Raw genomic sequence first — 55586 nt, forward strand, 5'->3', positions numbered from 1 at the left:
CGCGCGCTGGAGACCGTGCTGAACCCGCGCCTGAAGGGACAGCACTCATGAGCCCCTTGCTGGAACTGAAGAACCTCGGCGTCACCTACGCCACCGGCAGCGGTGAGGTTGCCGCCGTACGCGGTGTCAGCCTCGTGCTCGAACCCGGTGACACCCTCGGGGTCGCGGGGGAGTCGGGGTCGGGAAAGTCGACCGTCGCGATGAGCGTCCTGCGGCTGCTCCCGCGGTCGGCCAAGGTCAGCGGAGAGATCCTGCTGGACGGCGAAGACGTCACGGCCATGAAGTGGGGCAGGCTGCGCGCGGTGCGCTGGGCCGAGGCCTCGGTCGTGTTCCAGGGCGCGATGCACGCGCTCAACCCGGTCCGCCGGATCGGCGAACAGATCGCCGAGCCGATCCGCCTGCACCCGCCCGGCGGCAAGGCGCTGTCGGACGGTGAGATCCAGGCCAAGGTCAAGGAACTGCTCGAACAGGTCGACCTGCCGCCCGGCCGCGCCGGGGCGTACCCGCACGAGCTGTCCGGCGGCCAGAAACAGCGCGTCATGATCGCGATGGCGCTGGCCTGCTCACCGCGACTGATCATCGCGGACGAGCCGACCACCGCGCTGGACGTCGTCGTCCAGGCGCAGGTGCTCGACCTGCTGGGCAGGCTGGTCGCCGAACAGGGGATCGGGCTGATCATGATCAGCCACGACCTGTCGGTGCTCGCCGCGACCTGCCGCCGGATCGCGGTGATGTACGACGGCGAGATCGTCGAGGAACGGCCGAGCGCGGAGCTGATGAGCGCGCCGCGGCACGAGCACAGCCAGGCGCTGGCGGCCGCGTTCCCGACCGTCGGCGACCCGGTGTCGCGGTTCGCGCCCGCCACCAGCACGCCGTTGCCACCGGAACCGGAACGCACCGGTGACCAGCCCGCGCTGCTGGAGGCCGAGGACCTGCGCGTCAGCTTCCGCGACCGCACCGGCAAGCGCATCCACGCCGTCGCCGGCGTGAGCCTCCAGGTGCGGAAGGACGAGATCGTCGCGCTCGTCGGCCAGTCCGGCTCTGGCAAGACGACACTGGCCAGGACGCTGCTCGGGCTGCAGAAACCCGACTCCGGTGCGGTGCGGTACGCCGGGAAACCGGTCCCGCTCGGCGGCGCCGGGCTCAAGGCGTACCGGCGGCAGGTCCAGCTCGTGCTGCAGGACCCGACGAGCGCGCTGAACCCGAACCACACGGTGTACGAGGCCGTCGCGGAAGGCCCCCGCATCCACGGAATGGCCGCGAACGAGCACGAGCTCGTCATCAAGGCCCTCGAAGCGGCCGAACTGCGGCCCGCGGAGAAGTTCCTCGACCGGCTCCCGCACGAGCTGTCCGGCGGGCAGCGGCAGCGGGTCGTCATCGCGGGCGCGCTCGCGCTGGACCCAGGCGTGATCGTCGCCGACGAACCGGTGGCCTCACTCGACGCTTCGGTGCGAGGGGAGATCCTCGCGCTGTTGCTGCGCCTGCGACGTGAGCTGGGTCTCGCCGGGCTCGTGATCACCCACGACCTCGGACTGGCCTGGAACATCGCCGACCGGGTCGCGGTGATGTATCGCGGGGAACTGGTGGAGGTCGGTACCGTGGAAGAGGTCCTGCTGGACCCGAAACACGACTACACGAAGTCGCTGCTCGCGGCGTTGCCCGGTGGCACCGCCCAGCGTGCGGCGGCCGACCGCTGAGCGAGGGGATTCCCGTGTCCGACGCGGGAAACACCCATTGCCGCGCACACGCACAGGCGCGGTGTGTAACCTCCAATCTCGAAATGGCGACCACGACAGAACCCCCGCAGACGCCCTCGGCCGGTTCCCTCGGCGAGCGGCTCCGGGTGCCTTCCCGGTTCCCGTACCGCACCATCGCGATGGGAACCATAGGCAGCACGCTGCTGATGCTGGCGGCGCTCGGCGCCGGCGGCATCCTCATCCGTGACCCGATCCTCGGGCACGGACCGTTGTCGTGGATCCGCTACGGCCACGGCCGCATCCTCGCCAACGCGATGCTCTACACGGGCTTCGGGCTGATCATCTGGGCATGGGTCCGGCTGGGCCGCTACGCGCTCGCCGGACGGATCGGCAGCCGTCCGATCGTGATCGCCTCCGCCTGCTGGATGGCGCCTCTGCTGGTCTCGCCGCCGCTGTTCACCCGCGACGTCTTCTCCTACCTCGCGCAGGGCGCTCAGCTCCTGCATGGGCTCGACCCGTACGCCAACGGACCCGCCGAGCTGACCGTGCTGCCGGACGTCGTGCAGAACGTGCACCCGCTGTGGCAGACCACGCCCGCGCCGTACGGTCCGCTGTTCCTGCTGGTCGCCAAGGGGATCGTCTCGGTCACCGGCAACGACATGATCGCCGGCGTCATCGTGACCCGCCTGGTCCTGATGCTCGGCCTGGTCGGGATGCTGTGGTCGCTGCCGCGGCTGGTCAAACACCTCGGCGGCAAGCTGCCGATCACCCTGTGGCTCGCCATCGCCAGCCCGATGACGGTCATCCACCTCGTCGGCGGCCCGCACAACGACCTGCTGATGCTGGGCTTCCTCACCGTCGGTGTGCTGGCCGCGCTGGAGCGCAAACACGTCGTCGCGATCGTCCTGGTCACCGTCGGCATGCTGATCAAACCCACCGCGGCGTGGGCGCTGCCGTTCCTGGTCTGGGTGTGGGCGAACCACCTGCCCGGCGACCGGAAGGTGGTCAACTTCTTCCGTGCGGGCGCCGCGTCGGTCGGGATCTTCCTGCCGGTGTTCGTCGCGGGTACCTGGCTGTCGCTCGGTTCGGTCAACCTCGGCTGGCTGACCGGCCTCAAGGCGCCGACGCTGATCGCGAACTGGATGAACTTCCCGACCGGGATCGGCGAGATCTTCTACTCGCTGGTGAACCTGGTGATCGACGTCGAGGTCTCGCCGTTCGTCACTGTGTTCCGGGCGATCGCGATGGTCGGCCTGTTCGTCTTCGCCGGCCGCCAATGGTGGCTCGCCCGCGACGGCGGCAACCCGGCGATCCACCGGATGGCGATCGTCCTGCTGGCCGGCGCGATCGTCCCGCCGCCCTCACTGCCGTGGTACCTGACCTGGGGTTTCGTGGTCCTGTCCGCGTTCGAATGGCGTCGCCGGAACCTCGCGGTCGTCGTCGCGGTGTCGGTGTTCGTGACGCTGGTCTACTACCCGACAGGGGAGCAGGCGCTGTACGACTGGTGGTTCATGGCGGGCGTCGTCGCGGCGAGCGTGTACGCGGCCGCGTCGCTGCTGCGGCCTGATCCGCTGGGGATCATCTCGGCTTGGCGGGGGAGGCCGGTGGAGCAGTTCCTGCCCGCCGAGGCCCCTCGCTCCTCCTGATTTTCGACTGGGCCCCTGCCTTCAGAGTCAGGTCCCGGCAAAGTCGAATATCCGCTGGTCGGTGGCGTTATTGGTGATTCGACCGGATATCGTCGACTGTCCGAAGGGGCAGAGCTTGAGTGGCGGTTCGGCTTGCTCAAGGGGTGAGCCTGATTGTCCACAAAGGACACTCGTCGGCGGCGGAATGTCCACTTGATGCTTATATGTTCGGTTTTCGACAGGGTCGTGAGTGGCAAGGACGGTTCTGGCGGACCGGTATTTGCCTACCCACTGGTGCCGGTGTTACGGCAAGGGCCGGGCGTGGAGGATTAGGGGACGTTGAGTGTCCCCATCCTCCGTTGATCAAGATCCGGGGCCGGCACGACGTCGTGACGATGTAGGAATCGGGACACTCAACGTCCCAATACCTACATCGTCAACCCTCTCGGCCTGGTCCAGCGTAGGTAGGCAAATACAGGTCCGCCCTAACCCGAATCGCCACTCGCGACCCCGTCGCGGAACACCCGGATGAGGCACTGTCACCCCCGGAGCTGTCCCCTGTGGACAGTCGAGGAGGTATCAGGCCGCTGTGGCGACCCCGCCTCCGCCGCTCCAAGACCTGCTTGACCAGAGGCTATGCGACTTGCCGGGCCCCTGCCTTCCAGGGTGGGGAATGGCGCGGTCGAGAAGGGCGAGTTTCCTCGGCTGAGCCGCATGAAGGGGGCCTTCACGCGATCAAGATGTGACGGGTGTGACTTCTGAGGCGAGCAAGCGGTCCGTGAAGGGCCCCTTCACGGACCCAGAGTCCCTCAAGGAGTCCTTCATGGACTTGACCAGGCCACCAAAGTGTATAACGACCTATACAGCACGGCGGTGGCGTTGTTGCCGCCGGGCGGCAACAACGCCAAAAGAAAGCTCAGGAAGCGCGCCATCCACTCCAGGAGCAGACCACTGTGCTCACCACGGCATGCGGAGCGGGTTGCGCCTCGTACTGCGGATACTTTTCCCGCAGCAGCCGCACCGGTAGCGCCTGCTCGTCGGGATCGGTCAGTACCCGGGCGACACCGTCCGCCCGGGCCCACCACAGTCCGGTCCAGTCCTCGGCGTAGTGGTCGGTCAGGAAGCTGACCACGGGGTTCTCCGCGATGTTCTTCAGCCGCCGCAACGCCGTGGTGCTCTTCGGTTTGTGATCGATCGCGAACGCGACCGAGTCGCCTTCGACGACGAAAGTCACCGGCACCAGATGCGGCACGCCGTCCGAGCCCGTCGTCGCCAGCCTCGCTATCCGCTCGCCTTCGAACCGTGACCGGGCTTCCGCAGGCGTCATCCGCATGTCGCGACGGTACCTAGCCCGAGCGTCGCACGCGGAGCACGTTGTCCGAACGCGTTCCGTGCTGTCCCTCCGGTCCCGGGAAGTCGTGCGTGATCAGATCTTGCCGCTCCACGGTCCATTCACCGTCGGCCAGCGCCAGTGTTTCGAGGACCTCGGCCGTCGTCGGGAAGTGGACGTCCTTGTGCGGCGGCTCTTCCATCCAGGTCGGCCAGCCCGCGTGGCCGGCGACCACCAGGGTGCCGCCCGGGGCGACGGCCTCGGCGGCGCGGCGGAGTGCCTTGTCCCGCTCGCCGTCCACCTCGACGGGGGAGTGGAAGAACTGCGCGGAAACCAGGTCGAAGCGCCCCTCCGGGAACGACTTCGCCAGGTCGTGACGTTCCCAGACGATGCCTTCGACGCCGGCCCCGGCCGCGTGCCCGGCGGCACGTTCGAGCGCGACCTCCGAGATGTCGACGGCGGTGACGCGCCAACCCTGCTGCGCGAGCCAGATGGCGTCGCCGCCTTCGCCGCAGCCGAGATCGAGTGCCGTGCCCGGGGTGAGCGAGGCGACCTCGTTCACCAGGATCGGGTTCGCCTTACCGCTCCAGACCTGCTCTTTGTCGCGATAGAAGTCTTCCCAGAACTGTTGTGTGGAATCCATGTCCGAAAGATGCCCCCGGTTCGACCAATCGCGCAAGTTCCGTTGCCGTTATGGCAAAACCTGGAGGGTGCCCGCGTCCGCGTCGAGGGTGGCCCGTGCACCGAGGGGGATGGTCGGCGACGCGGGGACGTGCCCGATGCCGAATTCCCAGGCCATGGGCACGCCGAGGGGGCCGAGACGGTCGAGCATCAGGGCTCGGATCGCCTCGGCTTCGCCGCAGGACTTCCACGAACCCAGCACGAAGCCGTGGACGCCGTCGAGCCAGCCGGAACGGAGCAACTGGGTGAGCATCCGATCGATCCGGTAGAGGCTCTCGGTGACGTCTTCCAGCACTACGAGCGCGTCGCGCGCCGAGCCTTGTTCCGGAGCGCCGAGGCTTGAGACCAGGAGGGCGAGGTTGCCGCCGACGAGTGTGCCGGTCGCGGTGCCCGGCACCAGCGGTGACGACGTCGGCGACGCGATCGTCCGCACGGAGTCCGGCTCGAACAACGAAAGCCGCAGGTGTTCGGCGGCGACCGCGTCGAACAGCGTGGTCGCGGGCATGGGCGAGAACAGCGTCTCCAGTCCCAAGTGGACGTTCACGGCCAGGTGCAGCGCCGTCACGTCGCTCGACCCGGCGAACATCTTGGGCCCGGCCGCCCGCAGCGCCGTCCAGTCGACGAGGTCGAGCATCCGCTGTGAGCCGTAGCCGCCGCGGGCGGCGAGGACGCAGGTCACCCCGGGGTCCAGCCAGGCGCGGGTGAACTCGGCGGCCCGTGCCTCGTCGGATGCCGACAGGTAGCCGGTGGACGCCGCGCGGACGCACTCGCCGACGTGGACTTCGACGCCCCAGCCGCGGAGGACCGGCAGCGCTTTCTCGACCAGATCCGCCGGGACCGGACCTGCCGGGGCGACCAAGGCGATCGTGTCGCCCGGCCGCGTCTTCGACGGCCTCATCGGCTCAGCCGGAGCGTCGGCACGCCGGGCGTTTCGAAGCCGAAGACCTGACCGTAGAACGACAACTCCGCTTCGAGTGCGGCCACGATCGTCTCCGCCTTCCGGAAACCGTGCTGCTCGCCCTCGAACCTCAGGTAGGCGTGCTCGATGCCGCGCCCAGCCAGCCCGGCCACGAACCGATCCGCCTGCTCCGGCGGGCAGATCTCGTCCTCCAGGCCCTGCAAGAACAACAACGGGCCGGCGAGAGTGCCCGCGTTGTTGATCGGCGACCGGTCCCGGTAGCGCTGTGCGCATTCCGGCAGCGGCCCGACCAGCCCGTCGAGGTAGCGGGACTCGAAGTCGTGCGTCTCGCCGCCGTCACCGGTCCACTGGCCGAGGTCGAGGATCGGGTACATCACGGTGCCCGCGCGGTAGGTCGTCGTGGTGGTCAGCGAGGCGGCGGAGGTGTACCCGCCGGCGCTGCCGCCGCGGATGGCCAGCCTGTCGCCGTCGACGGTGCCTTCGGCGGCGAGGGCTTCGGCGACGGTGACACAGTCCGCGACGTCGACGACGCCCCACTGTTCCCGCAGCCGTTCGCGGTAGGCGCGGCCGTATCCGGTCGAGCCGCCGTAGTTCACCGTGACGACGGCGATCCCGCGGCTGGTGAAGTACGCGATCTCGTAGTCGAGCACCGCGCTGTCCCGGCCGGTCGGTCCGCCGTGCGGGTACACGAACAACGGCGGACGTTCGCCGTCCGGCGCGGCGAAGTCGGCGTTCGCGGGCAGATAGACGAAAGCGGGGATCTGGTCGCCGTCTTCGGTTTTGAAGATCCGCTCCACGGGCGTCGACAGGTAGGCGGGTGACGGCGGTTCTGGCGCCGACGCGAGTTCGGTGACCGTCCCGGCTTCGAGATCGACCTTCACAACGGCGCCTTCGCGGGCAGGCCCTGCCGCGACGCCGACCACGCGGCCTTCGTGGATCGCGAAACCGTTGGTGGACCACGCGGTGAGGTCGGCGGCGGCCGCCACAGGGGTCACTTGCCGCGTCGTCTCGTCGAGGACGGCGAGCTTGCCCGAGGCGATGACGGCGAACTTGCCGTCCCCGAGCGGGGTGAACCAGCGCGCGCCGAGTTTCCACTGCGCACCGCCGATCTCCTGCTCCGACGGTGCGAGGTTCGTGATGCCGCCGTCGAGTCCGACGCGGTGCAGGTTCCACCAGCCGTCCGGGTCGAGCAGCGCCAGCAGGCTGTCCGCCGTTTCCCATTCGACCTGGCAGACGGAGACGTCCGCCGCGCCGGCGAGGACGCGGTGGGGCCCGAAGGTCCCGTCCTCGCGGAGTCCGGCGACGCACAGTTCCGTGCCGTCCCAAGGCATCGCGGGATGGTTCCAGCCGATCCACGCCGCACGCGTGCCGTCGGGGGAGAGCTGCGGCGCGGTGAGGAAGTGGTGACTGGCCGTCAACACCCGTTCCGGGCCGCCGGCGAGAGGAACGGCGACGAGGTCGCGGGCGATGTCCACGCGCCGGGGGCCGGTGCTGCGTTCGCGCACCAGCCACACTTCGCCGGTCCGGCCGGGCCGCAGGTCGCTGTAGCGGATCTGGTGCGGCGTGGCCGGTTCCGGAGTGAGCGGGGTCGTCTCGCCGGTGGTCAGGTCGCGGCGGTAGACGCGCTGATCGGCCCAGTGGGTGAAGACCAGGTCGTCGCCGAGGACGAGCCAGGGGCGGCCACCGTACTCGTGGACCCGGTTCCGGACGTTCCACGGAGCGGGAAGGACGTCTTCGACGGTGCCGTCGGCGCGGGACCTCACGAGGGTCACGCGGCCGCCCTCACCGGTTCTCGCTTCGGCCCACCACACCTCGTTTCCCGCCGTTCCGAGCCATTGCGCGCTGACTCCCGCGGCCGCGACATCGGCGGCCGACAGGGGAGACGTCCAGGTGCCGTAAGGGGCGATCTCAACCACAGGGGAAGACTAGGTTCGTCCCTTTGCCGATGACGGCCCGGGGCGCGGCGGTTTCGCCCTTGGCTGAACCTTGGGGCGGCGGATGCCGATCATGGGGCCGTGGCCTAGGGTCAACGGTGCCATGTCTCGCGTAATCCACGTCTTCCGCCAGCCCGACCGGTTCGTCGCAGGAACCGTCGGTGAGCCCGGCGACCGCACGTTCTACCTCCAGGCGTCCGAGGACGTCCGCACGATCAGTGTGACGATCGAAAAACAGCAGGTCGTGGTCTTGGCCGAAAGGCTCGGATCGCTGCTGGAAGAGGTCGCCAGCCGGTTCGGCGCGGACGTACCGGACGACGCGCCCGACGAGCTCCTCGACGTCGACCCCCTCACGGTTCCGGTCGAGGAGGAGTTCCGCGTCGGCACCATGGGTCTCGGCTGGGACGCGGAGAGCAGCGCCGTCGTCATCGAACTGCTCGCGATGACGGAAGGCGAGGTGGACGAAACGGTCGTTCTGGACGACACCGAAGAAGGTCCGGACGCCGTCCGTGTCTTCCTGAGCCCTGGCGCGGCGCGCGCTTTCGCTGAGCGGGCCGACCGGGTGGTCAACGCCGGCCGCAAGCCGTGCCCCCTGTGCGCCGAGCCGCTCGATCCGGCGGGCCACATCTGCCCGCGTCAGAACGGGTACCGGCGCGACGTCGACGTCCTCGAGGACTGACAGGGTGACGGAGACTTCGCGGGAGCTGGTGGCGCGCGGCAAGATCGACGTCGAAGGCAGGCTCGTCGACGCCTCCAACGTCACGCTCTTCTGCACGATCGAACTCGACGGCGTGACCGGCAACGTCGTGTACAAACCGGTGTCGGGTGAGCGGCCGTTGTGGGACTTCCCGGACGGGACGCTCGCCGGTCGCGAGGTCGCGACGGCCATGGTCGCCGAAGCCTCCGGGCTCGGCGCGATCCCGCCAACGGTGCTGCGCGACGGGCCGTTCGGGCCCGGCATGGTGCAGCTGTGGATCGAGACCACCGACGAGGAACTGGTCGACGTCCGCTCCCCGGACAATCTGCCGGACGACTGGCGCGTCGTGCTGCACGCACACGATCGCGACGGTGAACCCGCGGTGCTCGCGCACGCGGACCGGCAGGGGATGCGGGAACTCGCCCTGCTCGACATCGTGGTCAACAACACCGACCGCAAGGGCGGGCACGTGCTCGCCGGTGCCGACGGCCGGATCTACGGCGTCGACCACGGCATCTGCCTGCACACCGACCCGAAGCTGAGGACGGTGCTCTGGGGCTGGATCGGCGAGCGGCTGAGCGAGGCCGAGGTGGGCAGGCTTCGTGGTCTGCGCGAGCGGCTGGACGGCGAACTCGGCGCCGCGCTCGGCGAGCACCTCACCGGTTTCGAGATCCGCGCGCTGGCCGAGCGCACCGACCTGCTGCTGGCGGAGGGTGTCTTCCCGGAGCCCGGCGACGACTGGCGCGCCATTCCGTGGCCGCTGTTCTGAAGGTGCTGGACGATCAGGCCCGCGCACGCCTGATCGAGCGGTTCGGTGACGACGTCACGACCTGGTGCGACGAACTGCCCGCGCTCGTGGCGCGGCTGGCGGCGCGGTGGGGGCTCGCCGTCGTCGACGCGAAACCCGGCAACACCGGCCGGACCCTGATCTGTGCCGGGGAAGACGGCGCCAAGAAGGTCCTCAAACTCACCCCGGATCACGCGATCGCCGAGTCCGAGGCCGCCGCGCTCCGCGCGTGGGACGGCTGTTCGCGGGTCGTGCAGGTGCTCGCCACCGAACTCGCCGACGGGGCGATCCTGCTGGAGGGCATCGATCCCGGCACGCAGTTGCTGGAGGCGGGGGCGAACGTGCCGTGGGCGGAGGTCGGCGATCTGCTGACCCAGATCCATGCGGTGACTCCGCCGTCAGGCTTCTCGACGTTGGAAGACCGGGTCACCTTCATGTACGGCCTCGCCGAGCGAGGGCTGCGCGGATCGGTGGCCGAGTCCACGTTGTCGCTGGAGACGCTCGATCGCGCCCGGCTGCGGGCGCTGGCTCTCGCGACCGTTGGGGGAGGGACCGCGATCGTGCACGGCGACCTGCATCCGGGCAACGTCCTCGACGGCGGGCCCGGACGGGGCGCGGTCGCGATCGATCCGCGGCCGAGCGTCGGCGACCCGTCCTTCGATCTGGCCGACTGGGTCACGCTGCCGATGAAAGAAGGCGGCACGCTCGAAGACGGCTTCGACGCGATCGCCCCGCACCTTCCCGGATTCGACGCCGGACGAGTGCGCGCGTGGTGCGTCGCACTCGCGCCGCTGTTCGTGATGCGCCCGCTCGAACGGGGTGAGCGGACCCCGTTCGTCGAAGCGATGCTGTCATTCTGTCGGTGAACTTGAGTCCGCGATCGACGTCGGCAGGGCGGCGGATGGCCGCCTGACCGGCGTGGCGGGGAGACGTCGACCGCGTGCCCCGATAGCGTCGATCGCCGTGCGCTCCCATTCGTACGACGACGTGCTGTCCGGTCCGCGCAAGCGGAAGATCCCCGAGGTGCCCGCCGAACCCGGGCTCGTGGTCGAAGACCCGGCCAGCGGCTACTGCGGTGCCGTGGTGAAGATCGAGTACGGCAACGTCGTCCTCGAAGACCGCCACGGCAAGCACCGCGTGTTCCCGCTGAATCCCGCGGGTTTCCTGCTCGAAGGCAAACCGGTCACGCTGGTGCCCGCGAAGGCGGCCCCGAAGACCCCGGCCAGGCGGATCTCCGCGTCCGGGTCGGTCCAGGTCCAAGGGCTCAAGGCCCGGGTCGCCCGCGATTCGCGCATCTGGGTGGAGGGCAAGCACGACGCCGAACTCGTCGAACGGGTCTGGGGACACGATCTGCGGGTCGAGGGCGTGGTGGTGGAACCACTCGATGGTGTGGACGTGCTCGCCGATCGCATCGACGAATTCGGCACCGGAACCGGCAGGCGCCTCGGTGTGCTGGTGGACCATCTGGTCGCGGGAAGCAAGGAATCCCGGATCGTCGACGGAATCCGTGACGAGAACGTGCTGATCACCGGACATCCGTACATCGACATCTGGGAGGCCGTGAAACCCGCGGTCGTCGGCATTCGCGGCTGGCCGAAGATCCCGCGTGGCACGGAGTGGAAACAGGGTGTCTGCGACGCGCTCGGCTGGGGCGAGCCGTGGGAGGGCTGGCAGCGCGTGCTGGCGGCGGTCGGCAGCTACCGGGATCTGGAAACGCCGCTGATCGGAGCGGTGGAGCGGCTCATCGACTTCGTCTCCGACCCGGGCGAGGAGTCCTGAATGACCGGTTCGCGCGAGGTCACTCAAGGTTACGCGTCGGTCACGTCGGTTTCGCTTCCTCGGTATGAATCGGCGCGATCTGGGAGCATGAACGCATGACAGGCGCTCTCATCTGGCTGATCGCCGGGATCCTCTTGATCATCGCCGAGCTGCTCTCGGGTGACCTGTTCCTGCTCATGGTCGGTGCGGGAGCCCTGTTCGGGGCGGGCTCCGCCGCACTGACCGGGAACCCGTTCATCGACGTCGCGGTGTTCGCCGTCGCCTCGGTCGGGATGCTCGCCCTCGTCCGGCCCGCCCTCAAACGCCGGTTCCTCGCGGGACCGGACATCAAGACCAACACCGACGCGCTGATCGGCGCGCGAGCGGTAGTAGTGTCCACAGTGGACGTCGAAGCCGGGCAGGTGAAGCTGGCGGGTGACGTCTGGTCGGCCCGGGCCATGACCGAAGGGGAACCGATCGCCCCAGGGACATCGGTGACGGTCGTCGAGATCTCGGGCGCCACGGCGGTCGTCTCCGCCGAGCTGTGAGCCGGACGGCCGAACAGCAAAGGGTTTCTACGTAAGGGGAAGGTAGTTGTCAGAAACAGTGGTGTTCATCGTCGTCGGATTGCTCGCGTTGTTCGTGGTCGTCGTCGTGGTCAAGGCGATCATGGTGGTGCCGCAGGCGCAGTCCGCTGTGATCGAACGGCTGGGCCGGTTCCGGACGGTGGCTTCTCCCGGCCTGACGTTTCTGGTGCCCTTCCTGGACAAGGTGCGGGCGCGGATCGACCTCCGCGAGCAGGTCGTCTCGTTCCCGCCCCAGCCCGTGATCACCGAGGACAACCTGACCGTGTCGATCGACACGGTCGTGTACTTCCAGGTGACCGACTCGCGCGCCGCGGTCTACGAGATCTCGAACTACATCGTCGGTGTCGAGCAGTTGACCACCACGACACTGCGTAACGTCGTCGGCGGCATGAGCCTCGAGCAGACGCTGACCTCGCGTGACTCGATCAACAGCCAGCTTCGCGGGGTGCTCGACGAGGCCACCGGCCGCTGGGGTATCCGCGTCGCCCGTGTCGAGCTGAAGGCGATCGACCCGCCGCCCTCCATCCAGGACTCTATGGAGAAGCAGATGCGTGCCGACCGTGAGAAGCGCGCGATGATCCTGACCGCCGAAGGTCAGCGTGAATCGGCGATCAAGACCGCGGAAGGTCAGAAGCAGAGCCAGATCCTCGCGGCCGAAGGTGCCAAGCAGGCCGCGATCCTTGGCGCGGAGGCCGAGCGGCAGTCGCGGATCCTGCGGGCGCAGGGTGAACGTGCCGCCCGGTACCTTCAGGCGCAGGGTCAGGCGAAGGCCATCGAGAAGGTCTTCGCGGCGATCAAGGCCGGGCGTCCCACGCCCGAGGTCCTGGCGTACCAGTACCTGCAGACCCTGCCGCAGCTGGCGCAGGGCGATGCGAACAAGGTCTGGATGATCCCGAGCGACTACGGCAAGGCCCTGGAAGGCTTCGCCCGCGCGCTCGGCGCCCCCGGTGACGACGGCGTGTTCCGCTACGAACCGCCGAAGGAAGAACCGGTCGAGAAGCCGGACCTGGAGGACGAAGAGGTCCAGGGCTGGTTCGACACCTCCAGCGACCCGAAGGTCGCCGAGGCCGTCGCGGCGGCGGAAGCCGTGGCACGCAAGGAAGTTCCGGCGCTGGGTGTCGCGACACCGCGACAGGAGCCGCCTGCTCCGCGTCAGGTCGCTCCCGAGCCGGAGGCCGCACTGGAGCCTCAGGTTCCGCCGCCCTCCCGGTTGCCGCAGCCGCCTGCCGGTCCGCAGGGCGGCCCGTACCAGGGCCCGCCGTCGCAGGGGCCGGGCAGCGGCCCGTTCCCGCAGCAGGGCCCGTTCGGTGGGCCGCAGGGCGGTCCGCCACAGCACTGAGTCAGGTGAAGGAAGAGGGCCGCCCCGATCGGGGCGGCCCTCTTTGTTTGCCTTAGGGGCTTCGGCAGTCCGTGAAGGGGGCCTTCACGGACTGCCGGCACGGTGTGAAGGTCGAGTTTCCCCGCCTGCGCCGAGGGGCCGGCGAGGTCATGTAGCCGCTGGTCAAGTGAGTGGCGGTCGTGAGGGTTAGGGTCAAGGGTGTCCTCGGTATCTACGTGGGGTTCCGGCTGCGGTTGATCCGGGACTCGGTGATCGCCACGTGCACCAGCGGTCACAGCGGCTGCGCGTGAAGGCCCCCTTCCCTCGGCTCAGCCGAGGAAACTCGACCTTCACACCGTGCCGAGGTACATGAAGGACCCCTTCACTGCGCCAGGCGCAAGGAAGGGGTCCTTCATGTACTCAAGAGGGCAAGAACACTCGTTCCCCGGACGCCGAAGGCCGGGTGTCACTGGACCTCGACCCCGGACGAGGTTGCAGGGTGACGCCATGGACTCATCGGTTTTCGCGATACAGGGGTTCCTCGACGAGCCGCGCCTGCCTGCCAGTGTCGCCACCACCACCTCCCGGGGGAAGCCGGCGCTGGCGATGATGTGGTTCGTGGCCGAGGAGGGCAGGCTGTGGTTCCACACCCCGGTGCCCGACGGCCCGCCGTCACCGTTCCTGGCCGCGGCTCGCGACAATCGCGAAGTCGCTGTCATGGTCGCGACCTTCGCCCCGCCCGACGATGTCCGTCAGGTGCGGATGACCGGGCCGGCGAGGCTGGAGGCCAAGGACGTGAGCCGGATCCGCCGCATCTACGAGCGCTACGTTCCCGGCTGGTCGCCGTCCTGGGCGGAGCATGCCGCGTCGCCTGACGCGCGGTTGTGGTCGATGTCCCCTGACCGGGGTATGGCCGTGGCCTACCCCGATCTGGAGAACCGCCCGGTGTTCCGCTGGTCGAACGCGGCCGACGGACCGTTCAGCTCCTGATGAAATCGAGCGTCCGGTACTCGTCGACCACGGCGGCGAGTTCGGCGATGCGGGCCTGCCCGGCGTCGACCAGTCGTCGGCCGGCGCGTGACCATTGCCCGAGGTCGGAGGACATCGGCGGGATCTCGGCCAGGATCTCCGCGCTTTCGGCGAGGCTGAGCCCGACCCGCTGGGCGGCGACCGCGAGCCGGATCCGGCAGATGGCGTCGATCGTGAACCGACGCGCGTTGCCGGCGGTGCGTTCGGCGGTGATCACGCGGTAGCGCTCGTAGTAGCGGACGGCGTTGGCCGAGACCCCGGCCTTGCTCGCGACCTCACTGACGGTCAGCCGGGCTTCCGCCAGTGAGTGTGTCGGCGTCGTCATGCTGCGCTCCGTACCGTGATGGGTTCCGCTGCCGGAGCGGGCTTGGTCCGCAGCCTGACCACCAGGGCGAGCACCATGACCGCGAGGACACCGACGAGTGTCAGACGATACGCGTCGACGACCTCCCCGGTGAGCGTCGAGCCCGCCGACGGATCGCTCAGCGCGGCGAGACCCTGCCCAGCGGTGGCGGCCGCGATCAGCCCGGTGAACACCGCGCTCACCACCGCCGTGCCGACCGCGCTCGCGATGGTGCTGGACAGGGGAAGGATCGCGGAACCGGACGCGAGGTCCGGGCCGCGCAGGTTCCGGCCCGCGCTCACGATGGTGGGCATCATGATCGCGCCGGTGCCCGCCCCTTGGAGCACTCCCAAGATCGCCAGCACCGGGTAAGGCGTGTCCGGTGTCAGGACGAGGATGGTCAGGGCGGTCGAGATGATCGCGAGACTCAGCCCGGTTCCGACGACGATCCGCGGGCCGAAGCGTTCCAGTACGCGGGCGGCGAACTGGATGGTGAGGCCCATCCCGATCGTGCTCGGCACCATCATCAGCGCGCTGACCATGGCCGAATCGCCGCGCATCACCTGAATGTAGGCGGGCATCAACAGCATCGAGCCGAAGTACGGCCCGGCGTACAGGACGAGGACCGCGGCGTTGCGCCCGAACGTCCGGTCGCGCAGGAGCCGGACGTTCAGCAGCGGCGCGTGATGCCCCCACGACCTTCGGAGGAACACGGCCATGAGCACCAGTCCGGCGGCGACGATCGCCACCCGGACGTCCATGCCGACCGTCTCTTCGCTGAATCCGTACGCCACCGCGACCACACCGGGGACGAGCAGCAGGCCGCCGGCGAAATCGATCGGAGCACGTTCCGCCGACGGGGCGTCGGCGGGGACCCAGCGCAGTACGCCGACGACGCCGAGCAGAGCGGGCGGAACGGTGATGAAGAACAGCGCCCGCCACGACAAGCTGTCCAGCAGGAGCCCGCCGAGCATCGGGCCGAGGATCGGCCCGATCAGCAAGGGCAGACCGGTGATCGTGGTCATCCGGCTCCGGCGTTCCGGGGCCACCGCGCCGAAACCGATGGTCATCCCCAGCGGATTGATGAGGCCGCCGGCGAGGCCCTGCACCGCCCGTGCGGCGATCAGCCAGCGCAGATCGCCGGCGGCTCCGGCGGCCGCGGACGCCGCCGCGAACACGAGCAGTGCGACCAGGTACACCCGGCGCGCTCCCCAGCGTTGCGCGAAGGTCGCCGCCAGCGGCATCGCCGCGACCATGCCGAGTGCGTACGCGGTCGCGATCCACTGGATCGTGGTGAGGGACGAGGAGAAGGTCGTCATGAACCGCGGCAGCGCGACGGCGACGATCGTGGTGTCGAGAACGGCCATCAACCCACCGAGCGCGATCACCGCGGCGATGCGCAGTTCTTGTCCGGTCAGGCGGTTCATGCCGCACTCGCCTGAGCCGCGACGCGTCCGGCGCGCAGGGTGCGGGCCCACCAGCCCAGTTCGGTCATCGTCGCGACCAGCGCGCCGCGCTCGCCGTCGGTGCCCTCGTACCCGTTCGGGCCCAGGCGGGTCCACGGCGCGTTCAACAGCACCGCGTCACGGATCGTGGTGGCCCGCAGTTCGGGGAAGATCAACCGCAGTTGCTCGATCGCGCGGATACCGCCCGAACCGGCGCCGTAGCCGACGAACGCGACGGGTTTGTACGCCCACTCGGTGAAGTGCCAGTCGATCGCGTTCTTCAGCGCCGCCGGGAAACTGTGGTTGTACTCCGGGGTGACGACGAGGTAGGCGTCGGCCGCGCGCAGCCTGTCGCTGATCACCGTCTCGGTGCCGCCGGGTTGTGTTCCCTGCAAGGGCAGATCGATGTCGGCGAGGTCGATGGGGTCGACCTCCAGTCCGTCGATCGCGGCGAGTTCGGTCAGCAGCCAGCCCGTGATGGCGTCGGCGAATCGTTCGTGCCGGACGCTGCCGATGATCACGGCGAGGCGAAGGGGGGACTGGGTGGTGTTTTCCGTGGTCATGCCGAAGACGCTAAAAGCTCGTCCATAGGCGAACTCAAGCTCTTGCGGCTCTGGTCACGAACCCTGGACCTCTAGTTAAGTAGAGGTTGTAAGGGTGGTCGTCGTGGTAAGCCTTCGGTCATGGACGACTTCGGCGCTGACCCGGATGACCTGGCGAAATGGGGACTGCATTGCTTCTGCCTCGGTGCGCGAAGCACGCCTCATCATGTTGTGAGGATGGACGACAACGGCCGTCTGCTTTTTCACGCACGCTTGGGGGTCAGTCGCACGGAACTGCGGGAACTGGGTTTCGATCCGCTGGACAGTCAGATCGCGCTGTTGCGGGCGTATCGCCTCATTTCCGTCGAAGGCGATCGCCTGGTGACCACGTTTCCCGTACTCGGCTCCGAGCAGACGGCCGGATTGCGCACCCGGACGGCACGGCTCGCCGACGCGATCGTGCCGGGAATCGCGAACGATGTCTCCGCGCTCACCGATGTCCTGGTAGGTCAGGGGCTGGCGCATTGCGCCTACGGGGTGCTCTTCGGCTACGTGATCGATGGCCTCGTCTGGGATCGCCTCCGGGTGGAGGGCCTGCTTCCTTCCATGGAATTGAGTATCGAGCGCCCCTACTGGAATGGTGCCTTCTGGGCGGTTCATCCTTCACGTGAGGGTGCGATGGGTACCAACGAAGTCGAGGAAGCCGGAGTCAGGCTGACGATGGTCTGGACGGAGCCGACCGTGCGGGCCTTGAATCGGCTGGCCGAGGCCGAGTCTTTGCGGCAGTCGCTGCGCTCGGTTTCCCGCGGCGACCTTCCGCGCGAATCCGTCGTGACCGAGGACGGGCAAGCGTGGACGCTCGTCGACGGCAGCGGGAGGCCGACGATTCCGGTCATCGGGAGGCGGGACGCGGATCCCGTTCACGAGATCGGCCTGCGGATCGCGGAGAAGATCGTTTCCGTGCTGCCGGGGGATCTTCGGGAAGTCGGTCTGGTCGTGGCGACCCACGAGTTGATCTGGGATCTGATGGCCGTTCTGGAAGCGGCCGGTTTCACCCGGCGACCGCGGGTGTTCGACGACTCGAAGGCGGCGCCTGACTCTCGTGGCGCGCAGATGTTCCTTTCCGTCGAAGGGACCGGGATTGACATGTAGGAAATCTCCTACGTATGGTGGCGGCATGAACATCGAACGCGTGCAGTTCCTCACCGTTCCGGTCGCCGATCAGGCCAGGGCGCGCGACTTCTACGTCGGCAAGCTCGGTTTCGACCTGATCGTCGACGTCAGCGGCCCGCACGGCCCGTTCGTCATGGTCGGCCCCAAGGGGGCGGAGACCGGCATCGTCCTTGTCGACCGCGCCGTCGGCGGGCTCGACCACGAGACGCGCGTGCATTTCCAGCTGAGCACCGCCGACGTCGATGCCGACATCGCCGAGCTTCGCGCCCAGGGCATCGAGGTCGACGACGCGGAGGAGATGCCGTGGGGCCGCGTGACCTCGTTGAAGGATCCCGACGGCAACGCGATGGGATTGCTCGAACCGTCCGGCTACGGCAGCTGGCCGCGCTAGTGCCGGTCAACGACGACGTCTTCGCCGCGCTCGCCAACCCGGCCCGCCGTGAGGTGCTGGGCATCCTCCTCGACGGCCCGCGCGCGGCGGGGGAGATCGCCGAACGCTTCGACATGCGGCGGCCCAGCCTCTCGGAACACCTTCGGGTGCTGCGTGAGGCCGGCCTCGTCCGGGAAGAGCGGCAGGGGCGCAACCGCGTCTACTCTCTCGAGGCCGCTCCGCTGCAAGAGGTCTCCGACTGGCTTTCGCCCTACGAGCGCTACTGGCGCGGCAACCTGCGCGACCTGCTGGACGAGGAGGAGTTCTGAACGACGAGGACCCGACGGCCATTCATGTCGATCAGTTCCTGGCGCATCCGCCCCGCAAGGTGTGGCGCGCGCTGACCGAACCACAGCTGCTCGAACGCTGGCTCCGGATGCCGAACGACATCAAACCCGTTGTGGGACACCGGTTCGAACTGCTCGCGGACCCCGTTCCCGCTGTCGGATTCGAGGGCGGCCCGGTCGCCTGCGAGGTACTGGCCGTCGAGCCGGAACGGTTGCTGAGCATCAGCTGGGGTCCGGAGTGGACGGTCACGTGGCGGCTCGAGCCGGAGGGCCGGGGGACCAGGCTGTTCCTCAGTCACGAGGGCTTCGATCTCGACGACGAGTTCCAGCGGATGTCACGCCGGATCATGGGCGGCGGCTGGCGCACCGGGGTTCCGAAGGCACTGGCGCGTGTGCTGGACGAGATGGCCGACTAGAGGGCGTTGAACGTCCCGATTCCTCCATCGTCGATCCCGAGACCCGAGTCGCCGGACAGGCTCTCGACATCGGGTCTAGGATCCCCGCTGTGACGGACGAGAAACCGCTCCGAGCCGATGCCCGCCGTAACCGCACACGGGTGTTGGAGGCCGCGGAGCGCGTCTTCACGGCCAAAGGCACCAGTGCGCCGACAGAGGAAGTCGCCCGCGAAGCAGGCGTCGGAGTTGGCACCGTGTTCCGGCACTTTCCGACGAAAGAGGCGCTTCTGGAGGCGGTGCTCTTCGCACGCCTTCACCGCTTCGTCGACGAAGCGGAGACTACGGTCGCCGCCGACTCACCCGACCCGGGCGCCACATTCTTCGGGTTCCTGACCGGCTGGATCGAGATGTCGGGTGCCAAGAACGCCTACTTCGAAGCCCTGTCGGCGGCCGGAGTCAGCGTTCCGTCGGCAGGGGCGGTCATCGGCGTCCGCCTGAAGGACGCGCTCGGCGTACTGCTCAGCCGGGCGCAGGACACCGGCGACGTCCGCAAGGATCTCGGAGTCGACGAACTGATCCCGGTGATCATCGGAACGGCGAAGGCGGCGGAGCATGCCGGACCCGAGTTCCGGGCCCGGACGATCTGCATCCTCTTCGACGGGCTTCGGCCGCGTCAGGCGTAAGGGTCCATCGCCGGCCGCTTCGGCGCGAGCTCGTCGCCCGACGATTCGCCACGCAGCCTGCGCTTGATCCACGGGACAGCGTGCTCCTTGCCCCACTGGAGGTTCTCGGTGCGCCGCGCCTGCGGGCTCAGCAGCGGGCGCGGTCCGAGCTCGGCGGACGCCAGCTTGTGCGGTTCGCCGAGCGCGTCGAGGACGGCGATGGCGATCTCGTTGTGCCCCAACGAGTTCAGGTGCAGGCGGTCCGGTGCCCACAGCCGCCTGTCCCGCAGTTGCCGCATCGCCCACATGTCCACCAGCAGCGCACCGTGGCGCGCGGCGATGCCGCGGACGTGCTCGTTGTAGATCGCGACGCGGCCGCGGATCCTGCGGAACAACGCGTCTTCGACCCCGTCGACACCAGTGAAGAGGATGACCCGCGCACCCGTGGCCACGACCTTGCCGACAGCGATGTCGTAGTCGTCGATGAGGGCGTCGATGTCGACCTTCGGCCGCATCAGGTCGTTGCCGCCGGCGTACAGCGTCACGAGGTCCGGGTGCAGCGCGAGTGCCGGGTCGAGCTGCTCGGCGAGGACCTGTCCGAGGAGTTTGCCGCGGATCGCGAGGTTCGCGTAGCGGAAGTCCTGGTGGTTGGCTGCGAGGGTGGCGGCGACGCGGTCTGCCCAGCCGCGGACGCCGTTGGGCGACGACGGGTCCTCGTCGCCGACACCCTCGGTGAAGGAGTCCCCGAGGGTGACTAAGCGCTTGCTTATCGCGGAAGACACGAGGCGGCCCCCTCGAATGGTGATGGCATACCCGGATGTTACCCAGACGGGCGCACTGGACCGGGCGCACCCTCCTGGATGGCCACTAGTTGACAAGTCATATAGGTGATCTGTCTACTAAGGGCATGGTTCTCTCCCGCCTGATCCTGGGGTTACTCGCCCTCGCGCCCATGACCGGCTACGACCTCAAACGCCATTTCGACTCGACGGTCGGGCACTTCTGGGCGGCGGACAAGGCGCAGATCTATCGCACCCTCGCCCAACTCGTCACCGACGGGCTCGCCGATGTCGAGAAGGTGGCCGGTTCCGGAGCACCGGACCGGCAGGAACACCGCATCACCGCCGCGGGGCGGACGGCTCTCGCCGAGTGGCTGGCGAGTGAGCCCGAGCGTCACGTCGAGCGCGACCCGTTCCTCGCGCGGGTGTTCTTCGGCGCGGACCTCGGCGACGACGCCTTCCGCTCACTCTTGGCAGGACATCGCGAGGCGACCCGATCGAGGCTGGAGCGGTTCGAACGGACGCGGGCCGAGCCGGCGGCGTCCGACCGCGCGGCCCGGCTGCGACTGTCCACGTTGGACAACGGGATCGCGCATCTGCGCGTCGAACTGGCCTGGCTCGACGCTGTCGAGGAGGAGCTCGCGTGAGCGCGTTCCCTGAAGTGCACTTCGCCGGGACGGATGCGACAAAGCGGCCTCTGGTGCTGTTGCACGGCGGCAACGCCGCGAACTGGATGTGGGAGCCGCAGCTGTCCGCGTTCGGCGACCGGACCGTGCTCACGCCGGATCTGCCGGGCTTCGGCGAGCGGGTCGGCGAGGACTGGCCGGGACTGGACGCGGTGGCGGACGACGTCGTCGCGAGGGTGTCCGGTCACGGGGTCGCCGGCCCCTTCGATCTCGTCGGGCTTTCGCTCGGAGCCCTCACGGCGTTGCGTGTGCTGGCGCGGCATCCGGACCGGGTGGGTTCGGCGTTCCTGACCAGCGCGCCGCTCGTGCCCGCCGGTGTCGGGTTGCGCCTGTACTGCAAGATGCAGCTGGCCTTGCTGCGGACCCGCTGGTTCTGGCGCGCGCAAGCCTCGGTCTTCGGGCTCCCAGAAGACTCACGCGCCCGATATGTCGAGCACGGTCTTTCGGTGCGCCGGGAGACCGAGTCCGCGATGGTCGCCGAAGTGTGCGCGGGTGGGGTGCCCGCGGAAGCACGCCGCTATCGGGGCCCATTGCTCGCGATCGCGGGGGAGAAGGATTCCGCGGCGGTGCGGCGATCCCTGTCGGACATCGCGCGAGTCGCGCCACAGACATGTTCCCGGGTGGCGCCGGGGATGCATCACATCTGGAATGTGGAGGACGCGGAACTGTTCAACGGTGTTCTGCGCACGTGGCTCGAGGGAGCCGTCGATCCGCGTCTCGTGGGGTGACCGCCTGGACGAGCGCGGTCCCTTTTGCCTGCCGAAGCCCAGCGGTATGGTCAGGCGAAAGCGACCTCGGCGGGAGCTAATTTGCTGGACATCATCGGTCTGAGTGAAATCGACGTCGAGGTCTACGACGCGTTCGCCGGAACCGGTTCGATGACCGTCGCCGAAATCCGGCGGCGAACCGGGTTGTCCGAGCAGCGGCTGCTCCCGATTCTGCGCTCGCTGACCGAAAAAGGGTTGCTCACCAGACTGCCCGGTCCGGTGAAGGCGTATTCGGCGGTGCGACCGGAGATCGCGCTGGAGGCGATGCTCCGGCAGAAGGAGCGGGAACTCGCGAGTGCGCGATTGGTCGCCGACCGGTTGCGCGAGCGGTACCGGGAGACGGCCGGCGAACGGCCGGTCGACCTCATCGAGGTGGTCCACGGGGACGCGCTCATCGCCGACCGGGCCGATCAGCTGCTGCGCTCGGCCGAGCAGGAGGTCGCTTTCGTCAACAAGCCGCCTTACGCGCAACCGCCGAGTGTGCTGCACCCCGCCGAACGTGACCTTCTCAACCGGGGTGTGCGGTTCCGCGGGGTCTACGAGCGCAGTGCGCTGGAATTGCACGATCTGTCGTCCGACATCGAGGCGGGGCTCGCTCTCGGCGAGGAGGCCCGCGTGGTCACCACCGCCCCGCTGAAGATGATCGTGGTCGACCGGCGACTCGGCCTGGTGCCGCTGCGTGCCGATCTTCCCCAGGTCGGCACGGCACTGGTGATCCACCCGTGCGCTTTGCTCGACGCGCTCAGCGCGGTCTTCGCTTTCCTTTGGCAGACCGGACTTCCGCTGCACATGCCCGGCTCCGTCGAGCAGACGGACGTCGCGCCGTCCGACGACGCCCGCCTGCTCGCGCTGCTCACCACCGGGCTGCCCGACCGAAGCATCGCCAAGCAGCTCGGCATGAGCTACCGGACGTTCCAGCGACGGCTCCGTGACCTCATGACCGCACTCGGCGCGACCACCCGCTTCCAAGCCGGGCTTCAGGTCGCCACGCGGGGATGGGTCACCTTGCCGGCGACCCGGCCCCCGCGTGAAGAGGACGTCATCGAAGACGCGGATTCGCCTTCGCCACGTCCGTGAGCGCATAGGCCCGCTGGACCGTCTGCGTCACGGTGTTGCCGGAGCCGTCCCGTGCGTCCGAGCGCAGCCAGACGGACCCGTCGGTCGCCGCGAGTCGCGGATGGGCCACCGTCACCGACCACAGCCCGTTCCCGTGCGGCCGGACGCCCGCCGCCGTCCAGGTGCGTCCGCCGTCCGTCGACGCCGAGACCCGCAGCTGAGTCACCGGCCCGCCGCCCCGCGCGCCGCTGTGCGACCCGGCGAACACGTCGAAGGTGAACGGGCGCCCTGCCGGCGCGCGGCCGCCGAGATCCAGCGGCAGCCGGTGGTCCAGCTGGATGAGCGGCTGGAAGGAACACGCGTTGCCCGATTCGTAGCAGGAGAACCCGAGTGGTGACGCGGCCTCGGACCGCGCCGAGGCGAACGTCCACGACGTGTCGGTCCGCGGGGCGTTCTGGAACAGCACGCCGCTCGGGACGCCGACCTGAGCCTGGCCGGGCATCACGTCGGTCACGTCCAGCCGGTACGTGGCGGGAGCGGGAGCGAGCCGGAACACCGGGAGAAGGGCGAGTGGGTCGTCCGCATTGGATCGCGGGATCTCTTTCCCGTCCTTGTACAACCGCACCGTGGTCGCCGCGAAGTACCGCGCGTTCTCGTACGGATTCGTGTAGTGCCCACCCGAACCCGCATCGCTTGTGCCGTCCATCCACTGCGCCCCGGGGACGAAGAGGTCGGGGTCCGTGCCGCCGCGGCACATCGAGCACAGCACCGCCCAGCCACGGGCCGTCGCCGGGTAGCGAGCCGGATGGTCGGATGGCAGTTCGACCGACCCGCCGCGCAGCGGCGCGCGGAACCAGCTCTCGTCCGGCCTCGACCGCTCGCTCGCGCGGTAGATGTTCTGCGCGTTCATGGACAGCGCTGCGCGACGGCCCGCGGTGTCGGTGCCGGAAAGGGTGACCACCCGTTTCCAGACCAGCCGATCGTCCGCCGGACCGGTGTACTCGGTCCACGCGCCCGGCACCGGGATCTTCGTGCCCTGCACCACCTGCGTCTTCCACAGCCCGGTCGGGAAGGCGTACCAGTTCTTCTGCGCGCTCAGTGCGGGTCTTTCGGCTTGGTAGGCGGTTTTCGTGGCGACCAAGGATTTCTGGTCGACACGCCGGACGAGCTCCTTCGGGACACCGTTGGCGTCGAGGTAGCTGAGGTTGTACATCGCGTCCGGAGCCGCGCGCACCAGCAACCGCACCGAAACCGCGCCGGCGGTCCGTAGCGCCTCGCCTTCGTCCCAGCCGAGGGACAGGGTCGGCACCACCGAACTGCTGAGGCCAGGAACACTCAGCGAACCCGGCGAACCGGCGTAAGGGATCATGGCGGCCCCACCCGCGGCGGCCACCGCGCGTGCCGCGTTCGCGATGCCGGTGGAGACGTCGCCCACCGGGTTCGGCGACCCGGCTTGGACCGGGATCCGCACGAGGACGGCCTTCCCGTGGACGTCGAGACCGGCGAGATCACTCGCGCCACCCGCGCCGCCGAACACGACCGGCAGTGTTCGTTCACCAGGTGACTTCGCCGTCAGCGTCGGCACGTCGTACGCGGGATTCAGCACGGGCGAGCCGCCGCCGACGACCCGCATTTCGACCGCGGTCTGGGACAGCGTCGCGCTGTCCTGCAACGCAATCGCGCCTGCCGAGGTGGCCGCCGCGGGGGTCACGCGTACGTCCCAACCCGCGCCCACGGTCAGCCCGGCTTCGCCGACGTAGCCGTTCACGCCCGCCCCGCCGGGAATCACGCGCCGCAGCATCACCGTACGGTCCCGCAGGTCGGTGGGAGTGGGCGTGACCAGCCCGGCCGGGACGGCGCTCGCCGCGTTCAGCGAGATCTCGGCCGGGGCCGTGACAGAGACCTGCGTCGCGCTCATCGCCGACCAGCGGCGCACGGTCAGCCCGCGCTCCATCACCCAGCCGAGTGCCGAATAGCGCCCGGCGGGCACGAGCACCCTGCCGACGCCGTCGACCAGGCCGACCTGCTGGCTGACCTGGTCGAGGAAGGGGTCATTGCGGTTACCCGCACCGGCCGCGTCGTCGATCAGCTGGGCCGAGGCGAGCTGAGCCTGGCCGCCCGCCGAATCCCGCACCCGGATCGTCACCGGGAACAGCTCGGCCGCGTTGTAGGTACTCACGGACGTCCGCACGGTGGTGGCCCCGTCCGCGGTCGTGGCCACCACCGTGCCGCCGTAGACGCCTGCCACCCCTTGGCTCGGGTCCACGGCGAGGTCGACGGTGGTGGTGGACTTCGGCGGGATGGACAGGTTCGGTTTCGCCAGGCGCATCCCGGTGCCGGGCTGGGTGCCGCTGTCCCATGGCCGCACGGTCAGTTTCAGGTTCAGTGCCAGCGGCTGGTCCCCGGCGTTGGTGTAGGACAGCTGCCGCACGACCTGAGCCGTGCCGGTGATCTTCCGCTCGTTACGCCCGAAGCTCGCGACGGCGGTTCCGGTCGCCTTCTGCGAGACCGCACGTCTGACGTCGAGGAGACCGGAACCCTGCTCATACCAGCGAAGACCGACGTCCTTGGCGGTGGTGACGAGCGTGTTCTTCAGTTCCCGCCAGGTGAGTCCTGGCTGCTGTTGCAGCAGGATCGCCGCGGCGCCCGCGACGTGCGGCGTCGCCATCGAAGTGCCCGACGACGTGGTGTAGGAGTCGTCCACCGGCTCGCCCATCGCCGTGTCCGCGGCCCGCGCGGCGACGATCCCGACGCCCGGTGCGGTGATCTCCGGCTTGACGGCGGCGTCCCGCAGGCGCGGGCCGCGGCTGCTGAACCACGCGATCGAGTTGTCCCTGCCGACCGCCCCGACCGTGAGCGCGGACGTCGCGGCCCCCGGTGTGGTGACGGTCCGGTCGCCAGGCCCGGAGTTCCCGGCCGCGACCACGAACAGCGTGCCGGACTTCGCCGAAAGCGTGTCGACCTGCTCGCTCAACGGGTCGGCTCCGTCGCTGACACCGGCACCGAGACTGAGGTTCACGATCTTCGCGCCCTGCGCGACGGCCCAGTCGATCCCGGCCATGACCTGTGCGGTGTCACCCTCACCGGAGGCGTCGAAAACCTTGGCCACCACCAGCTTCGCGTCCGGCGCCACGCCCTTGTACCGGCCGTCCGACGCCGCACCGGTGCCGGCGATGATCGACGCGCAATGGGTGCCGTGGCCATGGCGGTCCACTGCGTCGCCTTCTCCGGTGAAATCCGCCGAGGCGATCGTCTTGCCCGCCAGGTCGGGATGGTTCGCGTCGATCCCGGTGTCCACCACCGCGACCGTGGTCCCCTTCCCGGTCCACCCGCTGCTCCACGCCGACGGCGCACCGACCTGACCGGTGCTCTTGTCCAGCGCCACCCGGACCTTCCTGTCGAGGCGCACCTGTGAAATCCCTTGGCTCAGCGCGGGCTTTCCGCCTGCGTCGAACGCGACGAGCGAGCGCCAGAACTCGGCCGTCCCCGCTTTCTCGACCTGCACTCCCACCCCGTTGGCCGTGACGAGCGGGGTGCGTCGCCGGGTCTGCGGGAGCGCTTTCGCCTTCGCGTCCAGCGACTGCGCGGACAGACCCGATCGGTCGCCGTAGCGCACGATGACGGGGATCGTGGCGCTCGCCGCGTCGTCACGCCGGTCGGCGACGAGCGCGGTCACGTTGAACAGGTCCCGGCTCAGCAATCCCTTGCCGACGAACGGAAGCGTGTCCGACGGATACACCATCAGCCCTTCGGCCGTGGTCGTGATCTGGAACGCCGGACTCGGCCGGTCCGGCCGCACCGCCGGTTCGACCTGTGCGCTGCCGTGTCCGGCGCCGTCCCGCTCGTATGTCACCACGTCGCCGGTGAGCAACGTGACGCGGTGGACGTCCGGCCGCCCGGCGACGGGAACGGGTCCGGATATGGCGGCGGTCGCGGTCACCGGTAACGGGGAAAGGGCGACCAGAGCGGAGGCCGCCAGAATCGCCGATGGGTGCCGTGGGCGTCTCGTTACGTGAGGGGAACGGGGAAGCATCGAGCCTCACTCTCCTCGGATATCACGAAGCGGCCGTGGTCACGGCCGCCGCGAAAGGGATTTCCCAGAGGATGAGGCAGGAGTTCTCAGATGAACACAACTCTCGGTGGCGGTATGTCGCCGTTGGCGAGATACCGCCATGGAAGGGCCCGGACCGCCGACGGCGGCCCGGGCCCGGGCGAAACGGGTCGGTACTACAAGCCTTACAGACCCGGGGAGCGCAGCTGCAGCGAGAAGTCCTGCCGGTTGTTGTCGGTGTCGGTGCTCAGGATGTTGCGGGTGTTCGCCGCGTTGAGCGAATCGGTGACGGTGCTCTCCGGAGTCGCCGCCTGGCCTTCACGTGCGGCCATGACCGCGTTGCTGAAGGCGACACCATCGATCTTCGCGCCGGCCAGGTTCTGGACCGAGACGCCACCGAGGGTCGGGATGCCCTCGGTGCCGGTCAGCGTGAACGGAATGACGTACGTCTGGTCGCCGATGGTGCCGGAGAAGTTCTGCCCGACCAGCACGGCGTACTGGCCGGGGTTGCCCTTCGGCTGCAGGATCGTGCCCGCCGGCAGGACGATCGTGTCGACCACGACGTTCGACGGCGAGTAGATGCGGATCACGTGGCCGCTCACGTCCTGCGGCTGGTTCGAGACGTTGCGCAACTCGACGTACTCGTCGAGCAGGCCGTTCACGCCGCGGGTCGAAACCTCGTTGACCACCACCGTGGACGAGACCAGCGGCGCGGCCTCGGTCCCCTCACTCTCGCCCGCCGCGTTCGCGACACCGCCCGCCATACCCATCGCCAGCATCGCGAAAACCGCCGAAGCACCCAGAATTCGTCGCATGAGAAATTCCTTTCAGCCAGATTGTCGGGGATCTGTTCGCCGGACCGGAATCCTTTCATCCGGCGGCGACCAGATAAGTATCCGAGAACGGGTGCGTCGCCGGAAAGGGGCCAGTTTTCCGGTACTTTCCCGTCAGTCGATAATTTTCCGCCGCTGTCTTCTGGCGACCGCGGCGGCGAGTTCCAGCTCCCGGCTGGGCGTGCCCAATACGTCGCTGAGCCGTTGCCGCCAATACGGGCCGGGGATACGTTTTCCTCGCTCCCAGCGGGAAATCTCCTCTCGCGTCACGCTGTCGTTGCCGGAGCGGATATGCAACTTCGCGACCAGGTCGCACTGCGACCAGCCTTTCGCGATTCGTTGTTCGGCGAGTAGTTCGCACAGGGGGGTCACGACCGAACCTTTCTGATGCGGGCACACGGATTCGAAACCGGTCGGGGAGCGGATCTCAGGGGAGTGGCCGTACGCAGCCGAAGTCGGCCTTGTTGTCGTCGGTGTCGCGGCTGACGGCGTCCCTTGCCTGAGCGAACCCGGGACAGGCGACGGCGGCCTGGTTCTCGCGGCAGGGCGACGACGGCGCCCAACCGACACTGTCGACCCGGGCTCTGCGCCGGTCCAGCAGCATCTCGCCGTCCCCGACGATCGCCTCGACGACCATCTGCTGCACGGTCCCGCCGAAGCCCTGTCCGGTGATGAGGAAATGATCACCGGCGGGGATCTCGCTCCCGGCAGGCATGGTGGCCAGCTCGACGGGCACGGCTCCGCCTGTGCACGCCTGAACGGACCAACCGCCGATGTCGAGCGTGACGGCGCCGGTGTTGCGCAGGGCGATGTAGCCGGCCGGGCCGCCGAGAACCTCATGGATCTTGACCGACGAAGCCCGGACGGTATCCGGGGCGAGGGTTCCGGCGAGCGCGAGGATCACGAACGGGACGCCTGGCTTCGTCATGACCGCAACGCTAGAAAAACGATCTCGATGGCGCAGGATACGGTGGGTACCGAACCTGCTCCGGTCGCGGTACTTCCGGTACGCCGCCCACCCGGCCGGCCTAGCCGCGGTATCCGGCAAGCCGTTCCGCGGCGTGCAACTCGCCTTCGTGCGGCGTGGTCTCCAGCCGTGGCAGCGGGGTGCCGCCCGGCCGGAATCGCAGTGCCCGGAACAGGTCGCGCCGACTGCCGAAGCCCAGTTTCTGCAGGATCCTGCTGACGTAGTTCTTCACCGTCTGCGTCGCGAGGTGCAGTTCTTCGGCGATCTCGTCGTTCGACCACCGGTAGAGAATCAGCGCGAGGATGTCCTCCTCCCGCCTGGTCATCAGGCTCGCGTACCGCACGGCTTCGGTGACCGGCCGCGGGGTTCCGCCTGCCTGCACGCACACCCGCTGTCCGGCGAGGGTGGAGCGTACCGCCGACATCACCTGGCCGCCGCTGGCCGACTTGTGCACGAAGCTGTCCGCACCCGCGTTCAGCGCCATGGCGATGGCCGAAGGCGAGGCGTCACCGGCGAAGACCAGGACGGCCGCGCGCTCGAAATGTTCCTTGACGAACCGGCAGATCGCGGTCCCGGCGGGCTCACCCCAGATCGACAGTTCGGTGATGACCATGTCGGGGTGGCTCTTTTCGCACTGCGACAACGCTTCCGGCTCGCTCGCGGCTTCGGCCACCGCCCCCACCCCTGCCGAATCCCGCAACAGCCTGCTGAGCGCGTATCTGATGAGGGGCTGATCGTCTACTACGAGCGTGGTGACGCGGTTCATGGTTCCCCTTGGGGTATTTGACGGACGCCCGGGGTGGCCCCGGGCCGTGCGGTCGGTCCGGGCCGGGTCGTCCCGGCGGCGCCCGCATGCGCCAAGAACACGTTCGGCCGCTCGGGCGATCCGTCGAACCGACCGCCGCGGCGACGTCGGTAGTCATTTTCGCCGAATCCTCTTTCGTCGCGGTCCGGTATGGATCTTCCCGCTTCTCCACGCGGGTGAGGACCAGCAATCGGGTGACAAGAGGGAAAGTCGCCACATGAGATGGCCGGATTTGGGCCGGACGGCGGATCGGGGATACAAATTCCCAACGCGTCGCACGGGACACGTGGAAGGCCGGATCCGTTGTGCCGCCGAGATCTCAAGGGGAAGGATGATCCGACGGATTCGTCTTCGTCCGGTTCTCGCCGGGGCATGAACCGGCGTTCGGTTTATCCGTTCGCGCCCGTTCATCGTACTGGTTCGGTGCGTTTCGTTGAAAGACTTCGTCGGGGAATCGTATTTCCGGGAGGCCGGTGAAGAGCGTATTCACCGCACTTCGGTGATGAAGTGTGATCGTGCCAGTGGTAAGAGGGCCCAGAACCGCGCCCGGGCCCTCCACCGGTCGATCAGGAACAGGACACGTCGCGCTTCGGCAGCTTCCCCGACATCAGGAAGTTCGTCGTGGTGTTCAGCGCGCAGGCGTTGCCGCCGAGGACGTATACGCCGTGGCCACTGGCGTCCACGGTCACCAGCCGCGACCGGGCACCGAACTTCTCGTCGATCAGCTGCCCGCCCCGCAGCGGGGTCACCGGGTCCCGCCGGTTCTGCACGACCAGCACGTTCTCCGGGCCCTTGCCCTCGACCGCCACGGGGGGTGGCCAGTACGCGCATGGCACGATGTTCGCTCCGGCGGCGCCGTAGAGCGGGTACCGCTCGCGGTCTTCGGCCACGCCACGCTGATAGGTGCGTAGATCCGAGGGCCAGGCGACGTCGTTGCACGTCACCGCGAGGAACACGGACCACGGTTGTCCGCAGGCGACGGCGCGGCCGCGGGGGACAGGCGCTTCGCTTCGGCGGCGACGCGTGCCGCCGCTGCCTTGTCACCGTCGCGGACCGACTGCCACCACAGCGCCGTCTGCCCATACCTCGCTGTCGAGCACGATCCGGTCGGACTTTTCGGGGAACATCGAGGCGTACGCCGCGCCGAGCGCGGAACCGTACGAGTATCCCAGGAAGCCGGCGTTCTCCTCGCCGAGCGCGGCCCGGATCCGGTCGAGGTCCCTCGCCATGTTCGCCGTCGAGATATGCCGCAGCCTGCCGCCCTTGTCGTTCGCGGCACACTGTGCGGCCATCGCTTTCGCGATCTTCGCCTGCTCGGCGACCGCCGCTTCGTCCACCGCGTACGGCGGGATGTTGCCATGTACTCCTGCTCGGCCGTGAACCCGCAGCTCTCCGGGGTCGAATGCCCGATTCCTCTGGTGTCCATGCCGATCACGTCGTAGCCGTCCAGGACACTCGCGGGCATGCCGTGCGAGGCGAGATCCGCGGGGAACGACAGCCCCGACCCACCCGGACCGCCCAGGTTCAGCATGAGCACACCTCGCCGCGCCGCCGGTCTCGTCCGCCCCGGCGGGCGCCGCGAACAGCGGCCCCGCGAGGCCGAGGACCACGGCCAGTGCCGCGGCTCGCTTCCGTCTCGTCATCTTTCCCCGATCGATGTGATCAACGACGGGCGTATTCGAGGCCGTGCCCTCGGGGCATGGTCAAGCGGCTTGACCATGCCCCGAGGGCACGGTGTCCAATGCGGGGGATGTCCTGGAGCACACGGGAGCTGGCGGACCTGGCCGGCACGACGCTGAAGACCGTCCGCTACTACCACCGGATCGGGTTGCTCGACGAGCCGGAACGAGCACACAACGGGTACAAGCGGTACCGCGTCGAGCATCTGGTCCGGTTACTGCGGATCCGGCGGCTGGTGGAGCTGGGGGTGCCGCTGTCCGCGATCCCGGCGATGGCGGACTCGGACGAGCGCGCGGAGCACACGCTGCGCGCCCTGGACGAGGAACTGCGGGCGAGTATCGAACGGCAGCAGCGGATGCGCGACGAGCTGGCGTTGATCCTGCGCCGCCGCAGCCTGGTGGACCTGCCACCGGGCTTCGACGGCAACGTCGAGGGCATGCCGGAGGAGGAGCGATCACTGATGATGATCTTTTCGACGGTGCTGGACCCGGCCACGATGGCCTCCCTGCACGCGCTGCAACCGGCCTCCCGGCCTGCCGTCCAGAAGGAGTTCGACGAGCTGCCCGCGGACGCCGACGACGCGACGAGGCAGCGTGTCGCCGAGGCCTTCGCGCCGATCGCCCGCGACCAGTACGAAGCCCAGCCCGGACTGCTGGACGCGAAGACGTGGAAAGCCCTCACCACACCGGTCGTCCTCCACGGCGTGGTGGATCTGTACAACCCGGCCCAGCTGGACGTCTTGCAGCGCGTGAACGCCCTCCTCGGCCTCAACCCACCGGAAGCGATGTCCTGACGATGGTCAAGAAACTCAAACGACGGTGGCAGCTCTCCAGGGTCAGGTCCGGGGACGGATCCCCGCTGGCCGAGTACCGCCGGTGGCAGCTCTTCTCCCGTTCGCTGTTCTTCCTCGATCACGAAGCACACCTCTACGCGGTCGACGTCCGGTACCTCGCCGACGCCAAAACCCGGAGGCAGCACGAAGACGCGGCCGGGAAGAGCCCCGCAGCGCTGTACCGGGACGGCGTCCAGCTCTTCCGGTCCAACCTTCCCGCGGCGTTCCCCGTACCGGGCGGCGTCGTCGAAGTCGCCACCAGCGCGGTCGGGCTGAAGCGTATGCACTTCGTCCCCGAGCACGGCGACGAGCGGGCACTGCGGCCTCACCCTCGTTCGCAGGAAGGACTGCGGGCGAGGTTCGGGCGGCGGTTCCCCCGGACCAGCGCCGCGATCGGGGCGGTCTCGCTCGTGATCCTGCTGATCGCGCTCGTCTTCGGCCTGCTCCAAGGCGCGGAGGCCGTCACCAAGATCCCCGTTGTCGCCGAACACGTCGGGACCTTCACCTCGCCGTTGGTGCTGCCGAAATGGGCGAAGATCACGCTCACGGTGGCGGGTTTCCTCTCCGCTCTCGAACGCGCGCTGAGGCTCCGGTACAACCGGTTGATCGACTCCGTCACCTCTTGAGGTGGTGAGGGGTTCCGGCGCGCGGGGAGATCCACAAGTCACCGAGCGCGAGGAGGATGCCGCATGCGGGGGACGGACCTGGAGACCGTGGACGTGCTGGGTGTCGCCTTCCCCAAACCGTCGCGGACGCTGGGCGGGTCGCGCTCGTCTTCCTGATCGGTACCCAGCTCGGGCAGCGAGGTGTCGAAACGTAGCGAGGATTGCCCTTCCCTCAGCGCAGCCGAGGAAAGGGCCATCACACGCAGATGAATCAGTGGTCCCAGCGAATGCCGATCCGCCAGTTCACCGGGTACTGCAAGGGGCCGACGGTCAGCGTGTAGTAGCTGGCAGGCAGCACGCAGGACTCCGTCTTCGCCGGCGCGTGAATGTAGCCACCGCCCGAGCAGTTTCCGATCGTCCACTTGAACCAGTGGTCGGGCGAGCCGGGTGCCGCGGTCGCTTCGAGATCCACGTGAATGGTCCCGCCGGGGAAGAACCCCGACGCGAGTGAGCAGCTTGTAGCCGTGTAACACTCCTTCGGCCCCGCACCGCCGGCCGCGTTGGCCGCACCGGCTCCCGCGATCGCGGTGCCCAGTACGGTTCCAGCCACGATCGCGGCCGCTCCGATCTTCTTCACTTCGACTCCCCAGTCAGGTGTTCCTCGCCTGGTGGCGATTTCCTGGAGACCCTACTGGAGAGGGGTAAGGCGAAGGTGGCGGGTTGCGAAAGCCACTTTCGCAACGTCGGGGACCCCTGCGGCCGCGAGCGGATCCCCCTCGACCCCACACCTGCCCCATCTCACTGGAACCGGAAGAGCCTGCGCGGACTTTCGAAGAGCGTCTTACGGCCTAGCGGCCGCAGCGGTCCACGCGTTTCCATGGCCACTCCGAAGCGAGCCAGCGCGCGACGGCGTCGGCGAGTGCCGCGTCGAGCTCCGCCATGTCGGACCGAACCCAGGACTGCACCGTGACGTCCCACTCTTCGGCGGCCGTGGGATACAGGTAGACGCAGCCGATGACGTCGCCGTCGTCCGGGCTGAGGACGGTGAAGGTGAAACCGGTGCGGCGTGCGAAGTCGTCGGCGTGACGGCGTAGATCGACGAGGTTCTCCTCGAGGGTCATGCCTTCGGGTGGCGGCCAGTTCCCGTCGGGATAGCCGGGAGTGGCGCGAATCTGCTCGATACTCGACATCCAGGCGGCATGGTCGGCCGCGTTGTGGTGTGGCCCCAGCGGTTCCAGGTGGAACCGGTCGGTGACGAGTGAGGTCGGCGGGATGAAACCTCTCGGCACGAACTCATCGGCGGTCATGCCAGGGACCGTAGTGACCAGCCGGAGTTCCCTCAACGGGAATTCCAGGGCAGCAGCTGGGCGCGGGCGATGCGGATCAGATCGGAGCGCCGGGTCCGGCCGAGCTTGTCCCGGATGTTCTCCAGATGGCGGTTCACGGTACGCACGGCGATGCGCAGCTGCGCGGCGATCTCCCGGTTGTCGTAGCCGTTCGCGAGGCAGCGCAGCACGTCGCGTTCCCGGGTGGTGAGTGGCCGGGCGTCCCGGTGCAGCTCGCCGATCAGATGCGCCGCGAGTTCGGCGGGGAGCACCGGCCCGGTGAGCACGGCGGCGACCGCGTCGGTCAGCTCGGCCGAGGTGGCGGCCTTGCCGACGCAGCCGTGCGCGCCCGCCTGGATCGCGGCCAGCAACTCCTCCGGGCCCGCCTGGGAAAGCACGAGAACCCGCACTTCGGGCTGGCGCTGCCGCAGGTGGCGGATCAGGCCGACGCCGCGGCCAGTGGGTTCTTCGGGGTGGGGGCGCAGACTCAGATCGACCAGTGCGACGTCGGGCCGCACCTGATCGGCCATCCGGCACGCCGTCGGCACGTCGGCCGCCTCGGCCACCACGATCGCCCTGCCGTCGCGCTCCAGTCCATTTCGGACACCGTCGCGGGTGATCGGGTGGTCCTCCACGATGAGCACGCGGATCCGGGTCTCACGCATGGTCGTTTCCCTTCGGGATACGTAGCTCCACCTCGGTGCCGTGGCCGGGACTGCTGCGAATACGGACGCCGCCCGCCATCCGGTGCACCCTGGCCTTCACCGAAAGCCGCAGGCCGAGCCCGCTCGTGTCCTGATCGGGCGGGAAACCGACACCGTCGTCGCGGACGGTGACCGTGATGCCGCCGCCGTCGGGCAGCACGGTGAGCCAGACGTGGTGCGCCCGCGCGTGTTTGACCACATTGGTCAGCAGTTCGGCGACCGCGGCGGAGATCTCGGTGGCCATCCCCGCGGGCAGCAGGAACGGGCCGGCGGCGATGAGCCGGACCACGACGTCGTCGTGGTGTTCGGCGAGTTCTGCCAGCCGGGCACGCAGCGACATGACGCCGGGTGGCGGTGGATCGGGTTCGGCGCCGCCCAGGCCCCGCAGGGCCGACTCCTGCCGGGCGATCCCCTCCGCGACGTTGGCCCACGCCGGCCCGGCTTCCCGGATGTTCGCGCGCAGCCGGGCGAGTTCCTGCAACACGTCGTCGTGGATCTGGGCGGCGATCCGCTGCCGCTCGGCCATCCGCGCCGCTCGCAGCCCGGCACGGTTCGCCCGTTCGTGCAGTGCGTCGAGTTGGCGGGCGGCCGCCCCGATCGTGCCGCCGAGCAAGACGTAGGAGAGCCCTCCGCCGATCATGGCCAGCACCTGGAGGAAGGAAAGCCTGTCGAGCGCGACTTCGTTGGCGGCGTAGGCGAACGGCAGGGACAAGCCGAGGATCAGCCCGGCCGTACAGCCGCCGCGCGGTCCGTAGACGGCTCCGCAGGCCGCGACCGCCGCGGCCGGATACGCGCCCATGAAGGACGGGTGCTCGGTCAGCATCGCGTGCGGAGGGTGGATATGGCCGTACGCCACGGTCAGCGCGATGGCCACCGCCACGTCCATCGCGAGCACCGGCCGCATCCGCCGGATTCCGGCCATCGTGAGCCAGGCCGTCCAGCAACCGGTCGCGAGCAGCGCGATCCCCGCTTCGACGGGCCGCTGGATCTGCCCGCTGATCAACGCCACGATCAGCATCCAGCCGAACGCCAGCCAGCGCAGGGCGAGCACCAGCAGGATCGGCGTCGGATGTCTCGGGCCCTCCGGCATCTACGGCACTCTGACGATCACTGGGGGCGAGAACCTCGTGCAGGTCGAGCGGCGCACCAAATGCTTCTCGCATGCTTGGACCTCCACCAGATAGGTGGTCGCCGCGGTCAGGCCGGGCACGGTGAGTTCGTAGCCTGCGACTTCGCGTTCCACGCGTGACCGTGCCGGGTCGCTTTCCGGCCACCAGGCGACGTTGAACGCGTCGGCGGTCTGATACCGCCAGCTCAGCCGGATACCCGCGCCCGCCGCGGAGGCCGTCGTGATGCAGGGCCAGTCGAGGACTTCGCAGGGGCCGCCGGATTCGCGGGCGACGGACCGGCGCTGTCCAATGTAGACGAGTGGTGCTCCGCCGACGGGCAGCACGATCGCGCCGCCGCGGAAATTCACGTAGCAGACCGAATGATCCGCCGACTCGTCGATCGGTTCACCGAGCCGCCCCGACGGCCCGCCCTCGGCGGCCCAAACGGTGAAGATGGCCATCGGCATCACCGTGAGACGGTCGGAGCGCGGGCCGTAGATCACGTAGTCGGGCCCGAACCTGACTCCTCGGTTCGGCGCGTTCCACGGCGTGTAGCGCACGCCGCCGACGCCACTGCGGGTGTCACCGGCGGGGCAACCCACCCCGACTTGACCGTCGTTGTGCCGCAACCAATCGCGGACCGGAGCGTCGACGGCGAAGGGAGGGCAGAAGCGGCCTTCGGGGTGCTGGTGGGCGACGGCCACGACGACCACGCCCGCCGCGAGTCCGACCGAAAGCAACAGGCCAGAGGTACGGATCGCCAGCGCCCGGGTGGACGGCCCCTCCGGTCGCGGGCCGGGAGCCAAGGCGACCAGCATCCTGGCGACACGTGCTTGCCTGGTGGCCCAAGCCGCGGCCGGCGGCAAACAGACCGCGAGCGCGCCATTGAACGCGACGAACGGGTCCGCTCCCACCCATTCGCCCGCCAGCGCCAAAAGGTACAAGATGGCGAGGACGGTCGCGCCCGCGATCCGCACCCGGCGCCACCAGCGTGGCGCGGTCAGCCAATGACGTGCCCAACCCAGCGCGACGGCCCAGATCTCCGGGTCGGGGAAGCGGTTTCCCTTTCGCGCCTGCCGGATCACCGCCCGGCGTGTCCGGAAACCGAGCTGCCACCAGACGACCTGTGCCCCCAGGATCTCGGCGAGGTCGCCGTGCCCCGTGCTGGACCCCCCGGTCGAGACCACGAAACGGATTCTACTGGTTCGTCGGCCCGGTCACACTAGCCCGCATGGCCGCAGAATCGATGGGCATTCTCACCCACGGCCGAATGGGCGAATTCGGAGCTTACCCGGTCGGCGGTGCCAGGAGCAGGATCGGTGCGAGACCGGCCGACGTTTCGGCTGAATACCCCAGGATCTGCTCCATGAAACGCGAACTCGGCATTGTCGCGGTGATGGTCGTCGTACTCGGAATCGTGACGGGAGTGGCGCCCGCGCAAGCCGCGCAGAACTGGCGGTGCACGATCACCGGCAGCTTCAGTGACGGCGTCGCGCCCTACTCGACCCATTGGCGGGTCGGTTCCCGGCCCGTCGGCTCGGGCAGGATGGTGTACTGGCTGCACGAGAAAGTGGTGAACGGCCAGTACCGCTTCGATGCGGCCGATCGTGCCCGCTGCGATCCGCCTTCGCCGTTGCTTTTCCCTGTGGTCGGCATGCAGCCGCAAGCGTTGGCCGGGCAGCCGGCTTGCACGTCGCCGGGAACGTACTCGGAGATCAAGAACGGGAAAATCGCCACCTATCACTTCATCGGTCAGATCCGCAGCCAGGTCGGCACCTTGATCCCGACTCCGTACACATTCCGGTTCTGGCATGGGGAAGTCCAGCAGCAACCGGGTGTGTGGACCTGGGAGGACAGTCTTCTCGCTCAATGCTGAAACGAATGAAAGGGAATCAGGTGACGAGCCGATTATCGCGAATACGCGGAAAGAGACGCACGGCGGCGATGGCCGCGATCGGGATTCTTCTGCTGCCGATGGCGGCGCGAGCGGACACGCCCCCGATGCTGATGGCGGGCGGGGACTTCGGTGTCATCGCGCGCACGCCCGCCGGTGCCGTCCAGCAGGCGACCGGCTCGTTCGACAACGGCACGGTCAAGAACGTGACCAGTGTGACGTCCTTCGTGGCGGCCAACACGCCGCCGGAGACCAAGGACGCCTACACACTCCAGCTCAACACCAACGAATTCGGGACCCCGCTGTGCGGTGACAAGCCGCTGTGCCAGGGCTGGATGCAGTTCGTCTTCGCCAACAACGGAACCGGCGGTGAGCTGTCCATCAGGTACTGGCTGCGGTCGTACGGCGCGCCGTGCCCGGCCGGCTGGCAGCCCAAACTGGTCGACAGCTGTTACAAGAAGAGCGCCGGGATGCCCACTCCGAACATGCCACTCGTGACCGGCAGCATGCCGAGGTACAAGCTGACCGGCAGCGCGAACGGACCCCACGACGCGGCCGTGTTCACCGTCGACGGGTCCATCGTCGCCGTGGTGACCGCCCGCGAACTCGTGATCGGGTCGCAGTGGGAGGACGTCGAGTTCAACGTGTACGGCTACGACGACGAATCCATCGCCGTGTTCAACACCAACGCCGAGTTCAACACCCGCACCCAGCTCGAATACGGCGGCACGGCCAGGCCCAAGTGCATCTCCACCGGCTTCAGTAACGAAGCCAACAACTTGTCCTTCATAGCACCCCCGCCGCTGCCGACCGGAACCAAGCCGGCGTTGGTCTTCCGGCAAAAGAAACTCCCCGCCGGAGGGCTCGGCGCGGGGAGACCCTGTGCCTCGGCCGTGGCCATCGGTGACACCCACGAAGTCACGTTCGCCGGGCTGGCCTACGACTTCCAGGCTTCGGGCGATTTCGTCGAGGCGCAGGTAGGCAGTGCGTTCGAGGTGCAGACCCGCAAGGTGTCCGGTGCTCCGTCGTGGCCGAACACCTCGGTCAACCGATCGGTCGCGACGAGGATGGGCACCACACAGGTCGCGATGTGCGACGGAACGCGCCTCATGGTGGACGGCCGCCCGACCGAGCTGGCGTCCGGCGGATCCCTGTCGCTGCCGACCGGGGTGGACATCAAGCGGGCCGCGAACGTGTACACCGTGACGGACAAGGACGGGAACGGCATCCACGTCACCGCGAACGCGGGTTACACGGACTTGGAGGTCTCCCTCGGCACTTGGCCGACCAGGGTGCGTGGCCTGCTCGGCAATCCGGACGACAGCCCCACCCTGCTGGAAGCCAAGGACGGCACGCGGTTCCGCACTCCGATCGCGTTCGGGGACCTCTACACGTTCGGCAACAGCTGGCGGGTCGCGTCCACCGCGTCCCTGCTGCGGCCCTGCGCCGCGGTGTCGACGGGTAACCCGACAGCGCCGTTCTTCGCGAGCAACCTCGATTACTCGGTCCGCATCCAGTCCGAGAACGTCTGCCGTCAGGCCGGCGTCCTGAAGCCCCTTTGGCTGGAGGCCTGCACCCTGGACGTCGCCGTGCTCGGCCCGCGGGCCGCGGCCGTCCACGTCGACCGGCAACCGGACGTCATCGACGGCAACCCGCCCCGCCGGCCACCGTGCTCACCGGCGGGCTGCTGAGCCGTCGGACCGGACACGCGTGATCCGGCTCCAAGCACGCGTGTGACGTCAACGGGACAGTGGCCGTGAGGGCCTCCTTGCCTACCTCGAAGGTGGGCAAGGAGGCCCTCACGGCGTTAGGCCGGGTCAGCGCAGTTTGTCGACCGACGCGATCCGTTCCCAGTGGGCGCCGAGGGCGTTGAGCAGCGCGGCCATGTCGATGTCGCCGTCGGTGCCGTCGAGGAGCGCCTTGTCGAGCCTGCGGGCGCGTCGGTTGACTTGGGTCAGGACGGACTTGCCCTCGTCGGTGAGCGAGAGCAGTTTGCGGCGCGCGTCGTGCGGGGATTCGACGCGCTGGATGAGGCCTCGCCGCTCGAGCCTGCGGCACAGATCGGCCATCGTCGAGGTGTCGAGGGCGACGGCGCCTGCCAGTGAGCTCTGGTCGCTCCCGGGATAGGCACGGACCGCGGACAGGACCGCGAACTGCGGACCGGTCAGGACCGGATCCACGTGCCGGTTCCACGCGGCGAGGTACGCCTGGTACAGCCGGCGGGCGCCGTAGCCCGGGGCCGCCAGCAGGTCGGAGGGTGGCGCGGGAGTGACGGCCGGCGTGTCTTCCCTGCGCCGGCCCGTACGCGCCGGTTCACCCATCGTTGTTCTCCCTCGTCTGTTTCACCCGCTGTCCGGGCCCCCGGGTAATCCTACGTGTCCGGACGGTCGCTCACGGCCATCCCTTGCCGAAGCCTGTCCCCGCAAGCCCTTGCGTATCCGGATAGTACGTGTTCGGATGAGTGTCGGCCCAATGCGTTGCGGGAGCACGAATCCAGGCGCAACTCTTGCGCATCCGGATAATACGTGCTCGGATTAATGTGGAGGTGGTCAACGATGGATCAGAACCTGTTCAACGACATCTGCCTGCGCCAGCTGACTTTCTCGGGGGTGCACGAGGGTGAGACCGTGGTGGTGCTGACCCGCGGCGGTGAGCGGGCGGAGTACGCCGACGCTTTCCTGTGGGCCGCCCAGCAGCTGGGTGCCTCGGCCTACCACATGCGGTTGCCCTCGCCGGTCAGCGCGGCGGGCGCCTGGGCCGTGGGGGATTCGGGTCTCGGGAACATCCCGCTCGCGGTCGAGGCGCTCAAGAGCGTGGACATGGTGGTCGACTGCACGTTCCTGTTGTTCAGCAAGGAACAGTTCGCCATTCAGGACGCGGGCACCCGCATCCTCACCGCGGTCGAGCCGCCCGAGCTGCTGGCCCGGCTCATGCCGACGAAGGAACTGCGGGAGCGGGTGGAGATCGGGGCCGAGCTGCTCGCCAAGGCGGGCACCATGCGGATCACCAGTCCGGCGGGTACCGATGTCACCTATCAGCTGGGCGTTTACCCGACGCTGTCCGAGTACGGCTACACCGACACCCCCGGCCGCTGGGACCACTGGCCGGCGGCGTTCGTGTTCACCGGTGGCGCCGACGACGGCGTCGACGGGAAGATCGTGCTGTCACCGGGGGATGTCCTGCTGCCGTTCAACACCTACGTACAGACGCCGGTGGAAATCACCATCGAGCAGGGTTTCATCCGGGACATCCGCGGCGGTGCCGGATCGTCCGGGCTGGACGCCGACCTGCTGCGGTCCTACATCGAAAGCTTCGAAGACCCCCGCGGCTACGGCATGAGTCACGTGGGCTGGGGGCTCGACGAGCGTGCGCACTGGCACGGGCTGACCCAGTTCCCCGGTGGAATGGGCATGGAGCTGCGCAGCTTCTACGGCAACGTGATGTTCTCCATCGGCCCCAACAACGAGCTCGGCGGCCCGAACGACACCCCGTGCCACTTCGACATCCCGATGCGCGGTAATTCCCTGTACCTGGACGACGAACTGATCGTCGACAACGGTGAGCTGACCGTGGCCGAGATGCGTCCGGCGGGTCGTCGATGAGCGACCACCACATCGGGATGATCGTCCCCAGCTCGAACCTCACGATGGAGACCGAGCTGCCGAGGATGCTGCGTGCCAGGGAAGAGGCCGAGCCGGGGGACCGGTTCGTCTTCCATTCCGCGCGGGCCAGGATGAAGCACGTCGAACCGGAACAACTGCGGGCGATGAACGCGCAGGCGGGCCGGGCGGCGGCCGAACTGGCCGACGCCCGGCCGGATGTGGTGGCCACCGCGTGCCTGGTGGCGATCATGGCCCAGGGGCCCGGCTATCACTGCGCCGCCGAGGCCGACATCGAGCGCGTGCTGCGCGACGAGGGCTCCGACGCGCCGGTCGTGTCCAGCGCCGGTGCGCTGCTCTCGGGTATCCGTGCGCTGGGTGCCCGCAAGGTCGCGATCATCACGCCGTATCTGAAGCCGCTCACCCAGGCGGTGGTGGACTACATCGAGGACGCGGGGATCGAGGTGGCCGACGCGCTGTCGCTCGAGGTGTCGGACAACCTCGCCGTGGCACGGCTGGATCCGGCCGGGTTGCGGGAGCACCACCGGAGGCTGAACCTGTCCGATGTGGACGCGCTGGTGCTCTCCGCCTGTGTCCAGATGCCGTCGCTGTCGGCGATCCAGCCGGTGGAGGACGAAATCGGGATCCCGGTCCTGTCGGCGGCGACCGCCACGACGTTCCGGATCCTGTCCGAACTCGGGGTCGAGCCCCGGGTGCCGGGCGCCGGGCGGCTGCTCAGTGGTGCTGGGGAATTGACGAAGACGGGAGGCGGGCATGGCCGCGAGTCAGTCGTTTGAGGTCATCGTCGTCGGCGGCGGCCTCGGCGGGCTGTGCGCCGCGCTGTCCCTGCGGCAGCGAGGACTTCGGGTCACCGTGGTCGAGGCGGCGCCGGCACTCGGTGAGATCGGCGCGGGGATCCAGACCGCGCCGAACGCGAGCCGGATCCTCATCGGGCTCGGCCTGCGTGCCCGGCTGGAACGGGTGCGGACCGAGCCGCAGGACCAGGTTCGCCGTCGCTGGGCCGACGGGAGCATCATCGCCCAGCTGCCGCTCGGCGGGCGCGTGATCGACCAGTACGGCGCCCCGTACTGGCACTACCACCGCGCCGACCTGCACGGAGTGCTGCTGGACGCCTGCCTGGATCCGGAGGTTCCCGGTCCGGTGGTGCAGGTGGCGACCGGCGCGCGTGTGACCGACCTGGACCGTAGTGAACCGGAGCGGCCCGCTGTGCTCACCGCCGACGGTCGACGGTTCGCCGGTGACGTGGTGATCGGCGCCGACGGCATCCGGTCGGCGGTGCGTGACCTCGCCGGATTCGACGACACCCTGGAGTTCTCCGGCGAGATGGCCTATCGCGCCTTGATCTCCGGAGACCTGATCGCACAGGACCCCACCACCCGGTTCCTGGTCGACCGCTATCACTCCACGATCTGGTACGGCCCGAACAAGCACCTGGTGCACTACATGATCCGCGGCGGCCAGTACCTCAACGTGGTCGCGATCGTGCCGTGCACCGACGCGGTCGCCAGGGACTGGAGCGGTCCGGCCACCGCCGCCGAACTCGCCGCCGAATACCGCGACTGGGACGACCGCGTCCCGGCCATGCTGGCCAAGGCGAAGGACGAGGACGTCTCGGTGTGGGCGATGTACCGTCGTCGCCGTGATCCCGTCTGGGTCGACGGCCGGATCGCCCTGCTCGGCGACGCCTGCCACGCGATGCTGCCCTACCAGGCACAAGGCGCGTCCCAGGCCATGGAGGACGCCGCGGTGCTCGCCGAGGAGCTGGGGCGGGTCGCCCGCGACGGGATCGACGGCGCCCTGATCCGGTACGTGGACCGGCGCGCCAAGCACGCGGGCATGGTGCAGGACGCGTCACTGCAGAACATGGACTTCTACCACCTGCCCGACGGTCCCGAGCAGCGCGAGCGGGACGAGAAGCTGCGTCGGTTCGACGGCGAATCCGACGTCTCCTACGACTGGCTGTGGAACGGCAGCCCGCTCACCGATCCCGACACCGAGTCCATCCATTACCAGTTCGCTCGCTGAGGAGCGGACTGGCCGGCGCGACGGAGCCATTCATGCGCACTGGAGATCAGATCGTCCAGGACCTGCCCTGGCGTTGGAGCGTGCAAGGAAAGATCTTCCTCATCGGCGGCCTCGGCTACATGTTCGACGCCTGGGACGTGGCGTTGAACGGATTCCTCACCCCGTTGGTCGGGGCGGAATTCGGGTTGTCCGCCGGACAGAAAGGACTGGTGGCGACGGCCAATCTGATCGGCATGGCCGTCGGCGCGGTCATCTGGGGCACGGTGGCGGACCGCATCGGCCGGAAGCGGGCGTTCAGCGTGACGCTCCTGCTGTTCGCACTGTTCTCCGTGCTCGGCGCGCTCTCGCCGAACGTGGAATCGTTCCTGCTGCTGCGGTTCCTGGCGGGCATCGGGCTCGGCGGATGCATCCCGGTGGACTACGCGATCGTCAGCGAGTTCTCACCACGCCGCCATCGCGGGCGGGTGCTTTCGGCGATGGACGGCTGGTGGCCGGTCGGCACGACGCTGGCCGCCGTCACCGCGACCTTGCTGGTCCCGGTTTCCGGGAACTGGCGCTGGATGCTGGTGCTGATGATCCTGCCCGCGCTGCTGCTGTTCTGGGTGCGGCGCGGCATCCCGGAGTCACCGCTGTACCTGGTGCGCAAGGGACGTGAGGCGGAGGCACGGACCGTCATCGACGACCTCGTCCGCCGTACGGGAGCGGCCCCCGAGCCGTACACGATCCCGCCCGCGGTGGTGGAGGACACGCGCGGTGGCGCGCTCGCGGCGGCGTTCGATCAGCTTCGCCGGGTGTGGGCGTTCAACCCGCGGATCACCGGTGTCGCGTGGTCGTTGTTCATCACGGTCATGCTGGTCTACTACGCCGCGCTCAGCTGGATGCCGTCCATCCTGCGGGCGCAGGGATTCGGGGAGATCGCCGCCTTCGCGTCGACCGCGCTCATGAACGCGACCGGCATCGTCGGCGTCGCGATCGCGGTGCTCCTCGTCGACAAGGTCGGCCGCAAACGGATCATCGCGATCGCCGGACCGGTCACGGCGTTGTCTCTGGTCGTGTTCTCGCTGCTGCTGGACACACCGACAGCGGCGGTCGTGGCGATCGGCGCGTTCGGCCTGTTCGCCCTCGTGGTGATCCCGGTGATGTACGCCTACGTCTCCGAGCTCTATCCGACCGAACTCCGTGCCTCCGGATTCGGCTGGGCGTCTTCGTCGAGCCGGGCGATCACCGGCTTCGCGCCGTTGCTGTTCGGCAGCGTCCTGTGGCCGGTGCTCGGCTTGCCCCTGACCTTCACCGTGCTGGGGCTGCTCGTGGTCGCGGCGGTCGTGTTCATGATGATGGGCGCGCCGGAGACCCGGGGGCGCGAACTCGACCGGATCGTCGACCCGGCGGAGCCCGCGACCGGTACGACCTCGGCTCCGGCCCCGTGAAGCCCGCCGCGTTCCGCTATCACCGGGCGCACGACGTCTCCGACGCCGTCGGCCTGCTCGGCGAGCTCGCCGCGGCAGGCGAGGATCCGAAGCTGATCGCCGGTGGACAGAGCCTGATGCCGATGATGAACTTCCGGCTCGCCCGGCCGACGGCTCTGGTCGACCTTGGCCCGCTGCGCCGGGATCCGGCACTGAACTCCTTCAGCCATACGGATTCGGGGCTCACCATCGGGGCGATGGTCACCCATCGGACAGTGGAGGTCTCCGCGCTCGGACCGGACTTCGCCGTGCTGTCCCGCGCCATGCGATGGGTGGGGCATCTGCCGATCCGCTCCCGCGGCACGGTGGCGGGCAGCATCGTGCACGGCGACGCCACCGCGGAATGGTGCCTGCTCGCCCTGCTGCTCGACGCGGTGATCGTCGCCGAAGGTCCGGGCGGTCGCCGCGAGATCCCGGCGGGGGAGATGTTCCATGGCTTCTACAGCACGGCCGTCGAACCGGACGAGGTGGTGACGGCCGTGCGCTTCACCCGTCCGGCGCCCCGGGCCGCGCTGACCGAGTTCGCCCGCCGCCACGGTGACTTCGCGATCGTCGACGCCGCGGTCAGCCTGGACGCGGGCCCTGATGATCGTGCTCCGCTGGCCGGTGGACGTGTGGTGCTCGGTGGCGTGGCTCCGGCACCCATCCGGGTTCCCGAGGCCGAGTTCCTGCTCACCGGAGGCGTTCCAGGGCCGGAGCTGTTCGCCGCGTGCGGGGAGGCCGCGGCGGCGGCCATCGACCCTCCCGATGACGCGGCGGGCAGCGGTACCTACCGCCGACAGCTGACGCGAACCCTCGTCGCCAAGGCCTTGGGCCAGGCGTGGGAGAAAGGAGCGACGCGATGACTCCGCGATTCGACGGGCGGAACGGCCGGTGGGTCGGGGCATCGGTGCCCCGGCGCGAAGACCCCCGCTTTCTCAGCGGCCGGGGCCGGTTCGTCGACGACATCCAGCTGACCGGGATGCTCCACGCGGCGTTCGTCCGCTCGACGGTCGCGCACGGCACGATCTCCGGGATCGACCTGTCGGCCACCTTGGCGGTCGACGGCGTCGTGGCCGCCTACACGGCGGCGGATCTCGAGCTCGGTGACATCGTCGCGCTGCTCGACCGCCCGCCCGAGGAGTTCTCGCCGACCGCGATGCCGATCCTCGCCAGGGAGAAGGTCCGGTTCACCGGCGAACCGGTGGCACTGGTCATCGCGCGCGACCCGTACAGCGCCGAGGACGGTGTCGAGGCCGCGATCGTGGGCTACGAGCCGCTCGGGGCGATCGTCTCGGAGGAGTCGGCATTCGCCGAAGGGGCGCCGCTCGTGCACGAGGAGGCGCCGGGCAACGTGCTGCTCGACGTGTCCATGTTCGACACTCCCGGTGTCGGCGCGGCGTTCGAGGCGGCCCGCGCGGACGGCGGTTGCGTGGTCGAGGTCGTCACGAAGAGCGGGCGGCAGAACGCGCTCCCGCTCGAAACACGCGGAGTGGTCGCGTCCTGGGACGATCACGACGACCAGCTGCTCGTGCAGATGTGCACCCAGGTGCCGCATCAGGTGCGCACCGCGATGGCCCGCTCGCTGCGGGTCCCCGAACGCACCGTGCGGGTCACCGTTCCGGACATGGGCGGCGGCTTCGGGCAGAAATGCGTGGTCGGCCGGGAGGAGATCGCGGTCGCGGCGGCGGCACGGCGGCTGAACCGGCCGGTGAAGTGGATCGAGGACCGCCGGGAGGCGCTCACCGCCGGCTTCCTGGCACGGGAGCAGCGCTACCGCACCTTGGCGGCGTTCGACGGGGACGGCCGCATCACCGCATTGGACGTCGACGTCGTCTGCGACATGGGTGCGTACTCCTGTTACCCGTTCACGGCGGGGATCGAGCCGCTGATGGCGTCGGCCGAAATGCCGAGCGTGTACCAGGTGCCCGAGTACCGGGTCCGCGCCCGCGCCATTACCAGTAACAAGGCGCCGACCGCGCCCTATCGCGGCGTCAGCCGTCCGCAGTACGTGATGGCGATCGAACGGGTCATGGAACGCGCGGCACGGGAACTCGGCCTCGACCCCGTCGAGATCCGGCGGCGCAACGTGATCACCCAGTTCCCGTACACCGGCGTCAACGGCATCACCTATGACCCCGGTACCTATCGCGAGTCGCTGGAACTGGCCGAAGCCACGCTCCGCGACGAGGGCTGGTACGAGACCCGTGACCGTGCCGCCGCCGAGGGCAGGCACATCGGCATCGGCTACTGCTGCTTCTCTGAGCGGACCGGCTACGGATCCGGCGCCTTCGCCAAGCGGAAGATGGCCGTGGTCCCCGGCTTCGACATCTCCGAAATCCGCATGGACACCACCGGATCCGTCGTCGTCACCAGCGGCACCATGAACCACGGCCAGTCCCACGAGACGACGCTGGCGCAGATCGTGGCCGACCGGCTGGGGCTGCACCTCGACCAGGTCAAACTGCGTCAGGGCGACACCGAGCGCATCGCCTACGGATGGGGGACTTTCGCTTCCCGTTCGGTGACGATCGGCGGCTCCGCGGTGTCCCTCGCGGCCGGGAAACTCGGCGAGCTGCTGTGCAAGATCGCCGCGCACCTGCTCGAAACGAGCCCCGACAACGTCCGCCTCGACGGCGACGGCGGCGTCGTCCAGATCGACGAGCCGGAGCGGCGTGCGTCGTTCGAGGAGATCGCCGACGTGGCGTACCTGCGCAGTCACCTGCTGCCCAAGGACGTCGAACCGACGCTGACGGCCACGGCGAGCTTCGACGTGCCCGGCGACGGGACTTTCTCGAACGCCACCCACGCCGTGGTCGTCGAGGCCGATCCGGGCACCGGGCAGATCAGGATCCTGCGCTACGCGTGCGTCGAGGACTGCGGGGTCGTGATCCACCCGCAGGTCGTCGACGGCCAATGCCGCGGTGGGATCGCGCAGGGCATCGCCGGCGCGCTGTTCGAAGAGGTCACCTATGCCGGCAACGGCGAACCGTCGGCCGCCAGTTTCATCGACTACCTCGTCCCGACCGCGACGGAGATTCCCGACATCACCGTCACGCACCTCGAAACACCCTGCGCCTTCACGGAAAGCGGTGCGAAGGGCGCGGGCGAAGGCGGCACCATCGGCGCGCCGGCCGCCGTGCTGAACGCGATCAACGACGCGCTGCGCCATACGGGGATCGAACTCGACGCGACCCCCGTCCATCCGCAGACCGTGCTCGCCGCGCTCGAAACGCGGATCCCAGAGGAAATGAGCGTCCCATCATGACCGACCGGCATCTGATCGTCCTGAACGTCAACGGCGACGAACACGAAACCCTCGTCGAGCCGCGCAAGACCCTGCTCGACGTCCTGCGCCACGACCTCGGGCTCACCGGCACCCACGTCGGCTGCGAGCACGGAGTGTGCGGCGCCTGCACCGTCCTCGTCGACGGCGAACCGGTGCGGGCCTGCCTGATGTTCGCCGTACAAGCGGAAACCGCCGAGATCCGCACGGTCGAATCACTGAGCCACGACGGCGAACTCTCCGACCTGCAACGGTCTTTCAGTGAGCACCACGGCCTGCAGTGCGGCTTCTGCACACCCGGCTTCCTCATGCTTGCCGAAGGATTCCTCGCCCAGCGGCCGGACGCCGGCCGCGAGGAGATCCGCGAGGCGGTGTCGGCGAACCTGTGCCGCTGCACCGGTTACCAGACGATCGTGGACGCGGTCGAGGCGACCGCGACCCGTCGGTGCCACGTCAAGGAAAAGGAGGCGACAGCGTGATCCTGGAAAACCAGCTGTCCGTACCGGCCGGGCCCGACGCGGTCTTCGCCCTGATCAACGACGTCGAGCGGGTGGCGGGCTGCCTCCCGGGCGCGACCCTCGACGGGCGGCAGGACGACGCCTATCTCGGCCGCGTCAAGGTCAAGGTCGGCCCGATCACCGCCGCATACGCCGGCACCGTGCGCTTCACCGATGTCACCGAGGCCGACCGCACTCTGCGGCTGCTGGCCAGGGGAGCGGACGCCCATGGCAACGGCGACGCCGAAGCCGACGTCACGCTGACCGTGCGCGAGGCACCCGGCGGCGCCACCATCGAGTTGCGCACCGACCTGTCGATCCGCGGCAAGCTCGCCCAGTTCGGGAAGGGCGCGATCGGTGCCGTGTCCACCCGGCTGCTCGACCAGTTCGCCCGCAATCTCGCCGACCAGTTGCGGCAGCCTGCCACGGCGGAGCCCGCGACGATAGCGGAATCCGCTCCCGCGCAAGGCGATGAGGCGCTTGACGGTCTGGCCATGCTGGTTCCCGACAGCGTCAAGCGCTACGGCGCGATCGCGGCCGCCGCGGCGCTCGGGCTGTTCCAGGGCTGGCTGCTCGGCCGGATCCGCACTCAGGACAAACTGATCAAGGAGTTGCAGCGTGCCCGTCGATGAACGCCTCGACAGCGTGTACGACCGAGCCGGCTTCGGCGCGAGCGTGCCCCGCGGATCCCGTCCGGCGCTGGTCGTGGTCGACCTGACCCGTGGATTCACCGAACCCGGCTTCCCGTCCGGAGCGGACCTCACCGCCGAAGTGACCGCGACCGCCGCCCTCGTGGCCGCGGCCCGGCGGCAGGACGTGCCGGTGATCTACACGGCGATCAGCTACACGCCTGCCGAGGCGGACGGCGACTCCATCGCCTGGCTCCGGAAAGCACCCGGGATGCGAGCCCTGCGCGAAGGAAGCGAAGCGATCGCCCTCGACCCTCGGCTCGAACAGCGTGAGGGCGACCATTTCGTCTTGAAGAAGGGCGCCTCGGCGTTCCACGGAACCGCACTGGCCGCTCTCCTCACGGGCCTGGGCGCGGACACTGTCGTCGTTTGCGGCGCCACCACCTCGGGTTGCGTCCGCGCGACCGCCGTCGACGCCGTCCAGTCCGGCTTCAACACGCTCGTCGTCCGGGAAGCCTGCGGTGACCGTGCCCAGGGACCGCACGACGCCGCACTGTTCGACCTCCAGGCCAAGTACGCCGACGTCGTCAGCGTCGAAGATGCGGTGGCTTACCTCGGAAAGGCGCCACTTCGCACGCTCGGGCAGCCCGCGCTGACCGACCTCGGCACCGTTCCCGCGACCAGCCGCTGGGTGCGATCGGGGCCGGTCCGGCTGCACGTGCTCGACTACGGTCCTCCCGACGGTGTCCCGGTGCTCGTGCTGCCTGGGATCACCAGCCCGGCCGTCACGATGGACTTCGTGGCACGGGAACTCACCGATCTGGTGCGCCCGCTCGTACTCGATGTCCGCGGCCGCGGCCTGTCCGACGACGCGCCGGATCCACTGCACGGCTACGACCTGGCGAGCTACGCCGCGGACGTCGACGCGGTCGTGGCCGGATTGGATCTGCGCGACCCGATCCTGCTCGGGCACTCCATGGGCGCGCGGATCGCCGCGCGGGCCGCCGCCGTCGGCCGTGCCCGGCTTGGCGGCACCGTTCTGGTCGACCCTCCGCTGAGCGGCCCCGGACGGGACCCGTACCCCACTACCCTTGACGCCTTCCTCGGGCAACTCGACCAGGCCCGCCGGGGGACCGACGCCGACGAGGTGGCCCGGTCCTGGCCGCGATGGCCGCGCCGGGAACAGGAGTTGCGTGCCCGCTGGCTGTCGTCGTGTTCCCGTGACGCGATCGCCGCCACCCACGCCGGTTTCGAATCGGAGGACTTCTTCACCGACTGGCCGGAGGTACCCGCTCCGACCTTCTTCCTGTACGGCGGCGAGAGCCCGGTCGTCACCGCCGCCGGTGTGGCCGAAGCCGCCGAGTGCAACCCGTCGGCCGGACTCGTCGAGATTCCGGAAGCCGGGCACATGGTCTTCTGGGACCGGCCCGACGCCGCCGTCACCGCGCTGCGGGAAGTGCTGCGAAAGTTCCTCTGAGGCCCGATCGGCTCGGAACCGCTGACCTTGCCCTCCCGAGGTACATGAAGGACCTCTTCCTTGCGCCAGGCGCAAGGAAGAGGTCCTTCATGTACCTCGGCAAGGTGTGAAGGTGCCTGAGACGCCTTGGCCTTGACCCTCCTAATCGCTCACGACGGAGCAGCTCGATCTCCCCGGTCGCTCCTTGACAGCATCCAGCGCCGTTCATACATTCATACATGCGTTGTCAATGTGTATGAATGACGCTGGGAGTTGGTCCGTATGCGACTGGGCAAGACCGCCGTCGTCCTCGGTGGCAGCGCCGCCGGACTCTGCACCGCGGGCGCGCTCGCCCCGTACTTCGACGAGGTGCTGGTGCTCGAACGCGACGAGCTCCCGGCCGAGGCCGAACATCGGCGCGGGGTACCGCAGAGCAAACATCCGCATTTCCTGCTGAACTCCGGCCGCCGCGCGATCGGCGAGCTGTTCCCCGGATTCGAAGACGACCTCATCGCCGCCGGGGGACTGCATCTGATGCCGTCCATGGACGCGGCCTATCTCGACGGGAAGGGCTGGTCGGCGCGGAAACGCAGCGCGATGACGATGATCTACGGCTCGCGGATCCTCATCGAACGCGTGCTGCGCGACAAGGTCCGGGCCTTGCCGAACGTCGTGATCCGCGAAGGCGTCGCCGTCAACGGACTGGCCGCGCGGGCGGGAGCCGTCACCGGGGTCGGGTTCTCCACCCGCGACGGCGAGGAGCACGTCGACGCCGACTTCGTGGTGGACGCGATGGGCCGCGGTTCCTCGGTCAGCGCTTGGCTGGCGGCGGCGGGCTGGCCCGAACCCGAAGTGCGGACCCTCGACGCCAAGGTCACCTACACCTCGCGCTGGTACGACCTGCCCTCACCCGAGGACCGGCCGCCGTCCTGGTGGTGGCGGCATCTGGTGATCATGCCGACCCCCGACAAGGGCACGCATCCGGCCGAGCACGAGTTCCTGGTGAACTTCTTCCCGATCGAGGGCAACCGCGTCATCGCGTGCATGGGCTCGTGGGGGCTCGAGATGCCGCGCACCACGGAGGCGTTCGTCGAGTCGGCCCGCCGGGTGCGGGCGCCGTTGTTCGCGGCCGCGATGGAGCGGTCCACCCCGACGTCCGAGGTGCATCTGACCCGGTCGACGGGTAACAAGTGGCGCCGTTACGACCGGCTCCGCACCCCGCCGGAACGTCTCGCGTTCGTCGGCGACTCGATCTGCGCGTTCAACCCGTTCTACGCACAAGGCATCAGTTCGGCCGCCGGTTCGGCGCTGCTGCTGCGCGAGCACCTCGCGCGCGCCGACCGCCTCGAACCGGAATTCTCCGCGCGTTTCCTTGCCGCGCAACGAAAGCTGCTCAACGTGCCGTGGAGCCTGGCGATGGCGAGGGATCAGGGTTACGCCTGCGCGGTCGGCACGGAAAAAGCGGGGGAGTGGAAGCGCCGCCTGCTCGATGCGGTGTCCGGCCCGGCGTTCAGGCTCATCGTCGGCGCCGCCCGCGAGGATGACGTGGTCGACGAGCACTTCGCGAAAGTGTTCAACCTCGACGAGTCCTTGAAGGACATGATGACGAACCCGCGTGTGCTCGCGGGGCTCGTGCGCTACCGGATCCGGGCCGCGCTCGGGCGGCACCGGGTTCCCTTCGACTTCGACGCCCGGGCCGAGCCTCCGGTCACGGACTACTCGCCGGAAGGCGCCACCGAGCCCGCCGTCTCCCGATGAACGCCGTATGCGGGCCGGACGCGGAAGCCGTCACCCGCGGTCTCGGCTTCGACTGCCACGACGTTTCCCCCTGGCTGTCGATCCGCCCACCGTGGGCGGCGGCCCACTGGACGATGCCGCTGCTGGAACTGCTCGTCCTCGGCGGCGCCGTGTTCGCGTTGGTGCACGCGATTCGCCGTCACCGTCAGGGTGATTCGACCAACCTGGCGTTGTGGTGCGCTTCGCTGGTCTACCTCTTCGTCATCGAACCGCCGCTGTACTTCCCGGAGTGGTTCGGGCTCGAGCGGCAGTACGGATTCATCTTCGCCCACAACCGGTTCACCGTTCAGTTCATGTGGGACCGGCTGCCGCTGTACATCGTGGCGTTCTATCCGATGATCAGTCAGCTCGCCTACGAACTCGTCCGCTCGCTCGGGATCTTCCGCGCCAGGGGTGCGCTGATCGGATCGGTGGCGGTCGCCTTCTCCTGTCAGGTGTTCTACGAGGTCTTCGATCACCTCGGCCCGCAGCTGACCTGGTGGGCCTGGAACGGGAACAACCGGATCGTCAATCACCCCGCGCTGGATTCGGTCCCCATGAACAGCATGCTGCTCTTCGCCTCCGTTTCGATGGGCGCCATGACCTATCTGGTGGTGCGGCTGGCAGGCGGTTCGCGACACGGGTGGTCGCTCGCGGCACGCATCGCCGTGGCCGGTGTCCTCACGCCGCCGAGCATGGCGATCGCCGGCCTCCCGTCGAGTGTCTTCAGCGGGAACGTGACCGCGCAGGCCTGGGTACTCGGCGTCGAGCTGGCGTTGCTGTGGTTCGCGGGCATCTGGGTCTTCGTCCGGCACCGAGGTCCCGGCGAGCCGTTGACCGCCTTCACCCGGTTTTATCCCGCCGTCTACCTGGGCGGGATGGCCGTGTTCTGGCTCGGCGCCTTGCCCGGCTACCTGTCCGCGGAGAACGGCGTGACCGAAGACGGCACCCCGGTCGGGAACGGTCTGTACACACTGGCCTGCTTCGTGGCCGCCGGTCTGCTGCTGGCCGCGCTGTACCGCGTACGCCGCGGGGCACCTGCCACTGTCTGAGATTCTCCGTTCGGGGAAGATGGGACGCATGGGGCACCACGGATGGCGGGGCAATCCGCCCGGAACCGAGCGCGAGGCTCGCCGCCGGATCGTCGACGCGGCGACGGCCTGCATCGACCGGGTCGGTCTCGCCAAGACCAGCCTCTCCGACGTCGCCGCCGAAGCGGGCGTGACCCGGCAGACCGTCTACCGCTACTTCCCGAGCCTCGCCGACATCCTCAGCGCGGTCGCGCTGGACCGGGTCGAGGAGTTCGCCGGGCGGATGGAACGGCATCTGGCCTCGTTCGGCAGCGCCGCCGAGGTCGCGGTGGAATCCGTGGTGTTCGGCGTCCGCGCCGTCCCCGACGAGCCGTACCTCGGACTGCTCTTGAAAGCGGGCGAGGCCGACGTCTTCACCGTCGCGGTCACTTCTTCGCAGTCGTTCTCGCTCGGCGCGCGGATCCTCCGGAACGTGCCCGTCGACTGGGCCGCGGTGGGTGTCACGACCGACGAGGACTTCGAGGGGCTCGCCGAAATGCTGATGCGGCTGTTCCTCTCGTTCCTGCAGTACCCGTCCACGCCGGCCCACACCGACGAGCAGCTGCGCGCCCTCGTCCGCCGGTGGATCGGTCCGGCGCTGACCGCACGGCCGTGACAAACGAATCCGGTGCAGTATCAACGCATATGGTAGTTATTCACCGACAATAGCCCGAGTTCTTGTCTGACCTTCACGATCCTGCCACCCTCGCCGAAGACGATCATCGGCGAAAGGGGAGTGCATGGGATGGTGGTGGCAGGCATTCTCCGGCGCCGCACCGTGGTCGCTGCTCGCCGCCGCGGCCGGTGCGGGGATTGTCGAAATCGGGGCACGCCTCCGAGGGAAGCGGCGCCGCCCGTTCGCGATCGCGCTGGATTTCGCTTTGCTGGCCTCGCTTTTCGCGGTGCTCCTGGTCGTCTTCGTGCCGGCGCCGCCGGCGGGACGCGGTTCCCCGGTGAGTCTTCACCTGCTGGCGGACGTCCTGCCCGTCTTCGGTGATCACCCCGATCCCGCCCTGTTCCAGTTGGCGGGCAACGTTTTCCTGCTGACGCCGCTCGCGGTGCTGATGCCGGTGCGCTTCGAGTGGGCGAGGCCGGTGCCGCGGGTCGTCCTGTCGGCGTTCGTGGCGTCCGTGTCGATCGAGTGTCTCCAGGTCTGGCAGGGCGCCGGCCGGGTCGGATCGCTGGACGACGTGCTGTGCAACACGGCGGGGGCCGCGCTCGTGGCCTGGTGCGGAACCCTGTGGCGTGCCCGGACGGCGACGGTGGACAGTGTCAGCGTGTGGCAGCGGTCGGGGATCGAGGTCCGGAGTTCCGGTGTGGCGAACGCGCGCCGCGGGCAACGGCTGATCGGCCGCGTGACCCTGAACGACCTTCCACCGTTGGCCGAAGGCGCGACTCTCGAGATCACCCTGTCCGAATCGGACGGTGGAGCCCTGCTCGTCTCGGCTCAGGCCTCGGTGGCGGCATGAGTCGCGCGCTACCTCGGCCGGACGCCCGCGAGGACGGCGTCCAGGCTCGGAAGCCAGCGCTGCCGGGGATCCGGTGCCGAGAGCCATTCCGCGTGGGCTTCGGCGCGGCCGGAGTCGGCGGGCAAGGGGAGTAGTGCACCCCACGCGAGCACCTCGACGTGCGGTGGCAAGGAGATCCGAGGCGGGATAAGCCCGTCGGACTCGGCGAGGATGGCCACACGCGGGCCCTGCTGGGTCAGCACCGCCATGGCGGGGCCCCCGCAGCCGGTCTCGGCGAGCCGGGTGAGGACCTGGGCGCCGTTGATCTTGGGCAGGGTCACCGCGCAGATCCCGTTTTCCAGCACCAGGAACGGCTGCGTGCCACGCCATTTCAGCGACCAGCCGAAGAGACGGCTGTAAAAGGCGTCGCCCCGGGGGCGGATCGACTCCACCGACGAGCGGGACTCGATCGGAAGCACTTGGTGGTCCAGCGACATCGTCGGCGCCTTCCGGACGGCGGAGGGACACGATGGCCCCGGGATCACCGTCAGCCTAACGGCACTCAGTGCCACTAGCAAGTGGCTGCTACCGTCCCGCTATGA

Annotated in this window: 58 protein-coding genes (2 of these 58 running past the window's edge); 36 read left to right on the top strand and 22 right to left on the bottom strand. The window is 68.9% G+C overall.

Translation table 11 applies throughout. The features are described from left to right. The 3 genes from DL991_RS30200 to mptB form a co-directional block, all read left to right on the top strand. Nucleotides 1–51, top strand: the end of a protein-coding gene (locus DL991_RS30200) for an ABC transporter permease (protein ID WP_125787754.1). 855 nt of this gene lie to the left of the window's left edge; 51 of the gene's 906 nt are visible here — the last part of the coding sequence; its start codon lies off the left edge, out of view; it ends in the stop codon at nucleotides 49–51. Further along, nucleotides 48–1697, top strand: coding sequence for an ABC transporter ATP-binding protein (gene nikE, locus DL991_RS30205; protein WP_125787755.1), 1650 nt, complete (start codon nucleotides 48–50; stop codon nucleotides 1695–1697). The genes DL991_RS30200 and nikE overlap by 4 nt, the downstream gene beginning before the upstream one ends. A gap of 83 nt (nucleotides 1698–1780) precedes the next feature. Then, complete coding sequence (gene mptB, locus DL991_RS30210; RefSeq protein WP_125787756.1) at nucleotides 1781–3343, top strand: polyprenol phosphomannose-dependent alpha 1,6 mannosyltransferase MptB; 1563 nt, start codon at nucleotides 1781–1783, stop codon at nucleotides 3341–3343. Nucleotides 3344–4238: 895 nt separating this feature from the next. Here the strand turns inward: mptB and DL991_RS30215 are convergent. The 4 genes from DL991_RS30215 to DL991_RS30230 are packed head-to-tail and all read right to left on the bottom strand — an operon-like array spanning nucleotide 4239 to nucleotide 8168. Then, nucleotides 4239–4655 (bottom strand): TIGR03668 family PPOX class F420-dependent oxidoreductase, encoded by a 417-nt coding sequence (locus DL991_RS30215; protein ID WP_125787757.1) that lies wholly within the window; start codon nucleotides 4653–4655, stop codon nucleotides 4239–4241. A 13-nt stretch (nucleotides 4656–4668) separates the two neighbouring features. Next, nucleotides 4669–5295, bottom strand: a complete 627-nt coding sequence (locus tag DL991_RS30220) for a bifunctional 2-polyprenyl-6-hydroxyphenol methylase/3-demethylubiquinol 3-O-methyltransferase UbiG (RefSeq protein WP_125787758.1) — start codon at nucleotides 5293–5295, stop codon at nucleotides 4669–4671. A gap of 48 nt (nucleotides 5296–5343) precedes the next feature. Further along, on the bottom strand, nucleotides 5344–6231 hold the full coding sequence (locus DL991_RS30225; RefSeq protein ID WP_125787759.1) for an LD-carboxypeptidase: 888 nt from the start codon (nucleotides 6229–6231) through the stop codon (nucleotides 5344–5346). After that, complete coding sequence (locus DL991_RS30230) at nucleotides 6228–8168, bottom strand: prolyl oligopeptidase family serine peptidase (RefSeq protein ID WP_125787760.1); 1941 nt, start codon at nucleotides 8166–8168, stop codon at nucleotides 6228–6230. The genes DL991_RS30225 and DL991_RS30230 overlap by 4 nt, the downstream gene beginning before the upstream one ends. 121 nt (nucleotides 8169–8289) lie before the next feature. Here DL991_RS30230 and DL991_RS30235 point away from each other — a divergent pair, with 121 nt between their 5' ends. From DL991_RS30235 to DL991_RS30265, 7 genes are all read left to right on the top strand, one after another. Further along, nucleotides 8290–8865: a DUF3090 domain-containing protein gene (locus DL991_RS30235; protein WP_125678033.1), complete on the top strand. Its 576-nt coding sequence runs from the start codon at nucleotides 8290–8292 to the stop codon at nucleotides 8863–8865. A 4-nt stretch (nucleotides 8866–8869) separates the two neighbouring features. Then, a complete protein-coding gene (locus DL991_RS30240; protein ID WP_125787761.1) occupies nucleotides 8870–9652 on the top strand; it encodes an SCO1664 family protein in 783 nt (260 codons plus the stop codon). Continuing rightward, nucleotides 9637–10536 carry an aminoglycoside phosphotransferase family protein gene (locus tag DL991_RS30245; protein WP_125787762.1) on the top strand — a complete coding sequence of 300 codons (900 nt, stop codon included), beginning with the start codon at nucleotides 9637–9639 and terminating at the stop codon, nucleotides 10534–10536. Before DL991_RS30240 ends, DL991_RS30245 begins: the two co-directional genes overlap by 16 nt. A gap of 97 nt (nucleotides 10537–10633) precedes the next feature. Then, nucleotides 10634–11449: a DUF3097 domain-containing protein gene (locus DL991_RS30250; protein ID WP_125787763.1), complete on the top strand. Its 816-nt coding sequence runs from the start codon at nucleotides 10634–10636 to the stop codon at nucleotides 11447–11449. Nucleotides 11450–11544: 95 nt separating this feature from the next. Continuing rightward, nucleotides 11545–11976, top strand: coding sequence for an NfeD family protein (locus DL991_RS30255; protein ID WP_125787764.1), 432 nt, complete (start codon nucleotides 11545–11547; stop codon nucleotides 11974–11976). Between the two features lie 58 nt (nucleotides 11977–12034). Further along, nucleotides 12035–13354, top strand: coding sequence for an SPFH domain-containing protein (locus DL991_RS30260; RefSeq protein ID WP_199754142.1), 1320 nt, complete (start codon nucleotides 12035–12037; stop codon nucleotides 13352–13354). A 486-nt stretch (nucleotides 13355–13840) separates the two neighbouring features. Beyond that, nucleotides 13841–14323 carry a pyridoxamine 5'-phosphate oxidase family protein gene (locus tag DL991_RS30265; RefSeq protein WP_125787766.1) on the top strand — a complete coding sequence of 161 codons (483 nt, stop codon included), beginning with the start codon at nucleotides 13841–13843 and terminating at the stop codon, nucleotides 14321–14323. Here the strand turns inward: DL991_RS30265 and DL991_RS30270 are convergent. From DL991_RS30270 to DL991_RS30280, 3 genes are read right to left on the bottom strand one after another with little or no spacing between them, the layout of a single operon-like run. Beyond that, nucleotides 14313–14687 carry a MerR family transcriptional regulator gene (locus DL991_RS30270; RefSeq protein ID WP_125787767.1) on the bottom strand — a complete coding sequence of 125 codons (375 nt, stop codon included), beginning with the start codon at nucleotides 14685–14687 and terminating at the stop codon, nucleotides 14313–14315. The two genes, DL991_RS30265 and DL991_RS30270, sit on opposite strands and share 11 nt — an antisense overlap. Beyond that, complete coding sequence (locus DL991_RS30275; protein ID WP_125787768.1) at nucleotides 14684–16132, bottom strand: DHA2 family efflux MFS transporter permease subunit; 1449 nt, start codon at nucleotides 16130–16132, stop codon at nucleotides 14684–14686. The genes DL991_RS30270 and DL991_RS30275 overlap by 4 nt, the downstream gene beginning before the upstream one ends. After that, nucleotides 16129–16713, bottom strand: coding sequence for an NADPH-dependent FMN reductase (locus DL991_RS30280; RefSeq protein ID WP_125787769.1), 585 nt, complete (start codon nucleotides 16711–16713; stop codon nucleotides 16129–16131). Before DL991_RS30280 ends, DL991_RS30275 begins: the two co-directional genes overlap by 4 nt. Before the next feature lie 120 nt (nucleotides 16714–16833). Here DL991_RS30280 and DL991_RS30285 point away from each other — a divergent pair, with 120 nt between their 5' ends. The 5 genes from DL991_RS30285 (at nucleotide 16834) to DL991_RS30305 (ending at nucleotide 19660) form a co-directional block, all read left to right on the top strand. After that, entirely contained in the window at nucleotides 16834–17844 is a 1011-nt protein-coding gene (locus tag DL991_RS30285; protein WP_125787770.1) for a hypothetical protein, read from the top strand. Nucleotides 17845–17869: 25 nt separating this feature from the next. Then, nucleotides 17870–18256, top strand: a complete 387-nt coding sequence (locus DL991_RS30290) for a VOC family protein (RefSeq protein WP_125787771.1) — start codon at nucleotides 17870–17872, stop codon at nucleotides 18254–18256. After that, the gene (locus DL991_RS30295) at nucleotides 18256–18564 is read left to right on the top strand and encodes a metalloregulator ArsR/SmtB family transcription factor (RefSeq protein WP_125787772.1); all 309 of its coding nucleotides are present in this window, start codon (nucleotides 18256–18258) and stop codon (nucleotides 18562–18564) included. Before DL991_RS30290 ends, DL991_RS30295 begins: the two co-directional genes overlap by 1 nt. Nucleotides 18565–18602: 38 nt before the next feature. Next, entirely contained in the window at nucleotides 18603–18998 is a 396-nt protein-coding gene (locus tag DL991_RS30300; protein ID WP_255433394.1) for an SRPBCC domain-containing protein, read from the top strand. A gap of 89 nt (nucleotides 18999–19087) precedes the next feature. Continuing rightward, nucleotides 19088–19660: a TetR/AcrR family transcriptional regulator gene (locus DL991_RS30305; RefSeq protein WP_125787774.1), complete on the top strand. Its 573-nt coding sequence runs from the start codon at nucleotides 19088–19090 to the stop codon at nucleotides 19658–19660. Here DL991_RS30305 and DL991_RS30310 read toward each other — a convergent pair. Further along, a complete protein-coding gene (locus DL991_RS30310; protein WP_125787882.1) occupies nucleotides 19651–20409 on the bottom strand; it encodes an SGNH/GDSL hydrolase family protein in 759 nt (252 codons plus the stop codon). The genes DL991_RS30305 and DL991_RS30310 overlap by 10 nt on opposite strands. 137 nt (nucleotides 20410–20546) lie before the next feature. Between DL991_RS30310 and DL991_RS30315 the strand changes: the two genes are divergently transcribed. The 3 genes from DL991_RS30315 to DL991_RS30325 all read left to right on the top strand — a co-directional run bounded on the left by DL991_RS30315 (nucleotide 20547) and on the right by DL991_RS30325 (nucleotide 22948). Beyond that, a complete protein-coding gene (locus tag DL991_RS30315; RefSeq protein ID WP_125787775.1) occupies nucleotides 20547–21065 on the top strand; it encodes a PadR family transcriptional regulator in 519 nt (172 codons plus the stop codon). Next, a complete protein-coding gene (locus DL991_RS30320) occupies nucleotides 21062–21832 on the top strand; it encodes an alpha/beta fold hydrolase (RefSeq protein ID WP_125787776.1) in 771 nt (256 codons plus the stop codon). The genes DL991_RS30315 and DL991_RS30320 overlap by 4 nt, the downstream gene beginning before the upstream one ends. 81 nt (nucleotides 21833–21913) lie before the next feature. Further along, nucleotides 21914–22948 (top strand): helix-turn-helix domain-containing protein, encoded by a 1035-nt coding sequence (locus DL991_RS30325; RefSeq protein WP_125787777.1) that lies wholly within the window; start codon nucleotides 21914–21916, stop codon nucleotides 22946–22948. Here the strand turns inward: DL991_RS30325 and DL991_RS30330 are convergent. From DL991_RS30330 to DL991_RS43505, 7 genes are all read right to left on the bottom strand, one after another. Further along, complete coding sequence (locus DL991_RS30330) at nucleotides 22911–26867, bottom strand: S8 family peptidase (protein ID WP_233599068.1); 3957 nt, start codon at nucleotides 26865–26867, stop codon at nucleotides 22911–22913. The genes DL991_RS30325 and DL991_RS30330 overlap by 38 nt on opposite strands. A 296-nt stretch (nucleotides 26868–27163) precedes the next feature. Continuing rightward, nucleotides 27164–27793, bottom strand: a complete 630-nt coding sequence (locus tag DL991_RS30335; protein WP_125787779.1) for a lamin tail domain-containing protein — start codon at nucleotides 27791–27793, stop codon at nucleotides 27164–27166. A 132-nt stretch (nucleotides 27794–27925) separates the two neighbouring features. Continuing rightward, nucleotides 27926–28183, bottom strand: a complete 258-nt coding sequence (locus tag DL991_RS30340) for a helix-turn-helix domain-containing protein (RefSeq protein ID WP_370308207.1) — start codon at nucleotides 28181–28183, stop codon at nucleotides 27926–27928. A 55-nt stretch (nucleotides 28184–28238) separates the two neighbouring features. Next, nucleotides 28239–28739, bottom strand: a complete 501-nt coding sequence (locus tag DL991_RS30345; RefSeq protein WP_125787781.1) for a lamin tail domain-containing protein — start codon at nucleotides 28737–28739, stop codon at nucleotides 28239–28241. 100 nt (nucleotides 28740–28839) lie between these two features. Continuing rightward, on the bottom strand, nucleotides 28840–29544 hold the full coding sequence (locus tag DL991_RS30350; RefSeq protein ID WP_125787782.1) for a response regulator transcription factor: 705 nt from the start codon (nucleotides 29542–29544) through the stop codon (nucleotides 28840–28842). 605 nt (nucleotides 29545–30149) lie between these two features. Next, nucleotides 30150–30539, bottom strand: a complete 390-nt coding sequence (locus DL991_RS43500) for an alpha/beta hydrolase (protein ID WP_125787783.1) — start codon at nucleotides 30537–30539, stop codon at nucleotides 30150–30152. An 84-nt stretch (nucleotides 30540–30623) separates the two neighbouring features. Next, nucleotides 30624–30920, bottom strand: coding sequence for an alpha/beta fold hydrolase (locus tag DL991_RS43505; protein WP_233599069.1), 297 nt, complete (start codon nucleotides 30918–30920; stop codon nucleotides 30624–30626). 413 nt (nucleotides 30921–31333) lie between these two features. On the opposite strand from DL991_RS43505, the gene DL991_RS30365 reads away from it, so the two are divergent. Both DL991_RS30365 and DL991_RS30370 read left to right on the top strand, forming a co-directional pair. Next, the gene (locus tag DL991_RS30365; protein WP_125787784.1) at nucleotides 31334–32056 is read left to right on the top strand and encodes a MerR family transcriptional regulator; all 723 of its coding nucleotides are present in this window, start codon (nucleotides 31334–31336) and stop codon (nucleotides 32054–32056) included. A gap of 2 nt (nucleotides 32057–32058) precedes the next feature. Then, nucleotides 32059–32721, top strand: coding sequence for a hypothetical protein (locus tag DL991_RS30370; RefSeq protein ID WP_125787785.1), 663 nt, complete (start codon nucleotides 32059–32061; stop codon nucleotides 32719–32721). Between the two features lie 250 nt (nucleotides 32722–32971). Here the strand turns inward: DL991_RS30370 and DL991_RS30375 are convergent, their stop codons facing one another. From DL991_RS30375 to DL991_RS30395, 5 genes are all read right to left on the bottom strand, one after another. Next, a complete protein-coding gene (locus DL991_RS30375) occupies nucleotides 32972–33337 on the bottom strand; it encodes a hypothetical protein (RefSeq protein ID WP_125787786.1) in 366 nt (121 codons plus the stop codon). Nucleotides 33338–33548: 211 nt separating this feature from the next. After that, the gene (locus tag DL991_RS30380) at nucleotides 33549–34007 is read right to left on the bottom strand and encodes a GNAT family N-acetyltransferase (RefSeq protein WP_125787787.1); all 459 of its coding nucleotides are present in this window, start codon (nucleotides 34005–34007) and stop codon (nucleotides 33549–33551) included. Between the two features lie 32 nt (nucleotides 34008–34039). Beyond that, nucleotides 34040–34690: a response regulator transcription factor gene (locus DL991_RS30385; RefSeq protein WP_125787788.1), complete on the bottom strand. Its 651-nt coding sequence runs from the start codon at nucleotides 34688–34690 to the stop codon at nucleotides 34040–34042. Continuing rightward, a complete protein-coding gene (locus DL991_RS30390) occupies nucleotides 34683–35819 on the bottom strand; it encodes a sensor histidine kinase (RefSeq protein WP_125787789.1) in 1137 nt (378 codons plus the stop codon). Before DL991_RS30390 ends, DL991_RS30385 begins: the two co-directional genes overlap by 8 nt. After that, nucleotides 35820–37025, bottom strand: a complete 1206-nt coding sequence (locus DL991_RS30395; RefSeq protein WP_125787790.1) for a hypothetical protein — start codon at nucleotides 37023–37025, stop codon at nucleotides 35820–35822. Between the two features lie 44 nt (nucleotides 37026–37069). Here DL991_RS30395 and DL991_RS30400 point away from each other — a divergent pair, with 44 nt between their 5' ends. Then, on the top strand, nucleotides 37070–37714 hold the full coding sequence (locus DL991_RS30400; RefSeq protein WP_125787791.1) for a hypothetical protein: 645 nt from the start codon (nucleotides 37070–37072) through the stop codon (nucleotides 37712–37714). Nucleotides 37715–37782: 68 nt separating this feature from the next. Then, a complete protein-coding gene (locus DL991_RS30405) occupies nucleotides 37783–39423 on the top strand; it encodes a VWD domain-containing protein (protein WP_158634469.1) in 1641 nt (546 codons plus the stop codon). 126 nt (nucleotides 39424–39549) lie between these two features. Here the strand turns inward: DL991_RS30405 and DL991_RS30410 are convergent, their stop codons facing one another. Continuing rightward, complete coding sequence (locus tag DL991_RS30410; RefSeq protein WP_125787793.1) at nucleotides 39550–40053, bottom strand: MarR family winged helix-turn-helix transcriptional regulator; 504 nt, start codon at nucleotides 40051–40053, stop codon at nucleotides 39550–39552. A gap of 234 nt (nucleotides 40054–40287) precedes the next feature. Here DL991_RS30410 and DL991_RS30415 point away from each other — a divergent pair, with 234 nt between their 5' ends. From DL991_RS30415 to DL991_RS30475, 13 genes are all read left to right on the top strand, one after another. Then, entirely contained in the window at nucleotides 40288–41334 is a 1047-nt protein-coding gene (locus tag DL991_RS30415; protein ID WP_125787794.1) for a leucyl aminopeptidase, read from the top strand. Continuing rightward, nucleotides 41331–42128 (top strand): aspartate/glutamate racemase family protein, encoded by a 798-nt coding sequence (locus tag DL991_RS30420; protein WP_125787795.1) that lies wholly within the window; start codon nucleotides 41331–41333, stop codon nucleotides 42126–42128. Before DL991_RS30415 ends, DL991_RS30420 begins: the two co-directional genes overlap by 4 nt. Beyond that, complete coding sequence (locus tag DL991_RS30425) at nucleotides 42106–43377, top strand: FAD-dependent monooxygenase (RefSeq protein ID WP_125787796.1); 1272 nt, start codon at nucleotides 42106–42108, stop codon at nucleotides 43375–43377. Before DL991_RS30420 ends, DL991_RS30425 begins: the two co-directional genes overlap by 23 nt. Nucleotides 43378–43409: 32 nt before the next feature. Continuing rightward, nucleotides 43410–44804: an MFS transporter gene (locus DL991_RS30430; protein WP_125787797.1), complete on the top strand. Its 1395-nt coding sequence runs from the start codon at nucleotides 43410–43412 to the stop codon at nucleotides 44802–44804. Beyond that, nucleotides 44801–45688, top strand: a complete 888-nt coding sequence (locus tag DL991_RS30435; protein ID WP_125787798.1) for a xanthine dehydrogenase family protein subunit M — start codon at nucleotides 44801–44803, stop codon at nucleotides 45686–45688. Before DL991_RS30430 ends, DL991_RS30435 begins: the two co-directional genes overlap by 4 nt. After that, a complete protein-coding gene (locus DL991_RS30440) occupies nucleotides 45685–48090 on the top strand; it encodes a xanthine dehydrogenase family protein molybdopterin-binding subunit (RefSeq protein WP_125787799.1) in 2406 nt (801 codons plus the stop codon). The genes DL991_RS30435 and DL991_RS30440 overlap by 4 nt, the downstream gene beginning before the upstream one ends. Beyond that, nucleotides 48087–48587, top strand: a complete 501-nt coding sequence (locus tag DL991_RS30445) for a (2Fe-2S)-binding protein (protein ID WP_125787800.1) — start codon at nucleotides 48087–48089, stop codon at nucleotides 48585–48587. Before DL991_RS30440 ends, DL991_RS30445 begins: the two co-directional genes overlap by 4 nt. Next, complete coding sequence (locus tag DL991_RS30450; RefSeq protein WP_125787801.1) at nucleotides 48584–49237, top strand: SRPBCC family protein; 654 nt, start codon at nucleotides 48584–48586, stop codon at nucleotides 49235–49237. The genes DL991_RS30445 and DL991_RS30450 overlap by 4 nt, the downstream gene beginning before the upstream one ends. Further along, nucleotides 49224–50711, top strand: a complete 1488-nt coding sequence (locus DL991_RS30455; RefSeq protein WP_125787802.1) for an isochorismatase family protein — start codon at nucleotides 49224–49226, stop codon at nucleotides 50709–50711. Before DL991_RS30450 ends, DL991_RS30455 begins: the two co-directional genes overlap by 14 nt. A 261-nt stretch (nucleotides 50712–50972) precedes the next feature. Then, nucleotides 50973–52448 carry an NAD(P)/FAD-dependent oxidoreductase gene (locus DL991_RS30460; protein WP_125787803.1) on the top strand — a complete coding sequence of 492 codons (1476 nt, stop codon included), beginning with the start codon at nucleotides 50973–50975 and terminating at the stop codon, nucleotides 52446–52448. After that, nucleotides 52445–53518, top strand: a complete 1074-nt coding sequence (locus DL991_RS30465) for a hypothetical protein (RefSeq protein WP_125787804.1) — start codon at nucleotides 52445–52447, stop codon at nucleotides 53516–53518. Before DL991_RS30460 ends, DL991_RS30465 begins: the two co-directional genes overlap by 4 nt. Before the next feature lie 28 nt (nucleotides 53519–53546). Continuing rightward, a complete protein-coding gene (locus DL991_RS30470) occupies nucleotides 53547–54152 on the top strand; it encodes a TetR/AcrR family transcriptional regulator (protein WP_125787805.1) in 606 nt (201 codons plus the stop codon). 124 nt (nucleotides 54153–54276) lie between these two features. Beyond that, on the top strand, nucleotides 54277–55005 hold the full coding sequence (locus DL991_RS30475) for a VanZ family protein (RefSeq protein ID WP_125787806.1): 729 nt from the start codon (nucleotides 54277–54279) through the stop codon (nucleotides 55003–55005). An 8-nt stretch (nucleotides 55006–55013) separates the two neighbouring features. On the opposite strand, the gene DL991_RS30480 is transcribed toward DL991_RS30475, so the two are convergent. Then, nucleotides 55014–55481, bottom strand: a complete 468-nt coding sequence (locus DL991_RS30480; protein WP_125787807.1) for a glycogen operon protein GlgX — start codon at nucleotides 55479–55481, stop codon at nucleotides 55014–55016. Nucleotides 55482–55582: 101 nt separating this feature from the next. On the opposite strand from DL991_RS30480, the gene DL991_RS30485 reads away from it, so the two are divergent. Beyond that, nucleotides 55583–55586, top strand: the 5' portion of a protein-coding gene (locus DL991_RS30485; RefSeq protein WP_125787808.1) for a TetR family transcriptional regulator. 731 nt of this gene lie beyond the right edge of the window; only the first 4 of its 735 coding nucleotides appear in the window; the start codon lies at nucleotides 55583–55585; the stop codon falls past the right edge of the window.

The organism is Amycolatopsis sp. WAC 01375, from assembly GCF_003947325.1.
GTDB lineage: Bacteria > Actinomycetota > Actinomycetes > Mycobacteriales > Pseudonocardiaceae > Amycolatopsis.

Bases quoted from the DNA above. Each gene is read 5' to 3' on its own strand.
- nikE (WP_125787755.1), top strand. From the start codon at position 48: ATGAGCCCCTTGCTGGAACTGAAGAACCTCGGCGTCACCTACGCCACC.
- mptB (WP_125787756.1), top strand. From the start codon at position 1,781: ATGGCGACCACGACAGAACCCCCGCAGACGCCCTCGGCCGGTTCCCTC.
- DL991_RS30215 (WP_125787757.1), bottom strand. From the start codon at position 4,655: ATGCGGATGACGCCTGCGGAAGCCCGGTCACGGTTCGAAGGCGAGCGG.
- DL991_RS30220 (WP_125787758.1), bottom strand. From the start codon at position 5,295: ATGGATTCCACACAACAGTTCTGGGAAGACTTCTATCGCGACAAAGAG.
- DL991_RS30225 (WP_125787759.1), bottom strand. From the start codon at position 6,231: ATGAGGCCGTCGAAGACGCGGCCGGGCGACACGATCGCCTTGGTCGCC.
- DL991_RS30235 (WP_125678033.1), top strand. From the start codon at position 8,290: ATGTCTCGCGTAATCCACGTCTTCCGCCAGCCCGACCGGTTCGTCGCA.
- DL991_RS30255 (WP_125787764.1), top strand. From the start codon at position 11,545: ATGACAGGCGCTCTCATCTGGCTGATCGCCGGGATCCTCTTGATCATC.
- DL991_RS30265 (WP_125787766.1), top strand. From the start codon at position 13,841: ATGGACTCATCGGTTTTCGCGATACAGGGGTTCCTCGACGAGCCGCGC.
- DL991_RS30270 (WP_125787767.1), bottom strand. From the start codon at position 14,687: ATGACGACGCCGACACACTCACTGGCGGAAGCCCGGCTGACCGTCAGT.
- DL991_RS30275 (WP_125787768.1), bottom strand. From the start codon at position 16,132: ATGAACCGCCTGACCGGACAAGAACTGCGCATCGCCGCGGTGATCGCG.
- DL991_RS30280 (WP_125787769.1), bottom strand. From the start codon at position 16,713: ATGACCACGGAAAACACCACCCAGTCCCCCCTTCGCCTCGCCGTGATC.
- DL991_RS30285 (WP_125787770.1), top strand. From the start codon at position 16,834: ATGGACGACTTCGGCGCTGACCCGGATGACCTGGCGAAATGGGGACTG.
- DL991_RS30290 (WP_125787771.1), top strand. From the start codon at position 17,870: ATGAACATCGAACGCGTGCAGTTCCTCACCGTTCCGGTCGCCGATCAG.
- DL991_RS30315 (WP_125787775.1), top strand. From the start codon at position 20,547: ATGGTTCTCTCCCGCCTGATCCTGGGGTTACTCGCCCTCGCGCCCATG.
- DL991_RS30335 (WP_125787779.1), bottom strand. From the start codon at position 27,793: ATGCGACGAATTCTGGGTGCTTCGGCGGTTTTCGCGATGCTGGCGATG.
- DL991_RS30345 (WP_125787781.1), bottom strand. From the start codon at position 28,739: ATGACGAAGCCAGGCGTCCCGTTCGTGATCCTCGCGCTCGCCGGAACC.
- DL991_RS30350 (WP_125787782.1), bottom strand. From the start codon at position 29,544: ATGAACCGCGTCACCACGCTCGTAGTAGACGATCAGCCCCTCATCAGA.
- DL991_RS30365 (WP_125787784.1), top strand. From the start codon at position 31,334: ATGTCCTGGAGCACACGGGAGCTGGCGGACCTGGCCGGCACGACGCTG.
- DL991_RS30370 (WP_125787785.1), top strand. From the start codon at position 32,059: ATGGTCAAGAAACTCAAACGACGGTGGCAGCTCTCCAGGGTCAGGTCC.
- DL991_RS30380 (WP_125787787.1), bottom strand. From the start codon at position 34,007: ATGACCGCCGATGAGTTCGTGCCGAGAGGTTTCATCCCGCCGACCTCA.
- DL991_RS30385 (WP_125787788.1), bottom strand. From the start codon at position 34,690: ATGCGTGAGACCCGGATCCGCGTGCTCATCGTGGAGGACCACCCGATC.
- DL991_RS30390 (WP_125787789.1), bottom strand. From the start codon at position 35,819: ATGCCGGAGGGCCCGAGACATCCGACGCCGATCCTGCTGGTGCTCGCC.
- DL991_RS30400 (WP_125787791.1), top strand. From the start codon at position 37,070: ATGGCCGCAGAATCGATGGGCATTCTCACCCACGGCCGAATGGGCGAA.
- DL991_RS30405 (WP_158634469.1), top strand. From the start codon at position 37,783: ATGGCCGCGATCGGGATTCTTCTGCTGCCGATGGCGGCGCGAGCGGAC.
- DL991_RS30410 (WP_125787793.1), bottom strand. From the start codon at position 40,053: ATGGGTGAACCGGCGCGTACGGGCCGGCGCAGGGAAGACACGCCGGCC.
- DL991_RS30415 (WP_125787794.1), top strand. From the start codon at position 40,288: ATGGATCAGAACCTGTTCAACGACATCTGCCTGCGCCAGCTGACTTTC.
- DL991_RS30420 (WP_125787795.1), top strand. From the start codon at position 41,331: ATGAGCGACCACCACATCGGGATGATCGTCCCCAGCTCGAACCTCACG.
- DL991_RS30425 (WP_125787796.1), top strand. From the start codon at position 42,106: ATGGCCGCGAGTCAGTCGTTTGAGGTCATCGTCGTCGGCGGCGGCCTC.
- DL991_RS30430 (WP_125787797.1), top strand. From the start codon at position 43,410: ATGCGCACTGGAGATCAGATCGTCCAGGACCTGCCCTGGCGTTGGAGC.
- DL991_RS30440 (WP_125787799.1), top strand. From the start codon at position 45,685: ATGACTCCGCGATTCGACGGGCGGAACGGCCGGTGGGTCGGGGCATCG.
- DL991_RS30445 (WP_125787800.1), top strand. From the start codon at position 48,087: ATGACCGACCGGCATCTGATCGTCCTGAACGTCAACGGCGACGAACAC.
- DL991_RS30460 (WP_125787803.1), top strand. From the start codon at position 50,973: ATGCGACTGGGCAAGACCGCCGTCGTCCTCGGTGGCAGCGCCGCCGGA.
- DL991_RS30465 (WP_125787804.1), top strand. From the start codon at position 52,445: ATGAACGCCGTATGCGGGCCGGACGCGGAAGCCGTCACCCGCGGTCTC.
- DL991_RS30470 (WP_125787805.1), top strand. From the start codon at position 53,547: ATGGGGCACCACGGATGGCGGGGCAATCCGCCCGGAACCGAGCGCGAG.
- DL991_RS30475 (WP_125787806.1), top strand. From the start codon at position 54,277: ATGGGATGGTGGTGGCAGGCATTCTCCGGCGCCGCACCGTGGTCGCTG.
- DL991_RS30480 (WP_125787807.1), bottom strand. From the start codon at position 55,481: ATGTCGCTGGACCACCAAGTGCTTCCGATCGAGTCCCGCTCGTCGGTG.